Origin of the sequence: Pseudomonas sp. NFACC25 (assembly GCF_900100935.1) — a bacterium.
Lineage (GTDB): Bacteria > Pseudomonadota > Gammaproteobacteria > Pseudomonadales > Pseudomonadaceae > Aquipseudomonas > Aquipseudomonas marginalis.
Genome location: NZ_FMUC01000003.1, coordinates 111,621 through 169,291, shown reverse-complemented (window position 1 = coordinate 169,291; position 57,671 = coordinate 111,621). Strand labels below are relative to the sequence as shown.

51 protein-coding genes (2 of these 51 cut by a window edge) are annotated in these 57,671 nt (G+C 61.8%); 34 read left to right on the top strand and 17 right to left on the bottom strand.

Annotation, left to right across the window (positions count from 1 at the left end; genetic code table 11):
* The 3 genes in view from BLQ09_RS08455 to BLQ09_RS08445 are tightly spaced (at most 18 nt apart) and all read left to right on the top strand, a layout consistent with a single transcriptional unit that may run on beyond the window.
* Positions 1 to 1,850, top strand: partial view of a fimbria/pilus outer membrane usher protein gene (locus BLQ09_RS08455; RefSeq protein ID WP_092356217.1) — the 3' portion only. The gene continues 583 nt to the left of window position 1, outside the view; the window shows 1,850 of its 2,433 coding nt (coding positions 584–2,433); its start codon lies off the left edge, out of view; its stop codon occupies positions 1,848 to 1,850.
* A complete protein-coding gene (locus tag BLQ09_RS08450; protein WP_092356214.1) occupies positions 1,847 to 2,977 on the top strand; it encodes a DUF1120 domain-containing protein in 1,131 nt (376 codons plus the stop codon). The genes BLQ09_RS08455 and BLQ09_RS08450 overlap by 4 nt, the downstream gene beginning before the upstream one ends.
* Before the next feature lie 18 nt (positions 2,978 to 2,995).
* Positions 2,996 to 3,646, top strand: coding sequence for a DUF1120 domain-containing protein (locus BLQ09_RS08445; protein WP_092356211.1), 651 nt, complete (start codon positions 2,996 to 2,998; stop codon positions 3,644 to 3,646).
* Here BLQ09_RS08445 and BLQ09_RS08440 read toward each other — a convergent pair.
* Complete coding sequence (locus BLQ09_RS08440) at positions 3,643 to 4,908, bottom strand: CynX/NimT family MFS transporter (protein ID WP_092356207.1); 1,266 nt, start codon at positions 4,906 to 4,908, stop codon at positions 3,643 to 3,645. The genes BLQ09_RS08445 and BLQ09_RS08440 overlap by 4 nt on opposite strands.
* The gene (locus BLQ09_RS08435) at positions 4,898 to 5,557 is read right to left on the bottom strand and encodes a FadR/GntR family transcriptional regulator (protein ID WP_092356653.1); all 660 of its coding nucleotides are present in this window, start codon (positions 5,555 to 5,557) and stop codon (positions 4,898 to 4,900) included. Before BLQ09_RS08435 ends, BLQ09_RS08440 begins: the two co-directional genes overlap by 11 nt.
* A 159-nt stretch (positions 5,558 to 5,716) precedes the next feature.
* Here BLQ09_RS08435 and BLQ09_RS08430 point away from each other — a divergent pair, with 159 nt between their 5' ends.
* Positions 5,717 to 6,028, top strand: a complete 312-nt coding sequence (locus tag BLQ09_RS08430; RefSeq protein WP_092356204.1) for a type II toxin-antitoxin system MqsR family toxin — start codon at positions 5,717 to 5,719, stop codon at positions 6,026 to 6,028.
* The gene (locus BLQ09_RS08425) at positions 6,025 to 6,507 is read left to right on the top strand and encodes a type II toxin-antitoxin system MqsA family antitoxin (protein WP_092356201.1); all 483 of its coding nucleotides are present in this window, start codon (positions 6,025 to 6,027) and stop codon (positions 6,505 to 6,507) included. The genes BLQ09_RS08430 and BLQ09_RS08425 overlap by 4 nt, the downstream gene beginning before the upstream one ends.
* A 50-nt stretch (positions 6,508 to 6,557) precedes the next feature.
* On the opposite strand, the gene BLQ09_RS08420 is transcribed toward BLQ09_RS08425, so the two are convergent.
* The 4 genes from BLQ09_RS08420 to BLQ09_RS08405 all read right to left on the bottom strand — a co-directional run bounded on the left by BLQ09_RS08420 (position 6,558) and on the right by BLQ09_RS08405 (position 10,727).
* A complete protein-coding gene (locus tag BLQ09_RS08420) occupies positions 6,558 to 7,322 on the bottom strand; it encodes an amino acid ABC transporter ATP-binding protein (protein ID WP_003171943.1) in 765 nt (254 codons plus the stop codon).
* Positions 7,323 to 7,333: 11 nt separating this feature from the next.
* A complete protein-coding gene (locus tag BLQ09_RS08415) occupies positions 7,334 to 8,431 on the bottom strand; it encodes an amino acid ABC transporter permease (protein WP_027604714.1) in 1,098 nt (365 codons plus the stop codon).
* Positions 8,432 to 8,441: 10 nt separating this feature from the next.
* Positions 8,442 to 9,623 (bottom strand): amino acid ABC transporter permease, encoded by a 1,182-nt coding sequence (locus tag BLQ09_RS08410; RefSeq protein WP_027604715.1) that lies wholly within the window; start codon positions 9,621 to 9,623, stop codon positions 8,442 to 8,444.
* A 72-nt stretch (positions 9,624 to 9,695) separates the two neighbouring features.
* Complete coding sequence (locus BLQ09_RS08405; protein WP_027604716.1) at positions 9,696 to 10,727, bottom strand: amino acid ABC transporter substrate-binding protein; 1,032 nt, start codon at positions 10,725 to 10,727, stop codon at positions 9,696 to 9,698.
* Positions 10,728 to 11,072: 345 nt separating this feature from the next.
* On the opposite strand from BLQ09_RS08405, the gene BLQ09_RS08400 reads away from it, so the two are divergent.
* Positions 11,073 to 11,729, top strand: coding sequence for an alpha/beta hydrolase (locus BLQ09_RS08400; protein WP_027604717.1), 657 nt, complete (start codon positions 11,073 to 11,075; stop codon positions 11,727 to 11,729).
* A gap of 95 nt (positions 11,730 to 11,824) precedes the next feature.
* Complete coding sequence (gene rhlB / locus BLQ09_RS08395; RefSeq protein WP_166655309.1) at positions 11,825 to 13,288, top strand: ATP-dependent RNA helicase RhlB; 1,464 nt, start codon at positions 11,825 to 11,827, stop codon at positions 13,286 to 13,288.
* A gap of 82 nt (positions 13,289 to 13,370) precedes the next feature.
* Here the strand turns inward: rhlB and moaE are convergent, their stop codons facing one another.
* The 5 genes from moaE to BLQ09_RS08370 form a co-directional block, all read right to left on the bottom strand.
* A complete protein-coding gene (gene moaE / locus BLQ09_RS08390) occupies positions 13,371 to 13,820 on the bottom strand; it encodes a molybdopterin synthase catalytic subunit MoaE (RefSeq protein WP_027604719.1) in 450 nt (149 codons plus the stop codon).
* 2 nt (positions 13,821 to 13,822) lie between these two features.
* Positions 13,823 to 14,065, bottom strand: a complete 243-nt coding sequence (gene moaD / locus BLQ09_RS08385; protein WP_027604720.1) for a molybdopterin converting factor subunit 1 — start codon at positions 14,063 to 14,065, stop codon at positions 13,823 to 13,825.
* Entirely contained in the window at positions 14,062 to 14,535 is a 474-nt protein-coding gene (moaC, locus tag BLQ09_RS08380; RefSeq protein ID WP_027604721.1) for a cyclic pyranopterin monophosphate synthase MoaC, read from the bottom strand. Before moaC ends, moaD begins: the two co-directional genes overlap by 4 nt.
* Positions 14,536 to 14,623: 88 nt before the next feature.
* Positions 14,624 to 16,018: a PhoH family protein gene (locus BLQ09_RS08375; RefSeq protein ID WP_005785025.1), complete on the bottom strand. Its 1,395-nt coding sequence runs from the start codon at positions 16,016 to 16,018 to the stop codon at positions 14,624 to 14,626.
* Positions 16,019 to 16,365: 347 nt separating this feature from the next.
* Complete coding sequence (locus BLQ09_RS08370) at positions 16,366 to 17,490, bottom strand: polysaccharide deacetylase family protein (protein WP_092356195.1); 1,125 nt, start codon at positions 17,488 to 17,490, stop codon at positions 16,366 to 16,368.
* A 120-nt stretch (positions 17,491 to 17,610) separates the two neighbouring features.
* Here BLQ09_RS08370 and yaaA point away from each other — a divergent pair, with 120 nt between their 5' ends.
* The 17 genes from yaaA to BLQ09_RS08280 all read left to right on the top strand — a co-directional run bounded on the left by yaaA (position 17,611) and on the right by BLQ09_RS08280 (position 39,023).
* The gene (gene yaaA, locus BLQ09_RS08365) at positions 17,611 to 18,390 is read left to right on the top strand and encodes a peroxide stress protein YaaA (RefSeq protein WP_027604723.1); all 780 of its coding nucleotides are present in this window, start codon (positions 17,611 to 17,613) and stop codon (positions 18,388 to 18,390) included.
* 886 nt (positions 18,391 to 19,276) lie between these two features.
* Positions 19,277 to 20,593, top strand: coding sequence for a nucleotide sugar dehydrogenase (locus BLQ09_RS08360; RefSeq protein ID WP_027604724.1), 1,317 nt, complete (start codon positions 19,277 to 19,279; stop codon positions 20,591 to 20,593).
* Positions 20,594 to 20,676: 83 nt separating this feature from the next.
* Positions 20,677 to 22,158 carry a mannuronan synthase gene (alg8, locus tag BLQ09_RS08355; RefSeq protein WP_161985711.1) on the top strand — a complete coding sequence of 494 codons (1,482 nt, stop codon included), beginning with the start codon at positions 20,677 to 20,679 and terminating at the stop codon, positions 22,156 to 22,158.
* Positions 22,159 to 22,196: 38 nt separating this feature from the next.
* Positions 22,197 to 23,363, top strand: a complete 1,167-nt coding sequence (locus BLQ09_RS08345) for an alginate biosynthesis protein Alg44 (RefSeq protein ID WP_027604726.1) — start codon at positions 22,197 to 22,199, stop codon at positions 23,361 to 23,363.
* Between the two features lie 2 nt (positions 23,364 to 23,365).
* The gene (gene algK, locus BLQ09_RS08340; protein ID WP_092356192.1) at positions 23,366 to 24,757 is read left to right on the top strand and encodes an alginate biosynthesis TPR repeat lipoprotein AlgK; all 1,392 of its coding nucleotides are present in this window, start codon (positions 23,366 to 23,368) and stop codon (positions 24,755 to 24,757) included.
* The gene (locus tag BLQ09_RS08335; RefSeq protein WP_027604728.1) at positions 24,754 to 26,241 is read left to right on the top strand and encodes an alginate export family protein; all 1,488 of its coding nucleotides are present in this window, start codon (positions 24,754 to 24,756) and stop codon (positions 26,239 to 26,241) included. The genes algK and BLQ09_RS08335 overlap by 4 nt, the downstream gene beginning before the upstream one ends.
* On the top strand, positions 26,241 to 27,809 hold the full coding sequence (algG, locus tag BLQ09_RS08330) for a mannuronan 5-epimerase AlgG (protein ID WP_027604729.1): 1,569 nt from the start codon (positions 26,241 to 26,243) through the stop codon (positions 27,807 to 27,809). Before BLQ09_RS08335 ends, algG begins: the two co-directional genes overlap by 1 nt.
* 11 nt (positions 27,810 to 27,820) lie before the next feature.
* The gene (locus BLQ09_RS08325) at positions 27,821 to 29,269 is read left to right on the top strand and encodes an alginate O-acetyltransferase (RefSeq protein ID WP_027604730.1); all 1,449 of its coding nucleotides are present in this window, start codon (positions 27,821 to 27,823) and stop codon (positions 29,267 to 29,269) included.
* 8 nt (positions 29,270 to 29,277) lie between these two features.
* The gene (locus BLQ09_RS08320; RefSeq protein WP_083236343.1) at positions 29,278 to 30,387 is read left to right on the top strand and encodes a mannuronate-specific alginate lyase; all 1,110 of its coding nucleotides are present in this window, start codon (positions 29,278 to 29,280) and stop codon (positions 30,385 to 30,387) included.
* A 219-nt stretch (positions 30,388 to 30,606) separates the two neighbouring features.
* On the top strand, positions 30,607 to 32,139 hold the full coding sequence (locus BLQ09_RS08315; protein WP_027604732.1) for an MBOAT family O-acyltransferase: 1,533 nt from the start codon (positions 30,607 to 30,609) through the stop codon (positions 32,137 to 32,139).
* An 11-nt stretch (positions 32,140 to 32,150) separates the two neighbouring features.
* Entirely contained in the window at positions 32,151 to 33,335 is a 1,185-nt protein-coding gene (locus BLQ09_RS08310; protein WP_027604733.1) for an alginate O-acetyltransferase, read from the top strand.
* Positions 33,336 to 33,351: 16 nt separating this feature from the next.
* Positions 33,352 to 34,005, top strand: coding sequence for an alginate O-acetyltransferase AlgF (locus BLQ09_RS08305; RefSeq protein ID WP_027604734.1), 654 nt, complete (start codon positions 33,352 to 33,354; stop codon positions 34,003 to 34,005).
* A 105-nt stretch (positions 34,006 to 34,110) separates the two neighbouring features.
* Entirely contained in the window at positions 34,111 to 35,562 is a 1,452-nt protein-coding gene (locus tag BLQ09_RS08300; RefSeq protein ID WP_027604735.1) for a mannose-1-phosphate guanylyltransferase/mannose-6-phosphate isomerase, read from the top strand.
* Positions 35,563 to 35,825: 263 nt separating this feature from the next.
* Positions 35,826 to 36,290 (top strand): hypothetical protein, encoded by a 465-nt coding sequence (locus tag BLQ09_RS08295; RefSeq protein WP_027604736.1) that lies wholly within the window; start codon positions 35,826 to 35,828, stop codon positions 36,288 to 36,290.
* Between the two features lie 14 nt (positions 36,291 to 36,304).
* Positions 36,305 to 37,117 (top strand): SDR family oxidoreductase, encoded by an 813-nt coding sequence (locus BLQ09_RS08290; RefSeq protein WP_092356189.1) that lies wholly within the window; start codon positions 36,305 to 36,307, stop codon positions 37,115 to 37,117.
* A complete protein-coding gene (locus BLQ09_RS08285; protein WP_027604738.1) occupies positions 37,118 to 37,531 on the top strand; it encodes a hypothetical protein in 414 nt (137 codons plus the stop codon). It abuts the gene before it with no gap.
* Positions 37,532 to 37,667: 136 nt separating this feature from the next.
* The gene (locus BLQ09_RS08280; protein WP_092356186.1) at positions 37,668 to 39,023 is read left to right on the top strand and encodes an NHL repeat-containing protein; all 1,356 of its coding nucleotides are present in this window, start codon (positions 37,668 to 37,670) and stop codon (positions 39,021 to 39,023) included.
* Here BLQ09_RS08280 and BLQ09_RS08275 read toward each other — a convergent pair.
* Genes BLQ09_RS08275 through BLQ09_RS08260 form a run of 4 tightly spaced genes read right to left on the bottom strand, consistent with a single transcriptional unit; the run spans position 38,964 to position 43,754 of the window.
* The gene (locus BLQ09_RS08275; RefSeq protein WP_092356183.1) at positions 38,964 to 39,830 is read right to left on the bottom strand and encodes an efflux RND transporter periplasmic adaptor subunit; all 867 of its coding nucleotides are present in this window, start codon (positions 39,828 to 39,830) and stop codon (positions 38,964 to 38,966) included. The genes BLQ09_RS08280 and BLQ09_RS08275 overlap by 60 nt on opposite strands.
* 10 nt (positions 39,831 to 39,840) lie before the next feature.
* Positions 39,841 to 40,041, bottom strand: a complete 201-nt coding sequence (locus BLQ09_RS08270; RefSeq protein ID WP_027604741.1) for a DUF1656 domain-containing protein — start codon at positions 40,039 to 40,041, stop codon at positions 39,841 to 39,843.
* Positions 40,031 to 42,208 carry an FUSC family protein gene (locus BLQ09_RS08265; RefSeq protein WP_027604742.1) on the bottom strand — a complete coding sequence of 726 codons (2,178 nt, stop codon included), beginning with the start codon at positions 42,206 to 42,208 and terminating at the stop codon, positions 40,031 to 40,033. Before BLQ09_RS08265 ends, BLQ09_RS08270 begins: the two co-directional genes overlap by 11 nt.
* A gap of 10 nt (positions 42,209 to 42,218) precedes the next feature.
* Complete coding sequence (locus tag BLQ09_RS08260) at positions 42,219 to 43,754, bottom strand: efflux transporter outer membrane subunit (protein ID WP_092356180.1); 1,536 nt, start codon at positions 43,752 to 43,754, stop codon at positions 42,219 to 42,221.
* 183 nt (positions 43,755 to 43,937) lie between these two features.
* On the opposite strand from BLQ09_RS08260, the gene BLQ09_RS08255 reads away from it, so the two are divergent.
* From BLQ09_RS08255 to BLQ09_RS08235, 5 genes are all read left to right on the top strand, one after another.
* On the top strand, positions 43,938 to 44,906 hold the full coding sequence (locus BLQ09_RS08255; protein ID WP_027604744.1) for a LysR family transcriptional regulator: 969 nt from the start codon (positions 43,938 to 43,940) through the stop codon (positions 44,904 to 44,906).
* A gap of 112 nt (positions 44,907 to 45,018) precedes the next feature.
* On the top strand, positions 45,019 to 45,993 hold the full coding sequence (locus BLQ09_RS08250) for a 2-hydroxyacid dehydrogenase (protein WP_092356177.1): 975 nt from the start codon (positions 45,019 to 45,021) through the stop codon (positions 45,991 to 45,993).
* A 99-nt stretch (positions 45,994 to 46,092) separates the two neighbouring features.
* On the top strand, positions 46,093 to 46,995 hold the full coding sequence (locus BLQ09_RS08245) for a chemotaxis protein CheV (protein ID WP_027604746.1): 903 nt from the start codon (positions 46,093 to 46,095) through the stop codon (positions 46,993 to 46,995).
* 3 nt (positions 46,996 to 46,998) lie between these two features.
* Positions 46,999 to 47,481: a GNAT family N-acetyltransferase gene (locus BLQ09_RS08240; RefSeq protein WP_065938570.1), complete on the top strand. Its 483-nt coding sequence runs from the start codon at positions 46,999 to 47,001 to the stop codon at positions 47,479 to 47,481.
* Positions 47,482 to 47,589: 108 nt separating this feature from the next.
* On the top strand, positions 47,590 to 48,333 hold the full coding sequence (locus tag BLQ09_RS08235; RefSeq protein ID WP_027604748.1) for a YkgJ family cysteine cluster protein: 744 nt from the start codon (positions 47,590 to 47,592) through the stop codon (positions 48,331 to 48,333).
* Positions 48,334 to 48,350: 17 nt separating this feature from the next.
* Here BLQ09_RS08235 and BLQ09_RS08230 read toward each other — a convergent pair whose 3' ends face one another.
* Both BLQ09_RS08230 and BLQ09_RS08225 read right to left on the bottom strand, forming a co-directional pair.
* Positions 48,351 to 49,133, bottom strand: a complete 783-nt coding sequence (locus BLQ09_RS08230) for a transporter substrate-binding domain-containing protein (protein WP_027604749.1) — start codon at positions 49,131 to 49,133, stop codon at positions 48,351 to 48,353.
* A 166-nt stretch (positions 49,134 to 49,299) separates the two neighbouring features.
* A complete protein-coding gene (locus BLQ09_RS08225; RefSeq protein WP_092356174.1) occupies positions 49,300 to 49,533 on the bottom strand; it encodes a hypothetical protein in 234 nt (77 codons plus the stop codon).
* A gap of 213 nt (positions 49,534 to 49,746) precedes the next feature.
* Here BLQ09_RS08225 and BLQ09_RS08220 point away from each other — a divergent pair, with 213 nt between their 5' ends.
* The 5 genes from BLQ09_RS08220 to BLQ09_RS08200 all read left to right on the top strand — a co-directional run.
* Complete coding sequence (locus BLQ09_RS08220) at positions 49,747 to 50,913, top strand: efflux RND transporter periplasmic adaptor subunit (RefSeq protein WP_092356171.1); 1,167 nt, start codon at positions 49,747 to 49,749, stop codon at positions 50,911 to 50,913.
* A complete protein-coding gene (locus tag BLQ09_RS08215) occupies positions 50,910 to 54,005 on the top strand; it encodes a multidrug efflux RND transporter permease subunit (RefSeq protein ID WP_027604752.1) in 3,096 nt (1,031 codons plus the stop codon). The genes BLQ09_RS08220 and BLQ09_RS08215 overlap by 4 nt, the downstream gene beginning before the upstream one ends.
* 31 nt (positions 54,006 to 54,036) lie before the next feature.
* A complete protein-coding gene (locus tag BLQ09_RS08210; protein WP_027604753.1) occupies positions 54,037 to 54,714 on the top strand; it encodes a heavy metal response regulator transcription factor in 678 nt (225 codons plus the stop codon).
* Entirely contained in the window at positions 54,704 to 56,068 is a 1,365-nt protein-coding gene (locus tag BLQ09_RS08205) for a heavy metal sensor histidine kinase (RefSeq protein WP_027604754.1), read from the top strand. Before BLQ09_RS08210 ends, BLQ09_RS08205 begins: the two co-directional genes overlap by 11 nt.
* A gap of 288 nt (positions 56,069 to 56,356) precedes the next feature.
* Positions 56,357 to 57,671: the 5' portion of an OprD family porin gene (locus BLQ09_RS08200; protein WP_027604755.1), read on the top strand. 14 nt of this gene lie beyond the right edge of the window; 1,315 of the gene's 1,329 nt are visible here — the first part of the coding sequence; its start codon is at positions 56,357 to 56,359; its stop codon lies off the right edge, out of view.

Sequence of the window (57,671 nt, the reverse complement as noted above, 5' to 3'; positions counted from 1 at the left end):
GGATCGTGCGCAGCCGCCAGGTGCAGACCTGGCAGGATGGCCTGTCACGCAGCACCCACCTGGAAGCCTATGCCCAACGCACCTTTGCCCGTTATCAAACGGTGCTGCAGGCCGGGCAAGTCAGCCTCTACAACCCGGTGTTGTCCGGCGCCCAGATCACCGGCGTGCAGGTATTTACCGAACAAGCCCTGCAAGACCAGGAGCAGGGCGCGACCATCGAGGGCATCGCCAACAGCCCCGCACAGGTCGAGGTGCGGCAGAACGGCGCGCTGATCCACTCGACGGTGGTCCCCGCCGGCCCGTTCGCCCTCACCGATGTACGGCGCTTGAACACCCGCTCGGATGTGGAGGTAACGGTCAAGGAAAGCACAGGCGGCGAACGGCGCTTCACCGTCCCGGCGGCGATGCTTGGCCTGGGGCTGCCGGCAGCCGGTTACTCGGTGGCATCAGGACGCGTGCGCAATATTGGTAACGCTCAAGGTGACGATCCGTGGGTGGTCAGTGCGGGCTGGAACGGCGCCGTGCATCCGCAATTGTCCGTGGGCGGTGGCGTGCTGGCCGCCAGCCAATACCGTGGAGTGGGAGCAAGCATGGCCTGGTTGCCCGGGCTGGACAGCCAGTTGCAGCTGGCCAGCCAACTCTCCGATGCCCAGGCCCGCGACAAGGCACAGGGTGTACAAACCGATCTTTCCTGGGCCCAGCGCCTGGGTGAACAATGGTCATTCAGTCTCGCCAACTCCTGGCGCACCCCAGGCTACCGCGAGCTGGAGGAAGCCACCTACGCAGCCCAACCCGACCGGCACCGCAGCACACGCTATCGCGATCAACAAAGCGCCACCCTGGGCTGGTCGCACCCGTGGCTCGGGGCATTCAGCGCCGGGCTCTCGCGCTCCAGCAATTTTGACGGGGCCAACAGCAGCCGCGCGCTGGCGTCCTGGGGGACGAGCGTCAACGGCGTGTCGCTGTCGGCCAGTGCCGAATGGCAGATGGGCGGGCGCCAGCAACAGGACAATGCGGTGTACCTGAACCTGAGCCTGCCCCTGGGCGAGAGTCGCCGGGCCCGCGCCTGGGTGCGCAACTCGGGCGGCGAGCACCGTTCCGGGCTCGGCCTGAACGAACAGGTCAACGACCAACTCAACTACCGGGTCAGCGCCGAGTACGACAGCCGCGACCGCCAGGTGGAGACCAGCGTGGGCCTGTCCGCCCTGCCGCGCTACAGCCAGTTGGACCTGAGCTACAGCCGCAGCGACGCCGAACGCTCGAGTTACCAGGGCGGTGCCCGTGGCGCGATGGTGGTGCATGGCGGCGGGATGACGTTCTCGCCGTACCCGGTGCGCGACACCTTCGCCCTGGTGTCGGTGGGCGACATGAGCGGCATCAAGCTCAGCACCCCCAGCGGCCCGGTCTGGACCGATTGGCAAGGCCAGGCGGTGGTTTCCCAGGTCAATGCGTACGGACGCAGCCCGGTCGAGGTACAGACCCGCTCGCTGCCACGCAACGCCGATATCCACAATGGCCTGGCAATGATCTCGGCCGGGCGTGGTGCGGTGGATCGCGTCGAGTTCGGCGTAGCGCTGACGCGCCGCTTGCTGCTGACGGTACGCACCGACCAGGACCAGCCGTTGCCCCGTGGCGCCACGGTGAGCACTGCCGAGGGTGAATTCGTCACCCTGGTCCAGGATGGCAGCCAGGTGTTCCTGCCCAATGTGCTGGAGCACACCACGCTGTGGGTCGGCACCGCAGGCAAACAACGCTGTGAATTGCGCTTTGAATTGCCGGCCAAGGCGAATCCGACGGTGTATTACGAAACCGCCCCCGCCCTCTGCCATACCCCCGAGGATGATCGATGACAGCCCTACGACTAGGCACCGCCTGCGTGCTGATGGGCGCGCTCAATAGCGCCCTGGCCCAGGACGAATGCCACCTGAACGTCAGCGAGGCGTTGCTGGATTTTGGCCTGATGAACCGCGCCGCCCAGCGCGACAGCGCCCCACAGCGCCTGCTCGGCGAGCGGCGCCTGAGCCTGACGTTCACGTGCCCGCACCCCACCGACCCGAGCCTGTTCTACCGCGCCCTGGCGGCAAGCCCAGAGCGCTGGCAATTTACCGAGCAGGGCAGCTACACCCTCCACGCCAGCGACGCTGTACTGGATGGCCAGGCGGTGGCCCTGGGGTTGCTGCCCGCCAGCGGCCAGCCCGCCATCGCCACAGGCAACAGCCTGGATTGGCGGCCGGGCCACGGGATTGCGCCGGTCCAGAACGGTACGCTGCTGACGGGCAAACACTTTTCGCTGCAACTGAGCGTCAACGCCTGGGCCGACAGCGCCGCCACCCGCGTCAGGGATGCCACCACCTGGGAAGTCTCCGGCACGGTCTACCACCGTCCCAGCGATCGCTACCGCGAACTGACGCTGCAGGCGCATTTCGCTCCCGTGGCCTGTGTACCGCAGCTGTCTAACGGAGGGCTGGTGGATTACGGCACGCTGGCGGCCAAAGACCTGAACGCCACCCACGAAACCCCACTGCCCACCCGCACCCTGCAGTTCTCTGTCAGTTGCGACGCCGCCACCCCCTTCGCCTTGAAGATGCATGACAACCGCAACGGCTCGGCGACCGGAGGCATCGACGAAACCGCCTACGGCCTGGACCTGGACGCCAGCCAGAACAAGATCGGGCGCTACTACCTGAACATCGACCCGGCCGAGTTCAGCGCCGATGCCCTCGGCACGCTGTATCGCACCGACTCCACCAGCGGCGGGGTGGCCTGGAGCAGTTCCAGTGCCCGGCAGATCCCCATCGCCGCCAACAGCCTCATGGGGTTCACCGACCGCGCCGCCAGCACGTTGGGGCCGGTACCGATCCAGCACCTGGCCGGCACGGTGCGCCTCAAGGCCTACCTGGCGCCGACCCAGGCCCTGGACTTGCGTAACGTGGTGTACATCAACGGCTCCGGCACCCTCGAAATCATCTACCTGTAACCCATTGGAACCCGCCCCATGAAAACCCCCGGCATCACCCTGCTCTCCCTGCTGTTACTGGGGAGCGCGCTCCCCGCACAGGCCGCCTCGCGCGTGGACCTGGCGGTCAAGGGCCGCATCACGCCCACCGCCTGCACCCCGCAGTTGTCCAACGGCGCGTTGATCGACTACGGCAAGATCTCCCACCAGGACCTGAACACGGACAAAAACACGCGCCTGCCGGTCAAGCTGCTGCAAGTCAGCATCACCTGCAACGCCTCGAACCGCTTTGCCTTGCGCATGCACGACAATCGCGACGGTTCGGCCATGGTCAACAGCGAGATTTACTACGGCCTGGGCCTGGACAGCAGCGGCAACCGCATCGGCCTGTACGCCATGACCTTCGACCCCAGGCAAACCCTGGTCGACAGCACCACGCAGGTGTACGGCACCGAATCCACCACCGGCGGCGTGGCCTGGCGCACCGCCAACCTCAACCCGATCAATATCGGCGCCAACAGTTACCTGGGCTTTACCGACATCGCCGGCAGCACGGCCGGGCCCTCGGCAATCCAGGAGCTGATCAGCACGGTCAAGGTCGAAGCCGTGATCAATGCCACGCAAAACCTGGACCTGAGCAGCGACACACGACTCGACGGCCTTGCCACGCTGGAGGTGGTGTACCTCTAGACTTTCTCGCTGCTGACCTGCACATACTGCGCCCGCCCCGCCCCCAGCCCGGCAATGATGGCGCCCAGGCCGATGACCGCGAAAATCCAGCCGATGGCCGACCAGCCGCCCGTCCAGTCGTGCACCAGGCCCACCGCAAATGGGCCAATGGACGCCAGGGTGTAGCCAAAGCCCTGGGCCATGCTCGACAGGTTGGCCGCCACATGGGAGTCGCGCGAGCGCAGCACGATCAGGGTCAGCGCCAGGCTGAACGTACCGCCCTGGCCCAGGCCGAGCAGGATCGCCCAGCCCCACAGGCCGTCCAGCGGTGCATACAGGCAACCGAACAAACCGCCGAGGGTCAGCAGCATCACCAGTACGATCGCCAGGCGCTGGTCTTTGCCACGGGTGGCGAGCCAGGGTGCGGCGAGGGAACTGAACAATTGCATGACGATAGAGCCGGACAACGCCAGCCCGGCTTCGGTGGCGCTCAGGCCACGACCGATCAGGATCGACGGCAGCCAGCCAAACACGATGTACGACAGGGACGATTGCAGGCCCATGTACAAGGTGACCTGCCAGGCCAACGGATCACGCAGCAGGCCCTTCACTCGGTAGGCGACCTGGTGGGTGGCGTGTCTGCGGCCGACCTGCGGTAACCAGAACAACGCCGCCGCCAACGCCGGCAGAATCCAGAAGCCCAGACCAATGGTCCAGCGGTCACCGAAGTAATGACTCAGCGGCACCGTGGCACCGGCGGCCAACGCCGCGCCCAGGCACAGGGCCATGGTGTAGACGCCGGTCATGGCACCGGCCTGCCTGGCGAAATCACGCTTGATCAGGCCCGGCAGCAAGACGCCGATGATGCCGATGCTCGCACCGGCGATCAGGCTGCCGGCGAACAAGCCCACTTCGCCAAAAGCGCTGCGCAGGATGATGCCGGCAGCCAGGGTCAGCAAAATCCCCAACACCACCCGCTCGGCGCCAAACCGCCGGGCCAGGATCGGCGCCGTGGGTGCGAACAGGCCGAGGCACAACACCGGCAGGGTGGTGAGCAAACCGGCCTTGGCCGCCGACAACCCCAGGCTGCTGGAGACGTCGGCCAGCAATGGCGCCACGCTCGACAACGCCGGACGCAGGTTCAAGGCCACCAGGATCAGGCCCAGCAGCAGCAACCAGGGGCGACTCACCACCGGGTGGCTGCTTTGCACCACGTCGTCGTCGGCCTCGGCGTCGATCAACAGTTCGTCCAACTCGCTCGTACGCTTGGTTTCAGGGTTCATTGATCAACTGCCGGCAAAGGGATTTGGCGCGTTCCGGGTCCTGGTGTTCCACGGCTGCGAGCAGGGCGATATGCAGGTCGAACACCGCCTGGCGACGCGGCGAAATGTTCAGGGTCTGGCGCAACTGCGCGCCGACGATGGCGGAAAAGTACTGGTACAGCTCGCTCAACGCCGGGTTGTGCGCGGCGTCCACCAGGCGTTTGTGGAACAGCAGGTCGGCGCTGATATAGGCCTCGAGGTCACCGTGGTACAGCACCGCGCTGGCCTTGAGTGCCTCATGCAAAGCGGTGAGGTCGGCGTCGGTACGGCGCACCGCCGCGAGCCCGACGGCCTCCACTTCCAGGATCTGCCGCGTCTCCTGCGCCTGCTCCAGGGTGCAGTGGGATAACGCGCGCATGGCCCCCAGCGGGTCGGTCATCGAGCGCAGGTAACTGCCGTCGCCCTGGCGGATCTCGATCAACCCGGAGAACGCCAACACGCGCATGGCCTCGCGCACGGTGTTGCGGCTGATGCCCAGCTCGGCGGCCAGCTCCGGCTCGGTGGGCAGGCGTTCGCCGATGGCCCACCGGCCTTCGCTGATGCGCCAGCGCAATTGCTCAAGGGCCTGGTCCACCAGGGAGCGTTTGATCAAGGGGGCGATGTCTGTCATGGAATGCAGGCTTTCGTCCAATCATAGGATGAATTTTCCTACAGCCTATTCAGAGTTGCCTACAAAGGCAACGCACTAGGGTTCTTAGGCAGGAAAAGGAGCAGTATTTTCGATTGGTAAAATTACCCTCAAAGGGTAATTATTCGGCTCAGGTGTCTTATGGAAAAGTACACACCTCATTACGATCTGGCGGTGATCAAGGCGGACGTCAGGCGGCTTGGAGGCCGGGCATTTACGCTCGCAGCAAAGCAAACAGGCGCGCGGCTCGGTCTGAGTATCAAGGAGATGCAAGAGGTCGTTTTCGAACTACAAAACAGGATGTTGTACAAATCGATGACCACGTATGCCGATCACCGGGTGTGGCAGGACGTGTACCACATCAATTCACACGGTCTGGAGATTTACATCAAGGTCACTTACTGCACAGCCGGTAACCCTCCAGTGATCTCCTTCAAGAAGAAGAGCTCATGAACACTCAACATTGCTTCATTTGCGGTGTACCCGACGCCATGAGGCGCTTCGAAAGCCGCAGCGAAACCCTCCGTGTCAACGGTATGGAACGGCGTGTCGATGACCTGTCTGGCTGGGAATGCCAACTGTGCGGCGACGGCATGCATGACCCTGACAGCTCCGACCGCTATAGCGCCGCCAGCGATGAACTGGTCCGTACCGCGCGGACAATGATCGGCAACGAGATGAAACGCATCCGTCGCAAGCTGCACCTTACGCAGAAAGAAGCCGTGCAACTGTTGTCCGGTGGCGGTCACAACGCTTTTTCACGTTATGAACGCGGTGAGCTTCTGCCACCGAAGCCACTGGTTCTATTGATGCGATTGTTGGACCGTTACCCTCACCTGCTCGCCGACGCCAGGGTCTTGGCCGAAGGCGCTGACCTGCGGGGCTTCACCCATACCGCGAACACAGGGCAGGAGGCGCTCAAGGCCTCCTGAACAGACAAAAATAAACCCGGCCAGGCCGGGTTTATTTTTTCAGGCATCGATCAATGCAGGATCTGGCTCAAGAACAGCTTGGTCCGGTCATTCTGCGGGTTGTCGAAGAAGTCATTCGGCGCCGCCTGTTCGACGATCTCGCCCTTGTCCATGAAAATCACACGGTTGGCCACGGTGCGCGCGAAACCCATTTCGTGGGTCACGCACAACATGGTCATGCCGTCTTCGGCCAGGCCGATCATGGTGTCGAGTACTTCCTTGACCATTTCCGGATCGAGGGCCGAGGTCGGCTCATCGAACAGCATGATTTTCGGCTTCATGCACAGGGCGCGGGCAATCGCCACGCGCTGTTGCTGGCCGCCGGACAGTTGCCCCGGAAACTTGTGGGCCTGCTCCGGGATGCGCACACGCTCCAGGTAGTGCATGGCGATTTCCTCGGCCTTGCGCTTGGGCATCTTGCGCACCCACATCGGCGCCAGCGTGCAGTTCTGCAGGATGGTCAGGTGCGGGAACAGGTTGAAGTGCTGGAACACCATGCCGACTTCACGGCGGATCGCTTCGATCTGCTTGAGGTCGTTGGTCAGTTCCACGCCATCGACCACGATGCGGCCCTGCTGGTGCTCTTCCAGACGGTTGAGGCAACGGATGGTGGTGGACTTGCCCGAACCCGACGGGCCGCACAGCACGATACGCTCGCCCTGCTTGACGTTGAGGTTGATGTCTTTCAACACATGGAACTGGCCATACCACTTGTTGACGCCCTGCATCTGGATAATGCCTTCAGGGCTCACAGGCTGTTTGATCGCTTCGCTCATAACATCAACTCCTAACGCTTGTGGCCTGTGTCGAGCTTGTGTTCCAAATGAATGGAATAGCGCGACATACCAAAACAGAAAATCCAGAACACCAGGGCGGCAAACACATAGCCTTCGGTGGCCATGCCCAACCATTTAGGGTCGGCGGCGGCTTGCTTGACGCTGTTGAGCAGGTCGAACAGGCCGATGATAATCACCAGGCTGGTGTCCTTGAACAACGCGATAAACGTGTTGACGATGCCCGGGATCACCATCTTCAGGGCTTGCGGCAGAATCACCAGGCCCATGCTGCGCCAGTAACCCAGGCCCATCGCCGCGGCCGCTTCGTACTGACCTTTAGGGATCGCCTGCAAACCGCCACGCACCACCTCGGCCACGTAGGCCGACTGGAACAGGATCACGCCGATCAACGCCCGCAGCAGCTTGTCGATGCCCATGCCTTCGGGCAGGAACAACGGCAGCATCACCGAGGACATGAACAGCACGGTGATCAACGGCACGCCGCGCCAGAACTCAATGAAGGTCACGCAGACCACACGAATCGCCGGCATGTTCGAGCGCCGCCCCAAGGCCAGCACAATCCCCAGCGGCAAGGCACCGGCGATGCCGACAGTGGCGATGACCAGGGTCAGCATCAGGCCGCCCCATTGGCTGGTTGCCACATTGGTCAGCCCGAAGATCCCGCCGTGGAGCAGGAAGTAGGCGATGATCGGGTACAGCACCAGGAAGCTCAGGCCATAGACCGCCTTGCGTGGGAAACGCGAGATGAACAACGGCGCCACGCCGACGATGGCCAGCCACACGGTCAGGTCCACACGCCAGCGCAGGTCGCCGGGGTAGTAGCCGTACATGAACTGCCCGAAGCGCTGCTGGATAAACACCCAGCACGCGCCTTCCTTGGTGCAGTCGGCGCGGGTGGTGCCGACCCAGTTGGCATCGAGGATGGCCCACTGCAGGATCGGCGGCACCACCAGGTAGATCAGGTAGAACGCCAACAGCGTCAGCAGGGTATTGAGCCAACTGGAGAACAGGTTGGCGCGCATCCAGGCCATCGGTCCGAAGACTTTGCTCGGCGGCGGCATATCAGGTTTGAAAGTATGCGAACTCATGTGCGTTTCCTCACCGCTCGATCAGCGCAATGCGCTTGTTGTACCAGTTCATCAGCAGGGAAATGCTGATGCTGATCGCCAGGTACACGCTCATGGTGATGGCAATAACCTCGATGGCCTGGCCGGTCTGGTTGAGCACCGTGCCGGCAAACAGCGAAACCATTTCCGGGTAACCGATACCGGCGGCCAGCGACGAGTTCTTCGCCAGGTTCAGGTACTGGCTGGTCAGCGGCGGAATGATCACCCGCAGGGCTTGCGGGATGATGACCTTGCGCAGCGTCGGCCCAGGGCGCAGGCCCAGGGAGCGCGCAGCTTCGGTCTGGCCGTGGCTGACGGACTTGATGCCCGAACGCACGATCTCGGCGATAAACGCTGCCGTGTACACGGTAAGCGCCAGGGTCAGGGCCAGCAGTTCAGGGATCAGTACCCAGCCGCCGACAAAGTTAAAACCTGAAAGCTTTGGCATTTCCCAGTGCAGCGGCGCGCCGAAGATCAAGGCACACAACGCCGGGATCACGATAAACAGCGCCAGGCCCGCCCAGAACTTGTGGAAGGGTACGCCGGTCGCCTCAAAGCGCTTGTTGGCCCAACGCGCCATCAGCACGATTGCCACGATGGCAACCACGATGCTGGCCACAAACGGCCAGAACCCGTCAGCGGCCAGCGCTGCGGGCATGTTCAGGCCACGGCTGCTGACAAAGAAGGTGTCACCGAAGTTATGGCTGTTGCGCGGCCCCGGCATGGTCAGGAACACCGCGAAGTACCAGAACAGGATCTGCAGCAGCGGCGGAATGTTGCGGAACACTTCCACATACACGGTCGCCAGCTTGTTGATCATCCAGTTCGGTGACAGGCGCGCCACGCCGATGATGAAGCCCAGCAGGGTCGCCAGGATCACCCCGATAAAGGTCACCAGCAAAGTGTTGAGCAGCCCGATCACAAAGACACGGGCATAGCTGTCCGATTCGGTGTAGTCGATCAAATGCTGCGCGATGCCGAAGCCGGCACTGCGCTCAAGAAAGTCGAAACCCGAGGTAATGCCCCGGTGCTGAAGGTTGGTCTGGGTATTGTCGAAGAGGTACCAGCCCAGCGAGATCACCGCCACAATCGTGATGATCTGGAAGAGCCACGCACGCACTTTGGGATCGCTGAAGCTGAGCTTCCGATTTGGTGCGCCGATTTGTTTTTGCATGAAGTGCCCCGGAAAGAATGGAACAGAACATCACCCGGCGGTTGGCCCACCGGGTGACAGAACCATCAGCGATCAGCGCACAGGCGGTGCGTATTGAATGCCGCCGTTGTTCCACAGCGCGTTCAGGCCGCGGTCGATTTCCAGCGGGGTGCTCTTGCCCAGGTTGCGCTCGAACACTTCACCGTAGTTACCGACTTGCTTGACGATCTGTACGACCCAATCCTTCTTCACTTTCAGGTCTTTGCCGTATTCGCCGTCAGCACCGAGCAGACGCGCAACGTCCGGGTTCTTGGTGGACTTGGCTTCAGCTTCAACGTTTTTGGACGTGATGCCGGCTTCTTCAGCGTTGAGCATGGCGTAGCCCACCCAGCGCACGATGGCCAGCCACTCGTCATCACCGTTACGCACGACCGGGCCCAGCGGTTCCTTGGAAATGGTTTCCGGCAGAACTACGTAGTCTTTTGGCGAGGCCAGCTTGCTGCGCTGGGCGAACAGTTGGGACTTGTCGGAAGTCAGTACGTCGCAACGACCGGATTCCAGCGACTTGGCGCTTTCATCGGAGGTGTCGAAGGTGATCGGGGTGTATTTGAGGTTGTTGCCACGGAAGTAGTCGGAAACGTTCAGCTCAGTGGTGGTACCGGCCTGGATGCAGATGGTTGCACCGTCCAGTTCCTTGGCACTTTTGACGCCCAGCTTGTTGTTAACCAGGAAGCCGATGCCGTCGTAGTAAGTGATGAAGCCCGGGAATTTCAGGCCCATGCCCGCATCGCGGGAGCTGGTCATGGTGGTGTTGCGCGACAGGATGTCGACTTCGCCGGATTGAAGCGCGGTGAAACGCTCCTTGGCGTTCAACTGGCTGAATTTGACCTTGGTGGCGTCGCCGAAAACGGCAGCGGCCACGGCGCGGCAAACGTCAGCATCGATCCCGAGGATCTTGCCGCTGGCATCCGGTACCGAGAAGCCCGGCAAGCCGTCACTCACGCCACATTGCACAAAGCCTTTCTTCTGCACGGCGTCCAGAGTGGCGCCAGCCTGGGCGAAACCACTGACACCCAGTACAGCCGCCGCGCTAACGATGGCCAGGGTGGATTTCAATACCTTCATTCAAACCTCCAGTTGCTCTTGTTGTGTCGAAGCTCCAACCTCAGCGCACCCTTATGAGGCGATATCGACCCGTGTTGGCTTTTTTTAGGGTCAAGCGGCATGAGGCTTTCGCGGTAATTCCAGCGGCTATCCCAGAAGCGGCAGTCACTGATAGTGTTACCGTCCAGGGAAAGTTCTGACATCGACCTACACATAGCAAGGCGCGTACCAGAGTGGCGGCTGAGTCGTTTCAGCCCCTCGTCAATGGAAAAAGATTCAACCTTGCGACATTCTCTTAACAGATCAACCTGTCGCGCACCGTTCCGACGCACCCAATCGGAGCGCACGCACATATATGGAGCAGACATGACCGAACCCTTGATTCTTCAGCCCGCCAAGCCCGCAGACGCCTGCGTAATCTGGTTGCATGGCCTGGGTGCCGATCGCTACGACTTCCTGCCGGTGGCCGAGGCGCTGCAGGAAAGCTTGCTGTCCACCCGCTTTGTTTTGCCCCAGGCACCGACCCGTCCGGTGACGATCAATGGTGGCTACGAGATGCCCAGCTGGTACGACATCAAGGCCATGAGCCCGGCCCGCTCGATCAGTCTGGAAGAGCTGGAAGTGTCAGCAAAAATGCTGACCGATCTGATCGAAGCACAGAAGAGAACCGGAATAGACGCTTCGCGGATTTTCCTCGCGGGCTTTTCCCAAGGTGGCGCCGTGGTATTCCACACCGCGTTCCTGAATTGGGAGGGGCCATTGGGCGGCGTCATCGCCCTCTCCACCTACGCGCCCACCTTCAGCGATGAGCTTGAATTGTCGGCCAGCCAACAACGCATTCCAACGCTGTGCCTGCACGGCCAGTACGACGAGGTGGTACAGAACGCCATGGGCCGCAGCGCCTACGAGCACCTGAAAACCCGTGGTGTCACCGTGACATGGCAGGAATACCCAATGGGCCACGAAGTGTTACCCCAGGAGATTCACGATATAGGGACTTGGTTGACCGCTCGCCTGGGCTGAACCCCACGTTTATGTAGCCGTATGACAGACGCACTACGCCGCGCCCGATTCTTGCATTACACTGGCCGGCGTACATTCCTTAACCAATTAATGAGATCACCGTGCTCAAAGCACTCAAGAAGATGTTCGGCAAAAGCGAGGCTGAGCCGCTCGCGCCTGTTCCCAGTGCTCCTGTCCCCTCCTCCGGCAGCCGCAATGACGGTCAACAGCCAGGCCGGACTGCACCTGTCGCCCAGCCGAAGACGCCGACGGTGACACCGCCCGAACAGGCAAAACCCGAGACCCAAGCCGCACCCGCCCCCAAGCCTCGCCGGGAACGCGCGCCCAAACCGCCGGTGATCCCGTGGAAACTCGAGGATTTCGTCGTCGAGCCCCAGGAAGGCAAGACCCGCTTCCATGATTTCAAACTGGCCCCGGAACTGATGCACGCCATCCAGGACCTGGGGTTCCCGTACTGCACGCCGATCCAGGCGCAGGTACTGGGCTTTACCCTCGCCGGCAAAGATGCCATCGGTCGTGCCCAGACCGGTACCGGCAAGACCGCCGCGTTCCTGATCTCGATCATCACCCAGCTGCTGCAAACGCCGCCGCCGAAAGAACGCTACATGGGTGAACCGCGCGCGCTGATCATCGCGCCTACCCGTGAACTGGTGGTGCAGATCGCCAAGGACGCCGCCGACCTGACCAAGTACACCGGCCTCAACGTCATGACGTTCGTCGGCGGCATGGACTTCGACAAGCAGCTCAAGCACCTCGAAGCCCGCCACTGCGACATCCTGGTGGCAACCCCCGGCCGCCTGCTGGACTTCAACCAGCGCGGCGACGTGCACCTGGACATGGTCGAAGTGATGGTGCTGGACGAAGCCGACCGCATGCTCGACATGGGTTTCATCCCACAAGTGCGCCAGATCATTCGCCAGACCCCGCCGAAAAACGAGCGCCAAACCCTGCTGTTCTCCGCGACCTTCACCGAAGACGTGATGAACCTCGCCAAGCAGTGGACCACCGAGCCGTCCATCGTCGAGATCGAAGCGCTGAACGTCGCCAGCGAAAACGTCGAACAGCACATCTATGCCGTGGCCGGTGCCGACAAGTACAAGCTGCTCTACAACCTGGTCAACGACAACGGCTGGGAACGCGTGATGGTGTTCGCCAACCGCAAGGACGAAGTGCGCCGCATCGAGGAACGCCTGGTGCGCGATGGCGTGAATGCCGCGCAACTGTCGGGCGATGTGCCGCAACACAAGCGCATCAAGACCCTGGAAGGCTTCCGCGAAGGCAAGATCCGCGTGCTGGTGGCCACCGACGTGGCCGGGCGCGGGATTCACATCGACGGCATCAGCCACGTGATCAACTTCACCCTGCCGGAAGTGCCGGACGACTACGTGCACCGCATCGGCCGTACCGGCCGGGCGGGGGCTGCGGGCGTGTCGATCAGCTTTGCCGGGGAGGATGACTCGTATCAGTTGCCGTCGATCGAGACCTTGCTGGGCCGCAAGATCAGTTGCGAGACTCCGCCGACGCACTTGCTGCGGGCTGTAGAACGCAAACGCCCGTAAGCTGAAAAGCGATAAAAATGTGGGAGGGGCGGTGCGACGATTCGACTTGCCCCCTCCCACATTTGGTTAAGTGTTCGGCTGGTTATTTCCAGCGATCCGCCGCAGCGTGGTCGCTGTCCCGCCCTTCCACCCAGCGCGCACCCTCACGGGTGTTTTCCTTCTTCCAGAAAGGCGCACGGGTTTTCAGGTAATCCATCACAAACGCACAGGCATCGAACGCGGCCTGGCGATGGGCACTGGCGGCGGCCACGAACACTATCGGCTCGCCAGGCTCCAGCGCACCGATACGATGCAGCACTTCGAGCTTGAGCAGCGGCCAGCGTTGCTCGGCTTCGACGGCGATCTTGGCCAAGGCTTTTTCAGTCATGCCCGGATAGTGTTCGAGAAACATCCCGGACACCTCTCGGCCCTCGTTGAAATCGCGCACATAGCCGACGAAACTCACCACCGCGCCCACGCCCACATTCGCCGCGTGCATCGCGTTGACCTCGGCACCGGGGTCAAACGGTTCGACCTGTACACGAATGGCCATGTTCAGCCTCCGGTCACGGGCGGGAAGAACGCAACTTCATCACCGGCCTGCAACGGCTCGTCGAGAGCACACAACTCCTGGTTGCGAGCACACATCAAGCTGGTTTCGTTGAGCACTTCAAAGCCCGGATCAGCGGCCAGCGCCTGGCGCACAGCATCGACCGTGGCGAATTCGCCTTCCATCTCAAGTGAATCCAGGCCTATTTTTTCGCTGTAACGCGCGAAAAACAGTACGTTGATGCTCATTGTCCATCCGCCTTGAAATGCCCGCTCTTACCGCCAAGCTTTTCCAGCAGGCGAATGTTTTCGATGGTCATGCCGCGATCCACGGCCTTGCACATGTCGTAGATCGTCAGCGCCGCGACGCTGGCCGCCGTCAACGCTTCCATCTCTACGCCGGTCTGCCCGGACAGCTTGCAGCGCGCGACGATGTGTACCGAGTCTGCGCCATCGGCACTCAGTTCGACCTTGACTCCGGTCAACATCAGCGGGTGACACAGGGGAATCAGATCACTGGTTTTTTTCGCCGCCTGGATCCCGGCGATGCGGGCCACGGCAAACACGTCGCCCTTGGGATGGGCGCCGTCGACGATCATTTGCAGGGTCTCGGGCAGCATGCGCACCCGCGCTTCGGCCACCGCCTCCCGGAACGTCACGGACTTGTCGGTGACGTCGACCATATGGGCGCGACCTTGGGAATCGAGATGAGTCAGCACAGGGATACTCCTGATCAGGAGCGGCGATTGTAAACCCAACACGCAATAAATGTGGGAGCAGCGGTGCGACGCACCGCCGCTCCAACGGTTACAGGTGCGACTCTGCGTATTCAGCCAGAATCGAGCGAGGCACCCCTTGCAGCGCGATATGCACGCCGTTCGGGAAGTCCTTGAAGCGTTCCGTCAGGTAGGTCAGCCCGGAGCTGGTCGCGGACAGGTAAGGGGTGTCGATCTGTGCCAGGTTGCCCAGGCACACCACTTTGGAACCGGCGCCGGCACGGGTGATGATGGTTTTCATCTGGTGCGGGGTCAGGTTCTGGCATTCATCGATCAAAATCAGGCTCTGCTGGAAGCTGCGACCTCGGATGTAGTTGAGGGATTTGAACTGCAACGGCACTTTGCTGAGGATGTAGTCGACGCTGCCATGGGTGTTTTCGTCATCCATGTGCAAGGCTTCGAGGTTGTCGGTGATCGCCCCCAGCCACGGCTCCATTTTTTCCGCCTCGGTACCGGGCAAAAAGCCGATTTCCTGGTCCAGGCCCTGCACGGAGCGGGTGGCGATGATGCGGCGATAGCGCTTGGTCACCATGGTCTGCTCGATGGCGGCAGCCAGGGCGAGGATGGTTTTACCGGAACCGGCAGCGCCCGTCAGGTTGACCAGGTGGATGTCCGGGTCGAGCAGCGCATACAGCGCCAGGCTCTGGTAGATGTCACGCGGTTTCAGGCCCCAGGCTTCCTGGTGCAACAGGGGTTCCTGATGCAGGTCGAGGATCAGCAGCTTGTCGACCTGGATCTCTTTGATCCAGCCCACGAAGCCCTGTTCGTCGACAATGAATTCATTGATATGCACGGCCGGCAGGTTGTCGATCAGTTGTACCTGGTGCCAGGTACGGCCATGGTCCTGACGGGTTTCGACCTTGCTGACACGGTCCCAGAACGAGCCGGTCATCATGTGATAACCACGGGACAGCATCGACACGTCGTCGACCAGTTGGTCGGTACTGTAGTCCTCGGCAGCGATCCCACACGCTCGTGCCTTGAGGCGCATATTGATGTCTTTGGTCACCAGCACCACGCGCAGGTCCTTGTCACGAGCGTGCAGGTCGATCAATTGGTTGATGATTTTGTTGTCGTTCAGGTTTTCCGGCAGCAGGCTGTTGGGCTCGCTGCGCTTGCTCATCAGGATCGACAGCAAGCCCTTGGGCCCGCTTTTGCCGCGCTGGATCGGCACGCCGACCTCAACGTCCTCGGGTGACGCTTCGCCCAGGGTCTTGTCGATCAGGCGGATGGCCTGGCGGCATTCGGCAGCCACGCTGTGGTGCCCGCTTTTGAGTTTGTCGAGCTCCTCAAGCACGATCATCGGGATGGCGACGTGGTGTTCTTCGAAGTTAAGCAGTGCGTTTGGATCGTGGATCAGTACATTGGTATCAAGCACATAAAGGATTGGCTGGTCGGAAGAAGGGTTACGTCCATGATCATCCATACTCGGTCACCTTTGTGGGAGCCAGTCGACGCAATACCACAACAGTGCTGCGCCTCGATTCGACCACCGACTGCACCTGAGTGACGTCAAGCGCAGTGCCCACATGAGGAGTCTTGGAAGACGCCACCTGTGTTGCAGGTTTCGGCGATCTGACTTCGTAATACCGCAAAACCCATGACAGGAAAAAGTACTTTGACGCTTTTTTGAAGTTTATTTTTCAGGATGACGAATAGCACTAGCCGAGTGCCCGACGCACCGTTAAAGTCGGAAGTCCGCCTGCATCGAAATGTCGCACAAAATCAGCGCCAAAATGCCTCCAACCCAACAGGGCCGGGCACTTCATCCTTTTAACGAAACGCCTCCCGGCAGTCCTGCCAACCCAGCCCACTCTGCGCCGTTGCCTGCAGCAACATCGGCAGTGCTACCCGCGCCTTGTCCTGGGTGTCGTGAAACACAATCACGCCTTTGCGCCACAACAGCATCAACGTCAGCACCCGTTGCGCCGACTCATCGGCCTTGAGCTTGCCCGGCTCGTCCTGGGAATCGATGTCCCATAACGCCACCTGCAAGCCCTGGGACTGGAAGAACCCCTGGCTGTCCGCGCGCCGCTGCCCGTAAGGCGGGCGGAACAGCGGCACGTAGTTTTCCGGCATCAGGTTCTGCACCAACTGCGCGCTGCGGGTGATGGAACTCTGCCAGTCCACCCAATGGCTGTGGGAACGGTACTGCCAGCCCTCGGTACCGACGCACTGTCCCTGGTACAACGCCTCCACCTCAGCGGCAGAACTGCGCTCCACACGGTTTTGCAGGCTGCTGCCGAGGACAAAGAAGGTGGCGTTCATATTCTGCTTGCGCAGGTAGTCGGCGAGCCAGTCGGTGTTGCCGCTGACCGGTGCCGGACCGCCGTCGAAGGTCAGCAGGAACAGGCGGTCGTTGAACTCATCGCCATTGCGTTCATGGTCGCCAAAGCGCGCGACTTCGCTGCTGATCTGCGGAAACAGCGCGGCCTTGCGCAGCAGTTCGTCCAGATAACGCTCGTGGAAAGCATGGCTGGGGGCGGCCCAGCCTATATAGAAGGAGTCTTCGCTGATCGCCAGCTTGCCGGCCTGCTCGCGCAGGTCGTCCATGTTCTCCACCAGGTAGCAGAACGAGGCGTCGACTTCGCAGCTCTGCTGGGCGAACGTGTAGTTCTCCAGCAGGCGCTGCCAAAGCTCGCGACGCAGATCGTCGATGGCGGCCAGGTTGATGATCTTCAAGCCCAGGCGCTGCTTGAGTGCGGTTTCATCCTGGGATTCACTGGCCAGCAGGCTGTGGGCGAACATCAGGATTTCCGCACGCGAAGCCACGTCGAACAGGGCAGGACTGCTGAGTTTTTCCGGCCAGGTGCCACGGTCCAGGCTGGCTACATCCACCGGCGCCGCCTGGGCATTCAGGCACAGCAGGCACGCCGACAATAAAAGCGCTATTCGCACGCAGGGTCTCCCTCTCCAGAGTCACCGGCCATCATAGCGGATCGCGCCTATCGCCATCATAGGTGGAGTCAAAACGCCCAACCCCCTAGAATCCCCGCACGATTTACAGGAGACGACTTCATGCTGATGGTGATTTCCCCCGCCAAGACCCTCGATTTCGAGACCCCAGCGGTGACCCAGCGCTTTACCCAGCCACAGTACCTGGACCATTCCCAGGTGCTGATCGAGCAACTGCGCGAGCTGAGCCCGGCGCAGATCAGCGAATTGATGCACGTGTCCGACAAGATCGGTGGCCTCAATGCCGCCCGCTTCGGCAGCTGGACCCCGGCCTTCACCCCCGAGAATGCCAAGCAGGCCTTGCTGGCGTTCAAGGGCGACGTGTACACCGGCCTGAACGCCGAGACCTTCAGCGATGCCGACTTCAGCTACGCCCAGGACCACCTGCGCATGCTCTCGGGCCTGTACGGCCTGCTGCGCCCCCTGGACCTGATGATGCCGTACCGCCTGGAGATGGGCACCAAACTCGCCAACGCCCGTGGCAAGGACCTGTACGCCTTCTGGGGCACGCGCATCAGCGAATGGCTGAACGAAGCCCTGGCCGAACAAGGCGACGACGTGCTGCTCAACCTGGCCTCCAACGAGTACTTCTCGGCGGTCAAGCGCACGGCCCTGAACGCTCGGATCATCAACACCGAGTTCAAGGACCTGAAGAACGGCCAGTACAAGATCATCAGCTTCTACGCGAAAAAGGCCCGGGGCATGATGAGCCGCTTCGTGATCGAAGAGCGCATCAACGATCCGGCCAGGCTCAAGCAGTTCGATGTGCAGGGTTACCGCTTCAATGCGGAGCAGTCCAAGCCGGACAATCTGGTGTTCCTGCGCGATCACGCACCGGAATAAGGCCGTACCAGCCTCTTTCAGACAATGACATCCAAATGTGGGAGGGGCTTGCCCCGATTGCGGTGGTTCAGTCACGAATCTATCGACTGATGCACTGCCATCGGGGCCAAGCCTCCTCCCACATTTTTATCCGCGCTTCACACCAAGAATCGTCATTTATTTGACGTCAAAAAATATCCCGACACATCCCTAACATTTCTTTCACTCGACTTTTCCGATTTTTTTTCGTAGTGGCACCACTTTTTTAAAACACTAGTGGCACAAAACTATCCCTTCGCGCCAACTACCCGTAACTACTGGCCCAGATAGCAAGTGCTATCAATATAGTACCAGTGCCATCTTTACCTATATTTCAAGAAATTTCGGGAAACAGGATGAGCGGCCAGGAACTTCGTCCTGAAGCGCCGCTCATACCACCGGTAACGAAATTCTCTGTTTCTGTAGGAGATGACTTACAAGGCGGACCAACGGAAGTAGCGAAGTTGTCATATTCAACTTTGACTCAGTGGTCACATTACCAACCGATTAGTTGAGAGCGGCGATAAGGATCCATTGCCACGAACTATAAGGCCAAGGCTGTGCTTACCCTAATGGGTCAGTGAGACAACCCAAGGCATTGATATGTAAAGGCTTACAGCCTCTATCAAGGCCCTGCGGCACTGGCGCCAGGCCCTTCTCCCAGGAAGGCTGGCTGCATTTCAGGGCAGGCCCCAATAACAAGGCCAAGTTGCGCACAACTTGAGTGCAATAGTTAGTCACTCGTTATTCAACATGCCTGTACGCGGCAAGTCGGCGTCTATTCGCCCAACTTTCGCGGCATTTGTGACGTTTGCAAACATGAACTCCGGCCATCTAATGGCATGATTTAAATACAGAGGTAATTGCGATGCGCATCAGCATATTTGGTTTGGGTTACGTTGGCGCAGTGTGTGCCGGTTGCCTGTCTGCCCGTGGCCACGAAGTGGTCGGCGTAGACATCTCCAAGGAAAAGATCGACCTGATCAACGCCGGCAAATCGCCGATCGTCGAGCCGGGTCTGGGCGAACTGTTGAGCCAGGGCATCGCAAACGGTCGACTGCGCGGCACCACCAACTTCGCCGACGCCATCCGTGATACTGACCTGTCGATGATTTGCGTCGGTACGCCGAGCAAGAAGAACGGCGACCTGGAACTCAACTACATCGAATCGGTATGCCGCGAGATCGGTTTTGTCCTGCGTGACAAGACCACCCGCCACACCATCGTGGTACGCAGCACCGTGTTGCCGGGCACCGTCGCCAACGTGGTGATCCCAATCCTCGAAGACTGCTCCGGCAAGAAAGCCGGCGTCGACTTCGGTGTTGCGGTCAACCCGGAATTCCTGCGCGAATCCACCGCCATCGCCGACTACGACCTGCCACCGATGACCGTTATCGGCGAATTCGACAAAGCCTCCGGCGATGTCCTGCAGTCGCTGTACGAAGAACTCGACGCACCGATCATCCGCAAGGACATCGCCGTAGCCGAGATGATCAAGTACACCTGCAACGTGTGGCACGCCACCAAGGTCACCTTCGCCAACGAGATCGGCAACATCGCCAAGGCGGTCGGCGTCGACGGTCGCGAAGTGATGGAAGTGGTCTGCCAGGACAAGACCCTCAACCTGTCCCAGTACTACATGCGCCCAGGCTTCGCGTTCGGCGGCTCCTGCCTGCCTAAAGACGTGCGCGCCCTGACCTACCGCGCCAGTTCCCTGGACGTGGAAGCGCCGCTGCTCAACTCGCTGATGCGCAGCAACGAGTCCCAGGTGCAGAACGCCTTCGACATCGTCGCCGGCCACGACAAACGCAAAGTCGCCCTGCTGGGCCTGAGCTTCAAGGCCGGTACCGACGACCTGCGCGAAAGCCCGCTGGTCGAGCTGGCGGAAATGCTGATCGGCAAGGGCTACGACCTGAGCATCTACGACAGCAACGTCGAGTACGCCCGTGTCCACGGTGCCAACAAGGACTACATCGAAGGCAAGATCCCCCACGTGTCGTCCCTGCTCAACTCGGACTTCGATGATGTGATCAACAACTCCGACGTGATCATCCTCGGTAACCGCGACGAGAAGTTCCGCGCCCTGGCGCAGAACGCACCGCACGGCAAGCAAGTGATCGACCTGGTGGGCTTCATGTCCAAGGCCACCAGTACGACAGGCCGTACCGAAGGCATTTGCTGGTAACAGCAACGGTAAGTTTCGAGCTGCAGGCGTACCAATCCCCAGCGCTTGCAGCTCGAAGCCTTCTTCACCTTCGGATGACGCTTATGTCCAAGTTAAAACACGTACTGCTCCAATCCGCCGGCTGGCTGTTCTTTCTGAGCCTGCTGATGGGTCTCGCCCTGCTGTTGCCGGCGAGTACGTTCGACTCCGAGTCGAAGAATTTTATTTTCCTGATTGGCGCTGTCGGTATCTGGCGCTACTCGATGGGTGCTACGCATTTCTTTCGCGGCATGCTGTTCCTGTACGTGGTCTACCCGCACCTGCGCCGTAAAGTGCGCAAGCTGGGCAAGGCTGCCGACCCGTCCCACGTGTTCCTGATGGTCACCAGCTTCCGTATCGATGCGCTGACCACCGCGCAGGTCTACAGCTCGGTGATTCGCGAGGCCATCGAATGCGGCTTCCCCACCACCGTGGTCTGCTCGCTGGTGGAAATGTCCGATGAGCTGCTGGTCAAGAGCCTCTGGGAACGCATGAACCCGCCGGATCACGTCAAGCTCGACTTCGTGCGTATCGCCGGTACCGGCAAGCGCGACGGCCTGGCCTTCGGTTTCCGCGCCATCTCTCGCCACCTGCCGGACGACCGCGCCGTGGTTGCCGTGATCGATGGCGACACCGTGCTCGCCGAAGGCGTGGTGCGCAAGACCGTGCCGTGGTTCCAGCTGTTCGGCAACGTCGGCGGCCTGACCACCAACGAATTCTGTGAAGTGCGCGGCGGCTACATCATGAGCGAGTGGCACAAACTGCGCTTCGCCCAGCGCCACATCAACATGTGCTCCATGGCCCTGTCCAAGCGCGTGCTGACCATGACCGGCCGTATGTCGGTGTTCCGCGCCAACGTCGTGACGGACCCGGGCTTTATCGCCGACGTGGAAAGCGACTCGCTGCAGCACTGGCGCCTGGGCCGCTTCAAGTTCCTCACCGGTGACGACAAGTCCAGCTGGTTCAGCCTGATGCGCCTGGGCTACGACACCTTCTACGTGCCGGACGCCGCGATCCACACCGTGGAACACCCGCCGGAAAAGAGCTTTATCAAAGCCAGCCGCAAGCTGATGTTCCGCTGGTACGGCAACAACCTGCGCCAGAACTCCCGAGCCCTGGGCCTGGGTGTGCGTCGGCTGGGCCTGTTCACCAGCATCGTGTTGTTCGACCAGCGTGTGTCGATGTGGACCTCCCTGCTCGGCCTGACCGTGGCAATCATCGCCACCTTCAAGTACGGCGGCGCGTTCATCCTCGCGTACCTGCTGTGGATCGGCATCACCCGCCTGATCCTGACCCTGCTGCTGTCGTGCTCCGGCCACAAGATCGGCCCGGCTTACCCGGCGATTCTCTATTACAACCAGATCATGGGCGCGTTGGTGAAGATCTACGTGTTCTTCCGCCTTGATCAACAGTCCTGGACCCGCCAGGACACCAAACTGACCCGCGATTTGGCCAGCTTTCAACGTTGGTTCAACACCTGGTCGTCTCGGACCATGACCTTCTCCGCCGGCAGCATCTTCGTTGCCGTGTTGCTGATGATGGTCTGACCCTGCCAAGCCTGAATTAACCAAGGAATTACACCGTCATGAACAGCCAAGTAAATGCCAACGTTGTCCACGAGTCCGAAGCCCAGCGTCAACATGCCCGGGTCAAAATCCCGGCCAAGCTGCGCTTCTTCAACACTGACCGCACCCAGACCGAAGCGCGGGTGATCGACCTGTCCGCCGGCGGCCTGGCGTTCACCGCCACCCAGCCGTTGACCGTGGGTGAAGTGCACAAGGGTCGCCTGCAGTTCGTCATCGATAACCTCGGCCTGGCCATGGATGTGGAGCTGCAGATCCGCTCCTACGACCGCCAGACCGGCCGCACCGGTTGCCAGTTCCAGAACCTCGACGCCCAGGATATTTCCACCCTGCGCCACCTGATCACCTCGCACCTGTCCGGCGACATCGTGACCATGGGTGACGTGCTGGCGACCCTGCAACGCGACAACTTCACCAAGGCGCGCAAGGTCAAGGACAGCGGCAGCAACATGAGCGCCTTCGGTCGCCTGCGCGCCGTGACGTTCAGCCTGGCGATCTTCCTCGTCGGCCTGGCAGCCTTCGGCTTCGTGTTCAAATCGGTGTACGGCATGTACTTCGTCAGCCACGCCCAGGCGGGCCTGGTCAGCGTGCCCGGCATGAACGTGACCATGCCCCGCGACGGCACCGTGCAAAGCCTGCTCAAAGGTGACGCGGTGGCGGCCAAAGGTGCGCCACTGGCGACCTTCAGCACCAGCATGCTGGATGTGCTCAAGGGCCACCTGGACGAAGACCAGCTGCAGCCGGCCAAGGTCGAAGAGCTGTTCGGCAAGCAAATGACCGGCACCCTCACCTCGCCATGCGATTGCGTGGTCGCCCAGCAACTGGTCGCCGACGGCCAGTACGCCAGCAAAGGCGACGTGATCTTCCAACTGGTGCCACGCGGCAGCCAGGCTAACGTCGAAGCTCGCTTTACCTATCGCCAGTTCGGTGACGTGCGCCCAGGCACCCCGGTGAGCTTCCAGGTGGCCGACGAAGAACAGACCCGCACCGGCACCATCGTCAGCAGCACCAGCCTGAACAGCGCCGACCTGTCCTCCGACATCCGCGTACAGATCAAGCCTGACGCCCCGCTGGACAGCGCCTACGCCGGCCGCCCGGTGGAAGTGACCAGCGACCGTGGCCCATCCCTGAACTGGCTGATCGATAAAGCCATGGCTGCGGGTCTTTAATCATGAGCGCCCTTCGAACCCTGCCGGTGCCCCTGGCGCTGGCCATCGCCCTCGCCGGTTGCGCCGGCCTGCCCGACCAACGCCTGGCCAATGAAGCGCTCAAGCGTGGCGACACCGTCACCGCGCAGCAGAATTACCAGCAACTGGCAGAACTGGGTTACAGCGAGGCCCAGGTGGGCCTGGCCGATATCCAGGTAGGCACCCGCGATCCGGCGCAAATCAAACAGGCCGAGGCCACCTACCGCGCTGCGGCGGATACCTCGCCGCGCGCCCAGGCCCGCCTCGGTCGCCTGCTGGTGGCCAAGCCAGGCTCCACCGAAGCCGAACACCATGAAGCCGAAGGCCTGCTGAAAAAAGCCTTTGCCAATGGCGAAGGCAACACCCTGATCCCGCTGGCGATGCTGTACCTGCAATACCCCCACAGCTTTCCCAACGTGAATGCCCAGCAGCAGATCAGCAAGTGGCAGGCCGCCGGTTACCCGGAAGCCGGCCTGGCCCAGGTCCTGCTGTATCGCACCCAGGACACCTACGACCAGCATCTGGATGATGTGGAGCGCATCTGCAAGGCCGCGCTGAACACCACCGATATCTGCTATGTCGAGCTGGCCACGGTCTACCAGAAAAAAGCCCAGCCGGAAAAACAGGCCGAACTGCTCAAGCAGATGGAAGCCGGCTACAGCCGCGGCACCGTCACCGCCCAACGCGTCGACAGCGTCGCCCGCGTATTGGGCGACGCCACGCTGGGCAAGACCGAGGAGAAAACCGCCCAGGCCCTGCTGGAAAAAATCGCCCCCGGCTACCCGGCTTCCTGGGTCAGCCTGGCGCAACTGCTCTACGACTTCCCCGAACTGGGCGACGTCGACCAGATGATGAAGTACCTGGACAACGGCCGCGCCGCCGACCAGCCGCGCGCCGAGCTGTTGCTGGGCAAGCTCTACTACGAAGGCAAGTGGGTGCCGGCGGACGCCAAGGCGGCTGAAGCGCACTTCCAGAAAGCCGTGGGCCGCGAAGTGGCTGCCGACTACTACCTCGGTCAGATCTACCGCCGTGGTTACCTGGGCCAGGTCTATTCGCAAAAAGCCCTGGACCACCTGCTGACCGCTGCGCGCAACGGCCAGAACAGCGCCGACTTCGCCATCGCCCAATTGTTTTCCCAAGGCAAGGGCACCAAGCCCGACCCATTGAATGCCTATGTCTTCAGCCAATTGGCCAAAGCCCAGGGCACGCCAGAGGCCAACGACCTGGCCACGCAGCTCGAAGCCCCGCTTACACCGGAACAACGCGCCCAAGGCCAACGCCTGGTGCAACAGGAACTGGCCGCCCGCGGCACCCTGGCCCAGAGCACGCTGCAACTGCACGCCCTGGAAGAAGAAGACGGCGAGGAATCCCTATGAAGCTCAATCCATTCGTGCAGGCCGGCATCGGCCTGACCTTCGCCCTGCTGTGGTCGTGCCCGACCCTGGCCGCGCTGACCGAAGCCAAGAATTTCGGCCTGGAAGTCAAAGTCACCGGCCAGTCCGAAGATGACCGCGACCTCGGCACCCAGAAAGGCGGCGACGTCAACGGCATCGGCCTCGACCTGCGCCCGTGGATCTACGGCGAAAGCGGCAACTGGAGCGCCTACGCCATGGGCCAGGCGGTTGCTTCGAGCGACATCATCGAGACCGACACCCTGCAACAGTCGGCGGATGACGAAAACCAGCAAACCACCAACAACGACCGCAAGACCAAGAAAAACTACCTGGCCATGCGCGAGTTCTGGGTCGGCTACAGCGGCTTCACGCCCTACCCCGGCGAGATCCTCAAACTTGGTCGCCAACGCCTGCGCAACGACGACGGCCAATGGCGCGACACCAACATCGAAGCGCTGAACTGGACCTTCGACACCACCCTGCTCAAGGCCAACGTCGGCGTCGCCGAACGTTTCAGCGAATACCGTACCGACCTCAAGGAACTGTCGCCCAAGGATAAGGACCGTCAGCACCTCTACGCCGACGCGTCCTACCAGTGGACGCCAGGCCAGTGGATCGGCCTGCGTGGCCACCACACCCATGACAACGGCAAGCTCGACTACCCGGAACCGGGCGTCGCCACCGACTCCCTGGACAAGCGCGAGAACGGCGACCTGACCTGGCTCGGCATCGAAGCCAACAGCGACGCCTACAACTGGCGCAACACCAACACCGTCAACTACTGGGCCAGCATCACCGGCATGAAAGGCGACCGCGACTCGGTCAATGCCTTGAACGCCGACGGCACCCGCCCGACAGAGGCCAAGCGCAGCGATGACGTGAGTGGCTGGGCGACCGACCTGGGTATCCGCCTGCGTCTGGACCCGCAATGGCAAGTGGGTGCGGCCTATGCCCGCGCCAGTGCCGAGTACGAGCAGAACGGCCTGCAAAGCAACCGTTCGAACTGGACCGGTACCCAGTCCCGCGTGCACCGTTTCGGCGAAGCGTTTCGTGGCGAGATGAACAACATGCAGTCCATGAGCCTGTTCGGTTCCTGGCAGCTGCGTGAGGACTACGACGCCAGCCTGGTGTACCACAAGTTCTGGCGCGTCGACGGCAACAAGCCAGTCGGCAGCAACGGCATCGACGCCGTGCAGAACAACACCGATGACGTCACCGGCGCGATCCTGTCCAGCACTTCCCTGCCCCTTGAAGACGGCAAGAAAGACCTGGGCCAGGAGATGGACCTTGTCGTCACCAAGTACTTCAAGACCGGCCTGCTGCCGGCCGCGCTCAGCCAGTCGGTTGACGAGCCATCAGCCCTGGTGCGGTTCCGTGCCGGTGTGTTCAAGCCAGGTGATGCCTATGGCAGCCAGGTCGACTCGTACATGCATCGCGCGTTTGTCGACGTGATCTGGAAATTCTGATGGGAGCCTGCGCAATGAATGCTCAAAGCCTACTCGTCGCGGCAATGCTGATGGCCAGTGCCACAGCGTTTGCCGATACGGCGGCCAAGGCGCCGACCATCGCCAAGGAACTGCAACAGGCCAAGACCTACACCATTTCCAGCCCGCCGACCGCGCCGCTGGAAATGGCCAAGCCAGCCCTGCCTGACCTGTCGGGTTATACCGCCGCAGCGATGGAAAAGAAGATCGTACGCACCAAGCCCGGCAAGATCAGCATCCGCCGCATGATGCAGGAAGACGCCCTCAAGGACTTTATCGGCGGCGACAACAAGATGGCCGAATGGGTGGTGCGCCAGCACGGCATTCCCCAGGCGATCTTTGTCGACGACGGCTACATGAACCTCAAGGACCTGCTGGGCAAAGTGCCCAAGCAGTACTTCAGCGAAACCTCGCCGGGCGTGTTCCTGGCCAAGTTGCCGATCGTGGTCGGGCGCAAGGGCATCCTGGACATCGATAAAAACACCCAGGAGCTGCGGCTGTCCCAGGAAGGCGGTTCGTTCCTGATCAACGACGGTCAGCTGTTCGTGCGTGACACCAAGATCACCGGTTGGAGCGAAAAGGCCAATGGCCCGGCGCTGTTCAAGTCGCCCAAGGAATTCCGCCCGTTCCTGCTGGCCTGGGGCGGCACCGAGACCTACGTTTCCAAGACCAAGATGGCCAGTTTCGGCTATGCCAACAGTAAGTCGTACGGGGTGAGTATTTCCCAGTACACGCCGAACATGGCCAAGGTGCTCAAGCGCCCCGAGCCGACCGGCTGGATCATCGATTCCGAGTTCTCGGACATGTGGTACGGCTTCTACTGCTACGAGACCACGGGCTTCGTGATCAAGGGCAATACCTACAAAGACAACATCGTCTACGGCATTGACCCCCATGACCGTTCCCACGGCCTGATCATCGCGGACAACACCGTCTACGGCACCAAGAAGAAGCACGGCATCATCATTTCCCGTGAGGTAAACGACAGCTTCATCTTCAACAACCGCAGCTACGACAACAAGCTTTCGGGCCTGGTGATCGACCGTAACAGCGTGAACAACCTGATCGCCGACAACGAGATCTACCGCAACCACACCGACGGCATCACCCTCTATGAGAGCGGCGACAACCTGCTGTGGGGCAACAAGGTGATCAGCAACCGTCGCCACGGCATCCGCGTGCGTAACAGCGTGAATATCAAGCTGTACGAAAACACCTCGATGGCCAACGGCCTGACCGGCGTGTACGGCCACATCAAGGATTTGACCGACACCGACCGCGACATCGCCCTCGACCCGTTCGACGCCAAGGTCTCGCTGATCGTGGTCGGCGGTGAACTGGCGGGTAACGGCAGCGGGCCGTTGTCCATCGACTCGCCACTGAGTATCGAGCTGTACCGCGTGTCGATGCTGGCGCCGACCAAATCCAGCGGCATCAGCTTTTCCGGCGTGCTGGGCGATCGCCAGGAAGAAATTCTCGACCTGCTGGTGCGCCAGCAGAAAGCCGTGCTGATCGACCCTGTCGAACGCCAGACCGAAATGCAGGACTGAGGATGACCCTTATGCACCCACACATGATCAAACTGCTGAGCCTCTCGGGTCTGGCCCTCGGCCTGCTCGCGGCCAGCCAGGGCGTGCGCGCCGACGAAATCAAGGCGCCGACCTTCACCGCCGAACCCTGCTGCAGCCTGTGCCCGGCCGCCCATGACGCGAAGAACTACACCACGCGCTACCAGCAGAACTTCACCACCCTGGTGCAAGCCCAGGGCGACTGGCTGTTCCGTACCCAGGAAGACCTGCGCACCGAGTTCGACACCAGCCCGGCCGGCTACAAGCGCATGCAACAACTGCACGACGCGTTCAAGGCCAAGGGCGTGGAACTGGTAGTGGTCTACCAGCCGACCCGTGGCCTGGTGAACCGCAACAAGCTCAACCCCGCGGAAAAAGCCTCGTTCGATTTCGACAAGGCCCTGGGCAACTACAAGACCATGCTCGGCCGTTTCGCCAAGATGGGCTACGTGGTGCCGGACCTGTCGCCGTTGACCAACGAGCAACTGCCGGACGAACTGCCGGCCCACGACTTCTACTTCCGCGGCGACCAGCACTGGACTCCATACGGCGCCCAGCGCACGGCGAAAATCGTCGGCGCCAAGGTGCGTGCAATGCCTGAGTTCGCCGATATTCCCAAGCGCGAATTCGAGACCAAGCGCTCCGGACGCATGGGCAAGACCGGCACCCTGCACAACATGGCCGGGCAATTGTGCGGCACCAGCTACGCGATCCAGTACATGGACCAGTTCACCACCGAGCCGAAAGGCGAAGCCGGCGACGGCGACCTGTTCGGCGATTCGGGCAACCCGCAGATCACCCTGGTGGGCACCAGCCACAGTGGCAAGAACTACAACTTTGCCGGTTTCCTGGAACAGGAAATCGGTGCCGACATCCTCAACGTCGCCTTCCCCGGCGGTGGCCTGGAAGGCTCGATGATCCAGTACCTGGGCAGCGACGAATTCCAGAAGAGCCCGCCGAAAATCCTGATCTGGGAGTTCTCGCCGCTGTATCGCCTGGACCAGGAGACCATCTACCGCCAGATGATGGCGCTGCTCGACAACGGCTGCGAAGGCAAGACCGCCCAGATGAGCGCGAGCACTACATTGAAACCGGGCAAGAACGAATTGCTGGTTAACAGTTCGAACAAAGACCTGCGTAATGCCAATCACCAGGTTGATATCCGCTTCGCCGACCCGTCGGTGAAAACCTTGCAAGCCACCCTCTGGTACATGAACGGGCGCCACGAGGACATCAAGATCGAGAAACCCGAAACATCCGAAACAGACGGGCGTTTCGCCTTTGAACTGCGCACCGATGAAGACTGGGCCTCGCAGAACTTGCTGGCCGTGGAAGTGCAGGGCCCCGAAGCGGGCGCTGCCGCGCAGAAGGTCGAAGCGAAAATTTGCACACGCAACGTATTCCCAGCGGGCGGTCAACAGACTGCCTCGACAGGGCAATGAGGTTACTTATGCAGAAGTTATGGATTCCATCGTTACTGGGCCTGGCGATCTTCGCCGGTTCGGTCAACGCCGCCGCCCCGCTGCGTCCGCCCCAGGGCTACTTCGCACCGATTGAAGCGTTCAAGACCGGCGACTTCAAGGAAAACTGCGACACCATGCCGACGCCCTACACCGGGCCTCTGCAATTTCGCAGCAAGTACGAAGGTTCCGACAAAGCCCGTTCGACCCTGAACGTGCAGTCGGAAAAAGCCTTTCGCGACAGCACCGCCGATATCACCAAGCTGGAAAAAGACACCAGCAAGCGCGTGATGCAATTCATGCGCGACGGTCGCCCGGAGCAGCTCGAATGCACCCTGAACTGGCTGGTGTCGTGGGCCAAGGCCGATGCGTTGATGTCCAAGGACTTCAACCACACCGGCAAGTCCATGCGCAAATGGGCCCTGGGCAGCATGGCGTCGGCCTATGTGCGCCTGAAGTTCTCCGACTCGCACCCGTTGGCCAACCACCAGCAGGAGTCGCAACTGATCGAAGCCTGGTTCAACAAACTGGCCGATCAGGTGGTCAGCGACTGGGACAACCTGCCGCTGGAAAAAACCAACAACCACTCCTACTGGGCCGCCTGGTCGGTGATGGCAACGTCCGTCGCCACCAACCGTCGCGACCTGTTTGACTGGGCCGTCAAGGAATACAAGGTTGGCGTCAACCAGGTCGACGACCAAGGCTTCCTGCCCAACGAGTTGAAGCGTCAGCAGCGTGCCTTGTCGTACCACAACTACGCGTTGCCGCCGCTGTCGATGATCGCCAGTTTTGCCCTGGTCAACGGTGTCGACCTGCGCCAGGAAAACAACAGCGCACTCAAGCGCCTGGGCGACAAAGTGCTGGCCGGGGTCAAGGACCCGGAGATCTTCGAACAGAAGAACGGCAAGGAGCAGGACATGAAGGACCTGAAGCAGGACATGAAATTCGCCTGGCTCGAACCCTTCTGCACCCTCTACACCTGCGCACCGGATGTGATCGAACGCAAGCATGGCATGCAGCCGTTCAAGACCTTCCGCCTCGGGGGTGACCTGACCAAGGTCTACGACCCGACGCATGAAAAAGGCAACAAAGGTTCCTGAGCGAACTCGGTAAAAAATGTGGGAGGGGGCTTGCCCCCGATAGCAGGGTGTCATTCAACACAGATGGCGACTGTTACACCGCCATCGGGGGCAAGCCCCCTCCCACATTTTTGAGCCAGTTTCGTCAGTAGGAATGTTGTACCGCCCTCCCCGTCTTTTCGTGGGGGGGTTTGGGGGGGCTCTGGCCCTTGACTGTTGGTTAAACATGGAGAGATCGGGATGGTTTTCTCGTCCAATGTGTTCCTGTTTCTGTTCTTGCCGATCTTTCTCGGCTTGTACTACTTGAGCGGGCAACGCTATCGCAATCTGCTGCTGCTGATTGCCAGCTACGTGTTCTACGCCTGGTGGCGAGTGGACTTCCTGGCGCTGTTCGCCGCCGTCACGCTGTGGAACTACTGGATCGGCCTCAAGGTCGGTGCCGCCGGCGTGCGCACCAAGCCGGCCCAACGCTGGCTGCTGCTGGGCGTGGCGGTCGACCTGTGCATCCTCGGCTACTTCAAGTACGCCAACTTCGGCGTCGACAGCATCAACGTCATGATGAAGTCGGCCGGCCTGGAGCCTTTCATCCTCACCCACGTGCTGCTGCCGATCGGGATCTCGTTCTACATCTTCGAGTCCATCAGCTACATCATCGACGTGTACCGTGGCGATACCCCGGCGACCCGCAATCTCATCGACTTCGCGGCGTTCGTGGCGATCTTCCCGCACCTGATCGCCGGCCCGGTCCTGCGTTTCCGCGACCTGGCCGACCAGTTCAATAACCGCACCCACACCCTCGACAAGTTCTCCGAGGGCTGCACGCGGTTCATGCAGGGTTTCATCAAGAAGGTCTTCATCGCCGACACCCTGGCGGTGGTGGCCGACCATTGCTTCGCCCTGCAAAACCCCACCACCGGCGATGCCTGGCTGGGGGCGCTGGCCTACACCGCGCAGTTGTACTTCGACTTCTCCGGCTACAGCGACATGGCCATCGGCCTGGGCTTGATGATGGGTTTCCGCTTCATGGAAAACTTCAAGCAGCCGTACATCAGCCAGTCGATCACCGAGTTCTGGCGGCGCTGGCACATCAGCCTGTCCACCTGGCTGCGTGACTACCTGTACATCACCTTGGGCGGCAACCGTAAAGGCACGCTGACCACCTACCGCAACCTGTTCCTGACCATGCTGCTCGGTGGCCTGTGGCACGGTGCGAACATCACCTACATCGTGTGGGGTGCCTGGCACGGCATGTGGCTGGCGATTGAAAAAGCCATCGGCCTCAACACCGCACCGCGCAGTTTCAACGTACTGCGCTGGGCCTTCACCTTCCTGCTGGTGGTGATGGGCTGGGTGATCTTCCGCGCCGAAAACCTCCACGTCGCGGGCCGTATGTACGGTGCGATGTTCAGCTTCGGCGAGTGGTCGCTGTCGGAACTCAACCGCGCCAGCCTCACCGGCCTGCAAGTCGCGACCCTGGTGGTGGCGTACGCAACATTGGCGTTCTTCGGCCTGCGCGACTTCTACACCAACCGCCCTGCCGAGAAAACCAAGCCGGCCGACCCGAGCCTGATCAAGGCCGTGCCGGGCGACAACCCGGGCAGCATCCACGAGCCAGGTTTCACCGTAGGTCGTGACGCTGCCGTGCAACCGGCCTACTGGACCGCTGACTGGCCACGCTACGCCATGCGCGCGGCGGTGCTGCTGCTGTTCGTGGCGTCGATTCTCAAACTGTCGGCGCAGAGTTTCTCGCCGTTCCTTTACTTCCAATTCTGAGGGAGCCGACCATGACCCGTTCATTACGCGTCCTCTATATCGGCCTGTTCCTGGTGCTGCTGCTGGCCCTGGGCGCCTGGTCGCTGCGCAGCTTCCTGGGCTTCAGTACCAACGCCGACGCGACCGTGCTCAACGGTCGCTGGACCAAGGCCGTCGAGACCCATTACGACGAGGAGTTCCCGATCAAGCGATTGGGCACCAACCTCTGGGCCGCGCTGGACTACAAGCTGTTCAATGAAGGCCGCCCTGGCGTGGTGCTGGGCCGCGATCACTGGTTGTACAGCGACGAGGAGTTCAACCCCGCCGTCAACGAAGACCAGAACCTTCAAGGCAACTACGCGCTGGTCGAAGGCGTGCGCCAGAAGCTCAAGGCCCAGGGCATCCAACTGGTGATGGCGATCGTGCCGGCCAAGGTGCGCCTGTACCCGGAGCACCTGGGTGAAGTGAAACCGGCGAGCATCCACGCCAACCTGTACCAGGACTTCCACGCCCGTGTGGCCGCCGACAAGATCATCGCCCCGGACCTGCTCGGCCCGCTGCAACAGGCCAAGCTGGGCGGCAAGCAGGTGTTCCTGCGCACCGACACCCACTGGACCCCGGACGGCGCCGAAATCGCTGCCAAGCAATTGGCTAAAACCATCGCCGATAAGACCCCGCTCCACGGCGAGCCGCAGCGTTTTGTCACCGAGGCCGAGAAGACCGAGCCGCATAAAGGCGACCTGCGTCTGTTCCTGCCCCTGGACCCGCTGTTCGAAAACCTGATGCCACCGAAAGAGCCGCTGGAAAAACGCGTCACGCACCTGGCCGAAACCAAAGGCGACGACGCGCTGTTCAGCGACAGCGAAACCCCGGTGGCCCTGGTGGGCACCAGCTACAGCGCCAACCCCAACTGGAACTTCGTCGGCGCCCTCAAGCAAGCCCTGGGCAGCGACGTGGTCAGCTACGCCGAAGACGGCCATGGCCCGATCCTGCCGATGCTCAGCTACCTGAAAAGTGACGACTTCAAGAACAGCCCGCCACAGGTGCTGATCTGGGAGTTTCCTGAACGCTATCTGCCCGTGAACAACGAAATCGGTGATGCCGACCCATCGTGGGTTGCGCAACTTAAACAAGCCGGTTCGCGCCAACAAAACATGGCACTGAACACCCCAGCTAAAAACCCAAAATCCGAGACGCCCGACCGGGCGCAAAACTGAAAGAGAGGTAACTCACATGACTTTCACTACTACTCCGCGTCGTCTCGCTAAGACTCTGGCCCTGGCTGCCGGTATGAGCTTGGTATCCCTGTCCGCCTTCGCCGGTGACGCTGCCTTGTACGGCCCAGTTGCACCGAAAGGCTCAAGCTTCGTGCGGATCTACAACGCCTCCAACCAGGAAGTCAGCGCCACTGTCGGCAGCACCAACCTCAGCGACGTGGCCCCGCTGGCCAGCAGCGACTTCAGCTTCATGCCCGGCGGCGACTACAGCGCCAAGGTCGGCAGCCAGACCGTGCCGGTCAAGCTCGCCCCGGACCACTACTACACCCTGGTCAACAACAACAGCGGCCAGCCGCAGCTGATCGAAGAGCCACCGTTCAAGAACAAGCAGAAATCCCTGGTGCGCGTGCAGAACCTCAGCGACAAGGCCCTGACCCTGAAAACCGCCGACGGCAAGACCGACGTGGTCAAGTCGGTGGCCGCCAAAGGCCGTGGCGAACGTGAGATCAACCCGGTGAAGGTGAGCCTGGCGCTGTATGACGGCGACAAGAAAGTCGGCGACGTCAAGCCAGTGGCCCTGGAGCGCGGTGAAGCAGCGGTGCTGTACGTCACCGGTTCGGGTTCGAGCATTTCGCCAGTCTGGGTAAAACGCCCGGTGTCGACCCGCTGAATGAATTTTCCGGGTCGGCTGCGGCCGGCCCGGACACGAGACAAAAACAAGAGTGAAACGACAAACCTTCGTAGCTCTGACCCAAATTGATTCAAGGAGAAACACATGATCCCAGTAATCCTTTCCGGTGGTAGCGGCTCACGTCTTTGGCCGCTTTCCCGCAAACAGTTCCCCAAACAATTCCTGGCCCTGACCGGCGAGCACACGCTGTTCCAGCAAACCCTGGAACGCCTGGTGTTCGAAGGCATGGACTCCCCGATCGTGGTCTGCAACAAGGACCATCGCTTCATCGTCAACGAGCAACTGGCCAACCGTAAACTGGAGTGCCAACGCATCCTGATGGAACCCTTCGGCCGCAACACCGCGCCGGCCGTGGCCCTCACCGCGATGATGCTGGTCAACGAAGGCCGTGACGAACTGATGCTGGTGCTGCCGGCCGACCACGTGATCGACGACCAGAAAGCCCTGCAACGCGCCCTGGCCCTGGCCACCGTGGCCGCCGAGCGTGGCGAGATGGTGCTGTTCGGCGTGCCGGCGACCCGTCCGGAAACCGGCTACGGCTACATCAAGTCCACCAACGATTCGCTGCTGCCCGAAGGCGTGAGCCGCGTACAGCAGTTCGTGGAAAAACCCGATGAAAAACGCGCCGTCGAATTCGTCAAAAGCGGCGGTTACTTCTGGAACAGCGGCATGTTCCTGTTCCGCGCCAGCCGCTTCCTGGAAGAGCTGAAAAAGCACGATCCGGACATCTACGACACCTGCGTGCTGACCCTGGAGCGCAGCCAGCAAGACGCCGATACCGTGACCTTCGACGAAGCCACTTTCGCCTGCTGCCCGGACAACTCCATCGACTACGCCGTGATGGAAAAAACCCAGCGCGCCTGCGTGGTGCCGTTGAGCGCCGGCTGGAGCGACGTGGGTTGCTGGGCTTCGCTGTGGGCGGTCAACGATAAAGACGCCAACGGCAACGTCACCAAGGGCGACGTGGTGATCCAGGACAGCAAGAACTGCATGATCCACGGCAACGGCAAGCTGGTGTCGGTAATCGGCCTGGAAAACATCGTGGTGGTGGAAACCAAGGACGCGATGATGATTGCCCACAAGGACAAGGTCCAGGGCGTCAAGCAGATGGTCAACACCCTCAACGAACAGGGCCGCAGCGAAACCCAGAACCACTGCGAAGTCTATCGTCCGTGGGGCTCCTACGACTCGGTGGACATGGGCGGTCGCTTCCAGGTCAAGCACATCTCGGTCAAGCCGGGCGCGTGCCTGTCGTTGCAGATGCACCACCACCGCGCCGAACACTGGATCGTGGTCAGCGGCACCGCCGAAGTCACCTGTGACGAGAACGTGTTCCTGCTCTGCGAGAACCAGTCCACCTACATCCCGATCGCCTCGGTGCACCGCCTGCGCAACCCGGGCAAGATCCCGTTGGAGATCATCGAAGTGCAATCGGGCAGCTACCTGGGCGAAGACGATATCGAGCGCTTCGAAGATATCTACGGGCGCTCGACGCCGGTTGAACGTGGCGTGTCGGTGAAAACTATCGCGCAGTAAAACAGTCGTACAAGAAGCCCTCGCCCAGCCCATTGCGTCCCCTATCCGCAGTGGGTTGGGTGGGGGCTTTTTGTTTGGGATTTACGCTGGCTGGGCGGGCCTCATCGGGGGCAAGCCCCCTCCCACCTTTGATCTGCGAATACATTCAAATGTGGGAGGGGGCTTGCCCCCGATGAGGCCGGCACACCCACCACAGCACTCAAGGTAGCCAATCCCACCTACGCTTAAGTTAGGATGCTCGTTCCCTACTCGAGGTGGTCTCCATGTTCTTCGGCGTTCTACTGATCATCACCTGGCTGATCCTCCTGCTGCGCTACCCGGCCAAGGCATTGCCGGTGTCGTTGGCCGCTGCCGTCGGCCTGGGTCTTGTCGCGGTGTGGGTGGTGTGGCTGGACAACCGCGAAGCCTCGCAACTGGCGCGCCTTGAACTGCGCATCACCTACGCCCCGCAGGAATGCCCGGCTGACCGCCCGCTCAAGCTGACCCTGAACAACGGCAACGACGTCCCCCTCACCGAACTGCGCTGGCGCGTCGCCGCCTATGCGCCGGGCGATACGGTCAACCTGGCCGACAACGTCTACGCCGCCCCGCGCTATCGTGGGCCCGGCGAGTTGCAGGCCGGCGCCACTTGGGACGACTGCCTGCCCACCCCGCCCCTGCGCCCCGGCTACCGCGCGCAAACCCTGGAATTTCGCGCCGAGCATCTGCAAGGCAGCTTCTCGGACTGACAAAGGACTGATCCATGCCCAACGTACTCATCACCGGTTGCTCCAGCGGTATTGGCCGCGCCCTGGCCGAGGCCTTCAAATCCGCCGGTTTCGACGTGTGGGCCAGCGCCCGCCGCCCGCAAGACGTCACCGCCCTCGCCGCTGCGGGTTTCAATGCCGTCGAACTCGACGTCAACGACAGTGCCGCTTTACAGCGCCTGGCCGAACAACTGGGAGAGCTGGATGTACTGATCAACAACGCCGGCTACGGCGCCATGGGCCCGCTGCTCGATGGCGGCACCGAGGCGATGCAGCGCCAGTTCGAGACCAACGTATTTTCCATCGTCGGCGTGACCCAGGCGCTGTTCCCGGCCCTGCGCAAGCGCAAAGGGCTGGTGGTGAATATCGGCAGCGTTTCCGGCGTGCTGGTCACGCCGTTTGCCGGCGCCTACTGCGCGTCCAAGGCGGCGGTGCATGCATTGAGTGATGCACTGCGCATGGAGCTGGCACCATTTGGGGTGAGGGTGATGGAAGTCCAGCCCGGCGCCATCAATACGAGTTTTGCCAAAAACGCCGGCGCCCAGGCCGAGCTGTTAATCAACGAAAAATCGCCGTGGTGGCCGTTGCGCGAGGGCATTCGCGCACGCAGCCAGGCCTCTCAGGACAAGCCCACCCCGGCCGGCGTGTTTGCAGCGGATGTGCTCAAGGCGGTGCAACAACCACAGCCGCCGCGCCTGTTGCGCTCGGGCAATGGCAGCCGGGCGTTGCCGTTGATGGCCGCGTTGTTGCCCAAGGGATTATTGGAAGCCGTGTTGAAAAAACGCTTTGGTTTGAATGGGAGTTTGTAAATGATCGACTACAGCGATTTTTTTGAAGAAGTGATCCAGACCCACGTCGAGATCGAGCAATGGTTTGCCGGGGTTGCGCCGGAAGGCACCCTGCAAAGCCTGCTTGCGCGCTTCTCCCCGGAGTTCAGCATGATCGCCCCCGCCACCGGCACACGCGTCAATGCAGCCGGGGTCAACGCCCTGTTCACTCGCCTGGGTGGTATGCGCCCGGGGTTGAAGATCACCTTGAGTGAAATGGCTGGGATTGACCGGCATGCGCGCGGCGCAACGGTGACTTATCGCGAGCATCAGATCGATGCCAGCGGCACACAGACCGATCGCCGCGCCACCGTAGTGTTCGAGAAGCAGGCCAGTGGTGCGCTGTTATGGCGGCATTTGCATGAGACGTTTGTGCCTCAGGCGCGCAACAACTAATGGCCAGTTAGCACCTGTCAGATCTGACAGTAGACGAGGGGGTGTCCCAGGAACAGACTGAAAACGTCGCCGGGTTTGAGCACACGTGGTATCCACGCGGCAGACTTTCCTCTCCAACCAACGAAGGGATGCGTTGATGCGTAAGTCCAAAAAACCCTCAAAGACGCAACCCGGCACGCTGGATCCCGACTTCGGTATTGGAGGGGTGCAAGCCCTGGAAAAAATTCTCGAAGATCATGGTGATCTGAACGTTCGCTTTCGCTTCGGAGGACTTGCAACCGCGAAGGATGGCAAGCTTTTGTTCAGCGCCAGCGTGTATAGAAACCACGACGACCAATACCTATACGGCTTGGGCCGCCTGAGCGCCGACGGCAGCCTGGATAGATCGTTTGGAACGAACGGGCTGGTCACCGGTGATTTTTTACCCTCGCTACCGGCCGGTGGTTCAAGGCTGACCGTACAATCGGCCGGCAACATCCTGATGCTGGGCTGGACATGGCGCAGTGCATCCAATGGCTGGGCGGACTTGGTGATTGCACGTTTCAACAGCGAAGGTAAGCCCGACACGAATTTTGCCGAGCAAGGACGGCGCATTCTGCCTACCAAGGACTACGAAGAACTCATAGGAGAATCAGCGACAGTACACGTCCAGAGCAACGGACGTATTTTAGTGAGCGCCAACTATGCAACCCGCGGCAATCCGGACCAGACCATGGGAGTGCTGTTTCGCCTGCAGCCCAATGGTGCACTGGACGAAAGCTTCAACAAAACTGGCAGGCTGGAGTTCAAACTTGCCGGCTCCAATGTGGCCACTGCGATCAACGCGTGTATCAGCCAGGGCAGTGATCACAAAATAGTGTTTGTTGGACATGCCCGGTTTATTCCCACCCTCAAGACCGCCCTGTTTGCCCGCCTCAACCCCGACGGCAGCCCGGACGCCGGCTTTGGCAGTCCCAAGACGCCGGGGTTTCATCTCATGGACAGGATCAAGGATCACACCACCTTCAACGCTCTGATCAAGCGCGAGGAGGACAACAGCCTTGTTGGCGCCGGTCAAATTGGGCAGGGCGGCGCCAAAAGCACAAAAGGTCTCATGCAGGCCATTACCCCAAACGGCGCCGTGCACCAACTGTTCAACAACGGTAAACCCCTGGTCAGCCAATTCGACAGCAACCACGACAATGGCTGGCAATGCATCATGCAAACCCGCACAGGCAACCTGGTGACGGCGTCAACCGGCAACTGGATCTACATCGCTCAATTCAAAACCCACGGCGTGCTGGATCTGGCCTTCAACAACCAGGGTTACAACGACATGCAGTCCGAACCCAGATCCCCCCCTGTGCTGCTGACCGAACGGGGTGACCAGCGAATCATTGCCGGTGCGAACGTCTCGGGTATCGATGATAAGGGTGTAGGCCAGCTAAGGTGCTTATTCGGCCAGGGGCACGCTATCGACAATCACCGTGCAGGTAATCCCCGCCGCCAATAACACCCCCTCCGGCACTTCATCAATATGAATCCGCACCGGTACGCGCTGGGCCAGGCGCACCCAGTTGAAAGTCGGGTTCACATCGGCGATCAGTTCGCGGCTCTCGGGGTTGTCGCGGTCGTAGATGCCGCGCGAGATGCTTTCTACGTGCCCCTTCAACGTCTCGCCGCTCATCAGCTGCATGTCGGCTTTGTCACCGACTTTCACATGGGGCAGCTTGGTTTCTTCGAAGAAGCCATAGACCCAGAACGAGTTCATATCCACCACGGCCATCTTGGCTTCGCCGATGCGTGCGTAGTCGCCGCGATGCACGTTGAGGTTGGTGACGTAGCCGTCCACTGCCGCCACGACCTGGGTGCGTTTCAAGTTGAGTTCGGCCGCTTCGAGTTGTGCCAGTGCGTGCTGGTAATCCGCCAGGGCCGAGTCGGCGATGTTGCTGGCGTCGTCGCGGTTTTCCCTGGAGATCACCAGGGCGTCGAGGTCGGCGCGGCGGTGGGCGTTGACCTTGCGCATTTCCCAGGTGGCTTTGCGCGAGGCGACCAGGGATTGCGCCTGTTTGACGGCGATGCGGTAGTGCTCGGGGTCGATCTGCATCAGCAGGTCGCCCTTTTTCACCAACTGGTTATCGCGCACGGGCACGTCGACCACTTCACCGGTGACGTCGGCGGCCACGTTGATGATGTCGGCGCGCACGCGGCCGTCGCGGGTCCACGGCGTTTCCATGTAGTGCACCCACAACGTGCGGCCAATCCAGATCGCCAAGGCCAGTACCAGCAAGGTCGCGAGCAGGCTGAAAAACTTTTTCATCGGGGCATTCTCAACGGTAGACGGTCAGCGCCAGGGCGCCGAACAGGCAAACGAACAGGCTCAGGCGCAGCAGCGCCGGGTGCCAGAAAAACCGGTACAGGTCGAAGCCGGCCAGGAAGCGGTCCAGGGCCCAGGCCAACGCGGCCGCGATCAGGAACATCAGGGTCATGGTCGGCATATAGATGCCGTGGAATGCGATTTCACGAGGCATTCGGGGTTCCTTTGAGGGCCGCCAGCGGTGATTGCGGGTCCAGCAACGAGGTGCGGATAAAGTGCAGGTAGCTTTTCACCCGGCGCAGGGCCGAGGTATCGAAGTGCGGGGCGAAGGGTTCGTCGGTGGCCTGCACGCGGCTGATCGCGTGGTCGACGGCGATCAGGCCACGCTCCAGGTTGCTGGCGCTGGGTTGCAGGAACAGGCGCACCAACGAGCGGCCCATGACCCGGATCGCCTGGCGCCACGGCTGGGACTCGGCATAGGCCGGGTGTACCGGCAGGATCGCCTGTTCCTTGCGCAACTCGATGATCGCGTGGCCGACTTCCAGCACCACGAACATCCAGCGCAGCAGGTCGCGTTGCACTTGCGGCTGGCCGACAGCGAGGCCATAGGCCTGGTGCAGCAGGTCTCGGGTGCGACTTTCGAAACTCGATGCCAGCCCCTTGAGCTTGCCGCTGATGGCATACACCACCTGCTCGCGCAGGTCCTGCTCCAGGCGGCGCCACAGCCAGCGGCTGTTGGGCGGCAGGATGATCGCCCCTGCCGCCGCGCACACCAGCATGCCAATGATCATGGCGATGTAGTCGTTGATAAAGGTGTAGGGGTTGTAGACCGTGAGGTTGTCCGGCACCGAACCGGTGCTGAAGAAAATCAGCAGGCCCACGCCCACACCGGCGTATTGCGGGCGTGAGGCGAGGAACGCGCCGAGGATGATCACCGGGGCGAGCATCACGCATAGCAGCGGGAAGCCGTCGATCCACGGGAACACGAAGAACATTTCCACAAAGCCCACCAACGCGCCGATCAAGGTGCCGCAGGCCATCTGGAACGCCATGCGCTTGGGATTGGGCGTGGCGGCGGACAGGCCGACGGTGGCAGCGGCGATCAGGGTCATGGTGGCGCCGCTGGGCCAGGCCGTGGCCACCCAGTAACTGCCCAGCACAATCAGGATGAACGACGCGCGAATCCCCGAGGCGGCACAGGCCAGCCAGTTGGTCTTGGGGCTGAAGGCTTCGTCCCATTGCTCCCGTGCATGGCTGTGATCGGCCAGGGACGCATGGGTTTGCGCGTAGTTGTGCAGGTCATCGACGAAGCGGTAGAGCAGTTCATAAGCGGTGTGAAAATCCAGCTGTTCGGCCTCACTCGGGTTGCCCTCCTGGAAGGTCGCACGCAGGCTGCGGACTTTGGCGGGCAGGCTGTCCTTGTAGGCGCTGAGCTGGTTGACCAGGCGCGCGGCGTCGGGGCTGGTGAGGGCGCGGCCGGAGAAGCCGTCGAGGACTTCGGCGAGGTCCTGCAGGCCCGGCTTGATCGCCGCCACCACGTGATCCGCGGCGTCCGTGCGCAGGCGTTCGAGCAACTGGTGCAAGGCATTGAAGCGGGTGGTGATGCTCATGAACTCGCTGTTGAGGCGGCTGAGCCGACCGTTGCGCCGGCGCATATGCGGGTCTTCGAACACCGTGAGGCTGCGCAGACCTTCCAGGCCCACGGCCTCGGCGATAAAGCGCACATTGCTGGCCTCGAACCCTTCGCGCTGGCTACGCCCGCGCAGGCCGTCGGTGACGAACAGCGCGAACACGCCAAAGCGCTGATAGAGCGCGTTGCGCATCGCGGCGCTGGAGGTCTGCGGCAGGATCGCCGCGCTGACCAGGGTGGAACACAGGATCCCCAGGGAGATTTCCAGCACCCGCCACACCGCCGCCATAAAGGCGCCGTCCGGATGGGCCAGGGCCGGCAGGCCGACCATCGCCGCCGTATAACCCGCGAGTACAAACCCGTAGGCGCGAAAGTTACGGTTGCGTGTCGCGCCAGCGGTGCAAATGCCGACCCAGATCGCCAGCGCCCCGAGGAACAACTCGGTGTTCTGCGCAAATAACGCGATCAACACCACCATCACCGCCGACCCCGCCAGGGTGCCGAGGAAGCGATAGAAGCTCTTGGCGAACACCTGGCCGCTCTGGGGTTGCATCACGATAAATACGGTGATCATCGCGGTACGTGGTTGCGGCAGTTCCAGGCGCATGGCCAGCCACAGCGTGAGGAACGCGGCGATCAGCACCTTGAAGATGTACACCCAGGTCACGCCGTCGCTGCGTGCCCAGTCGAAAAAACCACGGCGCCACTCAAGGGAATGCAGCCAGCGCAGCGGTGCAGGCAAGGGAGTCATCAAATCCTACTCAGTGATCAAACACGGCAAGCGCCGCCGGGGCCTTGCTCGGGAGGGTCTTGGCGTCCTGCGGTACGTCTTTGCCGGCGTCGAGGCCGCCACCCAGTGCGGTCACCAGTTCGGCATGGGCGCCAAGCCGCGCGGCCTGGACCTGCTGCTCGACCTGTTGCTGGCGAAACAGCAGGGTCTGGGCGTTGAGCACATTGAGGTAATCGGTGAGGCCGCGCTGGTAGGCGATCATCGCGATATCGTAGGTCTTCTGCGCCGAGGCCACCGACTGCACCGCAAATGAGGCTTGCTTGTCCATGGACTCGCGGCGGATCAACTGGTCGCTGATGCCCTTGAGCGCATTGACCAGGGTCTGGTTGTAGCGCGCCACGGCGATGTCATAGCCGGCGCTGGCTTCCCCCAGCTCGGCACGCAGGCGGCCGCCGTCGAAGATCGGCAAGGTGATGGCCGGGCCGACGTTGTAGTTGAATTTCTTGCCGGCGAGAAACGCCAGCATGCCGCCGCCGGTGGCCATGTAGCCGAGGCTGCCGAACAGGTCGACGTTGGGGTAGAAACCGGCGTGGGCAACATCGATGCCACGGGCTTGCGCCGCGACCTGCCAACGGCTGGCAACCACATCCGGGCGCTGGCCGAGCAATTGCGCGGGCAGGCTCGAGGGCAGTTTCAGTGGTGCGGCAAGGGACAGCGTCGGACGCTGCAACGTGGCCCCCTCCCCCGGGCCTTTACCGGCGAGCGCCGCCAACTGGTTGCGACTCAGGGCGATTTCCTCGTCCAGGGCATCCAACTGGCGATGGGTTTCCGGCAGCGGCGTTTCGGCCTGGCTCACGTCGAAATGGGTGCCGATCCCGGCGTCCAGGCGTTTGTTGGCCAGGTCGAGGATCTGCTGTTGCTGGGCCAGGGTCGCCACGACGATATCGCGGTTGGCGTAATGCAACGACAGCTGGATATAGGCGCGCACCACGTTGTTCTGCAGTTCAAGCTGGGCCTGGCGGGCTTCGGCGGCGCTCATGTGGGCCAGGTCGACGGCACGCTCGGTGGCGTTGCTTTCGCGACCCCACAGGTCGAGGGCGTAGCTCAACCCCAGGGACGCATTGTTGTCCCAGGTGTTGGCACCGCTCAATTCCCCCGGGCCGTAGAACTGATCCTTGGGCCAATTGTGGCGTTTGAGGGTGGTATCAGCGTTGATCTGCAGTGACTCGGCCGACTCGGCAACCCCGGCCATGGCCCGCGCTTCCCGCACCCGCGCGGCCGCCATGGCCATGCTCGGGCTGTTTTGGGTGGCGAGTTCGACCCAGCGGTTGAGCTGGGGGTCGCCGTAGGCCTGCCACCATTGTGCGGTGGGCCAATGGGCGTCCTGGGCGGCGCTGCGGATCGCTTCGTCGGTGGCCAGGGTAGTGGCGTTTAGGGGCTGGCCTTGGGGGGCGATTCCTCCGGTTCCGATGCAGCCGCTGATTGCTAACGATAAAGCGCAAACACTGAGAGCCTTCAGCGCTCGGTTAATGAGAGTCTTCAGCTCTCTGCTGATGCGACGCGGCACGGCGAACGAATTCCTGAGGTGGTATTGCGGGGAGAGGTGGCGCAATTCTAGGCGGCGCCATGGAGGGCGATAAGCTGGCATTCCTGTGAATCTTTGTTACCGTTCAAGCGATAATCCGTTGGTAGGGATCACTGGACGGCGTAACTTTCTGTCACAATTTGGCATCTCCCCTGAGAACTCTCCATGGACACTTTGCAAAACATGCGCGCCTTCAGTTGCGTGGCCGAAGCCGGCAGCTTCACCGCCGCCGCCGCGCAACTGGATACAACCACCGCCAACGTCTCGCGCGCGGTCTCCAATCTTGAGGCCCACCTGCAAACCCGCTTGCTCAACCGCACCACCCGCCGCATTGCCCTCACCGAGGCTGGTAAACGCTACCTGCTGCGTTGCGAGCAGATCCTGGCCTACGTCGAAGAAGCCGAGGCCGAAGCCAGCGACGCCCACGCCCGCCCCGCCGGACAGCTGAAAGTGCACACCATGACCGGCATCGGCCAGCACTTCGTCATCGACGCGATCGCCCGCTACCGCCGCACCCACCCGGACGTGACCTTCGACCTGACCCTGGCCAACCGCGTGCCGGACCTGTTGGACGAGGGCTACGACGTATCCATCGTGCTGGCCAGCGAGCTGCCGGACTCGGGCTTCGTCTCCCAGCGCCTGGGCATCACCTACAGCATCGCCTGCGCCTCGCCGGACTACGTCAAGGCCAAGGGCTGCGCGCAACGGCCCCAGGATTTGCTCAACCACGCCTGCCTGCGCCTGGTCAGCCCGGTGATCCAGTTGGACAAGTGGACCTTCAACGGCCCCGAAGGCCAGGAAAGCGTGGCGATCAATACGTCGCCGTTCCTGGTCAACTCCGCCGACGCGATGAAAACCGCGATCACCAGCGGCATGGGCGTCGGCCTGTTGCCGGTGTATGCGGCCATCGAAGGCCTGCGCAACGGCACATTGGTGCGGGTCATGCCCACCTATCGTTCCCAGGAGTTGAACCTGTACGCCATCTACCCGTCGCGCCAGTACCTGGATGCGAAGATCAAGACCTGGGTGGAATACCTGCGCGGCTCGTTGCCGGAGATCCTGGCGGCGCACCAGGCGGAGCTGGTGGCGTATGAGTTGAGCGGCAGCCTCAGCGGTGCACGGCTGGCGAACTGATTTCTACCAGGCGATACAAGTCTTTAAATGTGGGAGGGGCGGTGTCCTGACAATTGCCGGCAGGGATGTTAGCGTGCTTGGCATTCTTCCGTAGTCGATGAGCCCGCCTGCAATGAAAAAGACCGTCCTCGCCTTCAGCCGTGTCACCCCGCAAATGATCGAACGCCTGCAACAGGATTTCGACGTGATTGCGCCCAACCCCAAGCTGGGCGATATCAACGCTCAATTCAATGAAGCCCTGCCCCACGCCCACGGTTTGATCGGCGTGGGTCGCAAGCTGGGCCGCGCGCAGCTCGAAGGCGCGAGCAAGCTGGAGGTGGTGTCCAGCGTGTCGGTGGGCTACGACAACTACGATGTGCCGTACTTCAACGAGCGCGGGATCATGCTCACCAACACCCCGGACGTACTGACCGAAAGCACCGCCGACCTGGCCTTCGCCCTGCTGATGAGCAGCGCGCGCCGAGTGGCCGAGCTGGACGCCTGGACCAAGGCCGGCCAGTGGAAAGCCAGCGTCGGCGCGCCGCTGTTTGGCTGTGACGTGCATGGCAAGACCCTCGGTATCGTTGGCATGGGCAATATCGGCGCGGCCGTGGCCCGGCGTGGGCGCCTGGGCTTCAATATGCCGATCCTGTACAGCGGCAACAGCCGCAAGGCCGCGCTGGAACAGGAACTGGGCGCGCAGTTCCGCAGCCTGGACCAACTGCTGGCCGAGGCGGATTTCGTCTGCCTGGTGGTGCCGTTGAGCGACAAGACCCGTCACCTGATCAGCGCCCGCGAGTTGGGGCTGATGAAGTCCAGCGCGATCCTGATCAATATCTCCCGTGGCCCGGTGGTGGACGAACCGGCGTTGATCCAGGCCCTGCAAAACCACACCATTCGCGGTGCCGGCCTGGATGTGTATGAGCAGGAGCCGTTGGCCGAGTCGCCGCTGTTCCAGTTGAGCAACGCGGTGACCCTGCCGCACATCGGCTCGGCGACCCATGAAACCCGCGAAGCCATGGCCAACCGCGCGTTGGACAACCTGCGCAGCGCCCTGCTCGGCCAGCGCCCGCAGGACCTGGTGAACCCGCAGGTGTGGAAGGGCTGACACGGGCCCAGCCCGACACAAAATCGGGTTAAAGCCTGGCTCTCCCGAGTCGATAACCTTCAATAGAAGTTCGTCATCCCTGATCCACAGAAGGTTTTTATGTCCACCACCAAAGCCCGCGCAGACTCACTCTCGCTTCTGCTCTTTACCTTGCGCAGCGGCAAGCTGATGGCCATCAACCTGCTGAAAGTCAGCGAGATCATCCCTTGCCCGCCGCTGACCAAGCTGCCGGAGTCCCATCCCCACGTCAAAGGCATCGCCACCCTGCGTGGCAATTCGTTGGCGGTGATCGACCTGAGTCGCGCCCTGGGGGAAATGCCCCTGGAAGACCCGAACGGCGGCTGCCTGATCGTCACCGACGTGAGCCGTTCCAAGCAGGGCCTGCATGTGCAGGCCGTGAGCAAGATCGTGCACTGCCTGACCACCGATATTCGTCCACCGCCCTACGGCTCCGGCGGCAACCGTGCGTTCATCACCGGGGTGACCCAGGTGGAAGGCGGCCTGGTGCAGGTGCTGGACATCGAAAAAGTCATCCACGGCATCGCCCCGGCGCCGATTGAAGCGGCGCCTACCGACCTGACCATGGAAGAGGCGGAAGTGCTCGGCAATGCGCGGATCCTGGTGGTGGATGACAGCCAGGTCGCCCTGCAGCAGTCGGTACACACCCTGCGCAACCTCGGCCTGACCTGCCACACCGCGCGCAGCGCCAAGGAAGCCATCGATGTGCTGCTGGAACTGCAAGGCACGGCCGCGCAGATCAATGTGGTGGTGTCGGACATCGAGATGTCCGAAATGGACGGTTATGCCCTGACCCGCACCCTGCGTGAAACCCCGGACTTCCAGGATCTCTACGTACTGCTGCATACCTCCCTGGACAGCGCGATGAACAGCGAAAAGGCGCGCCTGGCCGGTGCCAACGCGGTGCTGACCAAGTTCTCCTCGCCCGAACTGACCAAGTGCCTGGTGGTCGCCGCCCAGACCGTGGCGCAACAGGGGCTGTAACCGGTGGCGGAGTATTTCCAACTGCTGCGCCGCGACCTCACCGGCAGCCTGCCTGCACCGCAATGGCCGGCCCATACACAGTTGGATCACTACCGCGACGAGCTGGCCCCGGCGATCCATGCGGTGCTGCGCATGACCCAGGAGCAAGGGGGTGGCCGCGTTCCCCATCTGCACGCCTGGCAGCATCTGTTCGTCAGCGACGCCGAATTCGACCCCACGCTGTGCCTGGTGGCCAGCAATGGCGATGGCATTCTCGGCGTGGCGCAGTGCTGGACCAGCGCGTTTATCAAGAACCTGTCCGTGCATCCTTGCGCTCAAGGCCAAGGCCTGGGTCGCGCGTTGCTGCTGCACTGCTTCCAGGTGTTCAAGCAGCGTGGCGAACCCTATGTCGACCTCAAGGTGCTGGAGAGCAACCGGCGCGCCCGACAACTGTACGAAAGCGCGGGCATGGTCTTTGTGCTGCGGGATGTGGTCGCCGACGACTGACAGGCGCTGGCGCATAACTTGCTTCCAGAGCAGCACAACGGTGGATAGAGGTAAAAACCCGTCACTGTTCCTGCGTGCCCTCTGACCTAGCCTGGTGACAGATCCGCCATGAACACCCATTTTTCCTGCGTCGGTTGCGGCAAATGCTGCAGCGATCATCACGTCCCCCTGACCCTGCAGGAAGCCCGCCAATGGGCGGCTGACGGCGGTAACGTCATCGTTCTGGTGGAGGGTTTCCTGAGCAATGGCCTGGGCCTGCCTCAACTGCAGCGCGAACATGCCGAGCGCCGTTCGGTGGTGGTGCCCAGCGGCAACACCGAGGCGTTTGTGGCAATCACCTTTGCCGCCTACAACGCCGGGCGCTGCCGGAATCTTGACGCAGACAACCGATGCCGCATCTACGAGCGCCGCCCGTTGGTGTGCCGCATCTACCCGATGGAGATCAACCCCCATATCCCGCTCAACCCCGCCGCCAAGGATTGCCCGCCGGAATCCTGGGAACAGGGCCCGGCGTTGATCGTCGGGGGTGAATTGATGGACCCGGAGCTGGTGGAACTGATCCAACGCTCGCGCCAGGCCGACCGAGACGATGTGCAGACCAAGGAGGCGGTGTGCGCCTTGCTGGGCATCCGCACCACGGCCCTCAAGGGTGATGGGTTTACCGCGTACCTGCCGGACATGGGCGCGTTTGCCCAGGCGATTGAGCTGGCGGTGGACCGGCCGGCCGTGGCCAATGAGTGGGTGTTTCATGTATCGGGGATGGATATCGCCGAACAGTTGCTGGATGCCGGCGCGCAGATTGCCACCGAGGTGCCGGCCAACTATGCGTTTATCTCGCTGCGGGCGGCGTAGACCTTGAAGGCCGCCGATCAGTGCTCTGCAGGAACGGCGTCAAGGCGGTAGGGCTGGATGATCCGCTGGTACTCGCCGCTCTGCTTCAGTTGTTCAAGGGCGCAGTTGAGTTCGTTGCGCAATGCGGTGTCAGGTTTGCGCACCGCGATGGCCACACCATCGCCCAAAAGCTCGGACGAAATGGCAGGGCCGACGAAGTCGAAATCGTGGCCGTCTTCGGTGTCGAGCAAGGCTTCACGAATTTCTACCGTGCCTTGCAGGGTCGCATCAATCTCGCCGGTTTTAAGGCTGCTGACCAATTCATTGTTGAGCCAGAAACTCTTGACGATGACGCCATTCGGCGCCCACATCGAGCGGGCAAACGCCTCACGGCTACTTCCCAGCAACACGCCGATACGCTTGCCCTTGAGCGACTTTACCCGCGGCTGCAAGTTGGACATGCGGCGCGCCACCAGGCGCGTGGTGAAGGGGTAGAGGTTATCGGTGAAGCCCACCCAGCGTTGTCGTTGCGACGTCGGCGCCATCCCCATGATCGCGTCGAATTTCCTGGCTTCAAGGGAGATGAAATCTTCGGCAAGCACCTGGTCGACCCAGATGCAGCGTGCATTCAACTGCACGCACAGGGCGTTGCCCAACTCGATATTCAAGCCGACCAACTGCCCTTGCGGGTCGCGGCTCTGGAACGGGGGGAACTGTGCAGCAACGGCGAAACGGATTTCACGCAGCGGTGGATCATCGGCCGCAGAGGCATCCGCCGCAAGCAACAGGGCAAACACTACACAGATGTGTATCAGAGCCAAGGGAGACGTCCTTTTCCGGAAAGACCAGCATCGCCCTGCTTCCCCCTGAAATCACAGGGGCAGAGCAAAGGCTGTGCAAGCTTTCAAGAAACGGTCGTAGGCCTACAATCAGAAATTTCAGCAGAGGCTGTAGGCAATAATCGACACGATGTGCGACTTGTTAATCTCAGCGTTTACCCATCGAACGACGAGTACCCGGCGGTGCCATGCCTGGCGACTTGGTATGGCCGTTCTTGGCGCCGTTTTTGTACCACGGTTGGGCCGCATTCCTGGCCCCAGCCAACTCACCCGGCTTGAACGGAAACTTGAACGCCGGGATCTCGGCTTTTTCAACGCCTTCGGCGCTGGCCGGATCGACGTTGTCGGTCGCTTCAACAGGGGGTTGTGTCGGGGAAGTCATGAAAGCTCCGGGGCGTGCAGAAAATGATGCGGGGCCGGCTTGCGGGCCACACTGGCGCGCAGTATACCTGCGAGCTTCAGATCTTTAACCACCACCGGTACGAATGGTCGGAGTTTGCTGACAGCGCTGTCAGTTAGCCGTCACCGTGCTGACCGGGTTGAAGGGCTATAAAGACCGCTCACTCTCCCCATCCTTTGCCCCGGCGCCTCACCCATGCACATTCAACGAAAAACTGCCCTGATCGTGGGTGTCCTCGTGGTCGTGGCGGTTGCAGCCTGGGCGCTGACCCGCCCAGCCAAGGCCAGACTGGCAGCACCCACCGCGATCCCGGTGCGGGTGGTGAGCGTAGCGCAGCAGGACATTCCACGCTTTGTCAGCGGCATCGGTACGGTGTTGTCCCTGCACAGTGTGGTCATTCGCCCGCAGGTCGACGGCATTCTCACCCAATTGCCGGTCAAGGAAGGCCAGTGGGTCAAGGCCGGTGACCTACTGGCCAGAATCGATGATCGCTCGATCCGCGCCAGTCTCGACCAGGCCAGGGCGCAACTGGGCGAAAGCCAGGCGCAGTTGCAGGTGGCGCTGGTCAACCTCAAGCGCTACAAGGAATTGAGCGTCGACGACGGCGTATCCAAGCAGACCTACGACCAGCAACAAGCCCTGGTCAACCAGCTCAAGGCCACCGTCCAAGGTAACCAGGCCGCCATCGATGCAGCCCAGGTCCAGCTGTCCTACACCCAGATTCGCTCACCGGTCAGTGGCCGCGTCGGTATTCGCAATGTGGATGAAGGCAACTTCCTGCGCACCAGCGATACCCAGGGCCTGTTCTCCGTGACCCAGATCGACCCGATTGCCGTTGAGTTCTCTTTGCCGCAACAGATGCTGCCGACCCTGCAAGGCCTGATCGCCGCGCCTGCCAAGGCCAGCGTCGACGCCTACCTGGGTGCCGACACCGACGGCCAGACCGGCGACTTGCTCGGCGAAGGCCACTTGAGCCTGATCGACAACCAGATCAGCTCCACCACCGGCACCGTGCGCGCCAAGGCCGAGTTCAACAACGCCTCGCAACGCCTGTGGCCGGGGCAGCTGGTGACCATCAAGATCCAGACCGCCCTCGACAAAAATGCCTTGGTGGTGCCGCCGACCGTGGTGCAACGCGGCCTGGATTCGCACTTCGTGTACCGGGTCAACGGTGACAAGGTCGACGTGGTGCCGGTGCAAGTCACCTATCAAAACAGCGATATCAACATCATCAAGGGCGTGCAGGCCGGTGATCTACTGGTCAGTGATGGCCAGTCGCGGCTCAAGGCCGGTGCCCAGGTGGAGGTGCTCAAGGAACCCCCGCAGGTGATCCAGACCGTCGATACCAAGGTGCAGCCATGAACGGCAGCCGTTCACCCTCGGCCTGGTGCGTCGACCACCCGGTCGCCACCCTGCTGCTGACGTTTGCCCTGGTGCTGCTCGGGATCATTGCCTTCCCGCGCCTGGCCATCGCGCCACTGCCGGAGGCGGAATTTCCGACGATCCAGGTCACCGCACAACTGCCTGGCGCCAGCCCGGACACCATGGCGTCTTCGGTGGCGACGCCGCTGGAAGTGCAGTTCAGCGCCATTCCCGGCATGACCCAGATGACCTCCAGCAGTGCCTTGGGCTCAAGCCTGTTGACCCTGCAATTCACCCTCGACAAGAGCATCGACACCGCCGCGCAGGAAGTGCAGGCAGCGATCAACACCGCATCCGGCAAGCTGCCCAGCGACATGCCGAGCCTGCCCACCTGGAAGAAGGTCAACCCGGCGGACAGCCCGGTACTGATCCTCAGTGTCAGCTCCGACAGCATGCCCAGCACCGAGTTGAGCGACTATGTGGAAACCCTGCTGGCGCGGCAGATCAGCCAGATCGACGGCGTCGGCCAGATCAACATTACCGGCCAGCAGCGCCCGGCGATCCGCGTGCAGGCGTCCCCCGACAAACTCGCGGCCATCGGCCTGACCCTGGCCGATATTCGCCTGGCCATCCAGCAATCGAGCCTCAACCTGGCCAAGGGTGCGATCTACGGCGAGAACAGCGTGTCGACCCTGTCGACCAACGACCAGCTGTTTCACCCGGAGGACTACGCCCGACTGATCGTGTCCTACAAGGATGGCGCCCCCGTTCAACTGCGCGATATCGCCAAAGTCATCAACGGTTCGGAAAACGCCTACGTGCAGGCCTGGTCCGGCGACACACCGGGGGTCAACCTGGTGATCTCGCGCCAGCCCGGCGCCAACATTGTCGAGACGGTGGACCGCATCCAGGCCGAACTGCCGCGCCTGCAAGGCATGCTGCCGGCTTCGGTGCAGGTCAGCGTATTGACCGACCGCACCAAGACCATCCGCGCGTCCCTGCATGAAGTGGAAGTCACCCTGCTGATCGCCATCCTGCTGGTGGTGGCGGTGATGGCGCTGTTCCTGCGCCAGTTGTCGGCGACGCTGATTGTGTCCAGCGTGCTCGGCGTGTCGCTGGTCGCCAGTTTTGCCCTGATGTACCTGATGGGCTTCAGCCTGAACAACCTCACACTGGTGGCGATCGTGATCGCCGTGGGCTTTGTGGTCGACGATGCCATCGTGGTGGTGGAGAACATTCACCGCCACCTCGAAGCGGGGCTCGACAAGCGCGAAGCGGCGATCAAGGGCGCCGGCGAGATTGGCTTTACCGTGGTGTCCATCAGCTTCTCGCTGGTGGCGGCGTTTATTCCGCTGCTGTTCATGGGCGGTGTGGTCGGACGGTTGTTCAAGGAGTTCGCGCTGACGGCCACTTCGACCATCCTGATTTCGGTGGTGGTCTCCTTGACCCTGGCACCGACATTGGCCGCGCTGTTCATGCGCGCCCCGACCCATCCGGCCCACGACAAACCCGGCTTCAGCGAACGCCTGCTGGCCGGCTACGCGCGCAACCTGCGTCGCGCGCTGGCCCATCAGCGCAGCATGGCCGCGCTATTCGTGGTGACCCTGGCCCTGGCCGTGGCCGGCTACGTGTTTATCCCCAAGGGCTTCTTTCCGGTACAAGACACCGGTTTTGTGCTCGGCACCAGTGAGGCGGCGGCGGATGTGTCGTACCCGGACATGGTCGCCAAGCACAAGGCCCTGGCCGAGATCGTCAAGGATGACCCGGCGGTGCAGGCTTTTTCCCATTCGGTGGGGGTGACCGGCAGCAACCAGACCATCGCCAACGGGCGCTTCTGGATCGCCTTGAAAGACCGCGGTGATCGCGACGTGTCCGCCAGCCAGTTCATCGACCGCATCCGGCCCAAGCTCGCGAAAGTGCCGGGCATCGTGCTGTACCTGCGCGCGGGCCAGGACATCAACCTCAGCTCCGGCCCCAGCCGTGCCCAGTACCAGTACGTGCTCAAGAGCAACGACGGCCCGACACTCAACACCTGGACCCAGCGCCTGACCGAAAAACTGCGCGCCAACCCGGCGTTTCGCGACCTGTCCAACGACCTGCAACTGGGCGGCAGCATCACCCATATCAGCATTGATCGCCAGGCCGCCGCGCGCTTTGGCCTGACCGCCACCGATGTCGACCAGGCGCTCTACGACGCCTTCGGCCAGCGCCAGATCAACGAGTTCCAGACCGAGATCAACCAGTACCAGGTGGTGCTGGAGCTGGACAGCCAACAGCGCGGCAAGGCCGAAAGCCTGAACTACTTCTACCTGCGATCAAAGCTGACCAATGAGATGGTGCCGTTGTCGGCAGTGGCCAAGGTCGACCCACCGACCGTGGGGCCTCTGTCCATCAGCCATGACGGCATGTTCCCCGCCGCCAACCTGTCGTTCAACCTGGCACCCGGTGTGGCGCTGGGTGACGCGGTGATCATGCTCAACCAGGCCAAGAATGAAATCGGCATGCCGACCACCATCATCGGCAACTTCCAGGGCGCGGCCCAGGCGTTCCAGAGTTCGCTGGCCAGCCAGCCGTGGCTGATCCTCGCGGCGCTGGTGGCGGTCTACATCATTCTGGGTGTGTTGTATGAGAGCTTCGTGCACCCGCTGACGATTATCTCCACCTTGCCCTCGGCGGGGCTGGGCGCGCTGATCATGCTGTCGCTGATGGGCCAGGACTTTTCGATCATGGCGCTGATCGGCCTGGTGTTGCTGATCGGCATCGTGAAGAAGAACGGCATCCTGATGATCGACTTTGCCCTGGACGCCCAGCGGGTGCGCGGGCTACCGCCGGAGGAGGCGATCTATGAAGCCTGCATCACGCGGTTCCGGCCGATCATCATGACCACACTCGCCGCCCTGCTGGGCGCGGTACCGCTGATGCTCGGCGCCGGCCCTGGCGCGGAAATGCGCCAGCCCCTGGGCATCGCGGTAGTCGGCGGCTTGCTGGTGAGCCAGGCGCTGACGCTGTTCACCACACCGGTCATATACTTGTACCTTGAGAAATTTTTCCACCGGCCCAAACCAGCGGCTGAGCTGGCAACCACACATTGAGGCCAAGGCACCGTCCTGGAGCAAAAGGCTCATGCGCGTACTGATTGTTGAAGATGAAGAAAAAACCGCCGATTACCTGCACCGCGGCCTGACGGAGCAAGGCTACGCCGTCGATGTGGCGCGCGAGGGTGTCGAGGGCCTGCACCTGGCGCTGGAGAACGATTACGCGGTGATCGTGCTCGACGTGATGCTGCCCGGCCTCGATGGCTTTGGCGTGCTGCGTGCATTACGCGCGCGCAAGCAGACGCCGGTGATCATGCTCACCGCCCGCGAGCGCGTGGAAGACCGTATCCGCGGCCTGCGCGAAGGCGCCGACGATTACCTCGGCAAACCGTTTTCCTTCCTCGAACTGGTGGCGCGCCTGCAAGCCCTGACCCGCCGCAGCGGCGGCCATGAACCGGTGCAGGTCACGGTCGCCGACCTGTGGATCGACCTGATCAGCCGCAAGGCCAGCCGCAATGGCGTGCGCCTGGACCTGACCGCCAAGGAGTTCTCGCTGCTCAGCGTATTGGCGCGGCGCCAGGGCGAAATCCTCTCCAAGACCTCGATTGCGGAAATGGTCTGGGACATCAATTTCGACAGCGACGCCAACGTGGTCGAGGTGGCCATCAAGCGCCTGCGCGCCAAGCTTGACGGGCCGTTCGAACACAAGCTGCTGCACACCATTCGCGGCATGGGTTATGTGCTGGAGAATCGCAGTGTCGGCTAACTCCATTGCCCTGCGCCTCAGCAGCATGTTCACCCTGGTGGCGGCGCTGATATTCCTGTTGATCGGCGGCGCGCTGTATCAGCAGGTGGACCGCAGCCTGGGCTTGCTGCCAGGGGCGGAGCTGGACGCGCGCTACAGCGTGTTGGAATCCTCTGTGAACCGCTTCGGCACGCCGGACCATTGGGTGAAGATTCAAGCCAAGCTCAAATTACTCGGCGAGGAAGACAAGCGCATCCGCTTCTGGGTCGTCAGCAGCGATCCGACCTACGAGTATGGCAACCCCGATGCGCAGATCCGCGCCTTCGCCGAGGGCCCGACCGGCAAGCGGGATCTGCGCCTGCCGGGGCGCGAGTACCCGTTCAAGGTGCTGGTGAGCCAGTTCCCGGCCAAGGACCAACGCCCGCCGCTGCGCTTCATGATTGCCATCGACACCGAAAACTTCCGCGCCACCCAGCACCACCTGCTGGTGGCGCTGGTCAGCCTGGCGCTGGTCGGCGTGGTGCTGGCCGCGCTGCTGGGGTTCTGGGTGTCGCGCATTGGCCTCAAGCCGCTGGGCAAACTCTCGGATGAAGCACAGAAACTGGCGCCACCGAAGCTCTCCGGGCGCCTGCAACTGTCGCCGCTGCCGCCGGAGCTGAGTCAGTTCGTCAACTCGTTCAACGCCACTCTGGACCGCGTGGAACAGGCCTACTCGCGCCTGGAGTCGTTCAACGCCGACGTCGCCCACGAACTGCGCTCGCCGCTGACCAACCTGATCGGCCAGACCCAGGTTGCCCTGACACGCGGGCGCTCGGCCGAGCACTACTTCGAGGTGCTGCAATCCAATCTCGAGGAATTGGAACGCCTGCGTTCGATCATCAACGACATGCTGTTCCTCGCCAGCGCCGACCAGGGCAGCAAGGCCACCAAGCTGAGCGAAAGCTCCCTGGCCGATGAAGTGGCGACCACTCTCGACTACCTGGACTTCATCCTTGAAGACGCCCAGGTTCAGGTACGCGTGCATGGCGACGCCCGGGTGCAGATCGAAAAAGCCCACCTGCGCCGCGCCCTGATCAACCTGCTGAGCAATGCGGTGCAGCACACCGCGCCCGGGCAGGTGATCGACGTGAACATCGACGTGCTGGAGCATCAGGTGGCAATCGGCGTGACCAACCCTGGTGACGTGATTGCCAGCGAACACCTGCCCCGGCTGTTCGAACGCTTCTATCGGGTGGACGCGTCGCGCAGCAACAGCGGGGCGAATCACGGCTTGGGGCTGGCCATCGTCAAGGCGATTGCCTTGATGCACGGCGGTGATGTGTTCGTGCGCAGCGATGTCAGCGGCAATACCTTTGGCATTACCCTGCCGGTCTAGACATCTCCCCCATGGCCCTCAGCATCACTGTTGCTGTTTTGGCAACAGTCATTATCTTGTTACACTCTGTATCGCAGCGCTCGCCTGCGTTAATTTGACGCATCGATGAGCGCGACGGCAAAGGCAGCTGACCCGCTTACCCGAATTTCCCTCGACTTATTTCCAGGGCTCTACACTGGGAATCTGTCTTAAAGCCGCTGACTTCAGCGGCTTTTTTTTGCGGTAAAAAAAGGCCAGGCACACCCCCACGACACTGGCCGTTTTCGATTGACCAAAGGAGCTCCACCGGTGAAGAACTCGCTGACGTTCACCCCGTTATTCCTCGCGATTGCAGCAACGATCGTTCCCCTTGCCCACGCGGCAGACACCACCCCCGCCGACGGATTCGTCGAAGGCTCGCACCTCGACATCAACACCCGCAACTACTACATGAACCGCGACCGTCGCGACCTCCACACCGATGACAGCAAGGAATGGGGCCAAGGTTTTATTGGCACCTTCGAATCCGGCTACACCCAGGGCACCGTCGGCTTCGGCCTGGACGCCCACGCCATGCTTGGCCTCAAGCTCGACGGCGGTGGCGGCACCGACGGTTCCAGCATCCTTCCCTACGGCAGTGCTGACGGCAGCGGCAAAGCGCCCGGTGCGTTCTCCACCGCAGGGGGCACCTTGAAGATGCGCGCCTTCGACACCGAGCTGAAGGCCGGTGACCTGTTCCTCAACAACCCGGTGATCGCCGGCGGCATGACGCGCATGCTGCCGCAGACTTTCCGTGGAGTGAGCCTGAGCAACCACAGTTTCGACGGCTGGATGCTCGAAGGCGGCCAGGCCAGCTTCACCAAGCTCTACAACCAGAGTGGTCACCGACGCATCGGCACCAGCTATGGCGCATTGCCCAGCAACGCTGACAGCCAGCACATGAATTGGGCGGGCGTGTCGTTCAGCGGCATCCCGGGAGTGACCAGCAACCTGTACGCTTCCGAACTCAAGGACGTGTGGCACCAGTACTACTACGACCTGGACTACACCTACGCGCTGAACGACCTGGTCAGCCTCAACCCGGGCCTGCACTACTACCACACCCAGGACACCGGCCAGTCGCTGCTCGGGGATATCGACAACAACACCTACAGCCTGCACTTCACTGTCGGCGTGGGCCACCACAGCGTCACCGCCGCCTACCAGCGGGTCAACGGCAACACGCCGTTCGACTACATCAGCCAGGGCGACAGCGTGTACCTGGACAACTCCCAGCAATACTCGGACTTCAACGGCCCCAATGAGCGCTCATGGAAGCTCAAGTACGCCTACGACTTCGCGGGCCTCGGCATGCCTGGCCTGACCTCGGCGGTGTCCTACATCAGCGGTAAGACCGACCTGACCAAAGTCGACCCGCAAAGCCGTGGCTACAGTGCCTGGTACAGCGCCGATGGCAAGGACGCCAGACACTGGGAACGGGATATCGATGTGAAGTATGTGGTGCAGGGCGGCAAGGCCAAGGATCTGGCGATGCGCCTGCAATGGGCAACCAATCGTGGCAGTCATGGCTACTCGGCGGTGGACCGGGATGTGGATGAGTACCGAGTGATCGTCGACTACCCGA

Coding starts and splice junctions, on each gene's coding strand:
- BLQ09_RS08285 (WP_027604738.1), top strand. CDS start 37,118: ATGATCGACTACAGCGATTTTTTTGAAGAAGTGATCCAGACCCACGTC.
- BLQ09_RS08435 (WP_092356653.1), bottom strand. CDS start 5,557: ATGACAGACATCGCCCCCTTGATCAAACGCTCCCTGGTGGACCAGGCC.
- BLQ09_RS08305 (WP_027604734.1), top strand. CDS start 33,352: ATGACTTTCACTACTACTCCGCGTCGTCTCGCTAAGACTCTGGCCCTG.
- BLQ09_RS08325 (WP_027604730.1), top strand. CDS start 27,821: ATGCACCCACACATGATCAAACTGCTGAGCCTCTCGGGTCTGGCCCTC.
- BLQ09_RS08275 (WP_092356183.1), bottom strand. CDS start 39,830: ATGAAAAAGTTTTTCAGCCTGCTCGCGACCTTGCTGGTACTGGCCTTG.
- BLQ09_RS08445 (WP_092356211.1), top strand. CDS start 2,996: ATGAAAACCCCCGGCATCACCCTGCTCTCCCTGCTGTTACTGGGGAGC.
- BLQ09_RS08440 (WP_092356207.1), bottom strand. CDS start 4,908: ATGAACCCTGAAACCAAGCGTACGAGCGAGTTGGACGAACTGTTGATC.
- BLQ09_RS08405 (WP_027604716.1), bottom strand. CDS start 10,727: ATGAAGGTATTGAAATCCACCCTGGCCATCGTTAGCGCGGCGGCTGTA.
- BLQ09_RS08415 (WP_027604714.1), bottom strand. CDS start 8,431: ATGAGTTCGCATACTTTCAAACCTGATATGCCGCCGCCGAGCAAAGTC.
- BLQ09_RS08430 (WP_092356204.1), top strand. CDS start 5,717: ATGGAAAAGTACACACCTCATTACGATCTGGCGGTGATCAAGGCGGAC.
- BLQ09_RS08265 (WP_027604742.1), bottom strand. CDS start 42,208: ATGACTCCCTTGCCTGCACCGCTGCGCTGGCTGCATTCCCTTGAGTGG.
- moaD (WP_027604720.1), bottom strand. CDS start 14,065: ATGAGCATCAACGTACTGTTTTTCGCGCGTTACAGCGAAAAAATAGGC.
- moaE (WP_027604719.1), bottom strand. CDS start 13,820: ATGGCCATTCGTGTACAGGTCGAACCGTTTGACCCCGGTGCCGAGGTC.
- algG (WP_027604729.1), top strand. CDS start 26,241: ATGGGAGCCTGCGCAATGAATGCTCAAAGCCTACTCGTCGCGGCAATG.
- BLQ09_RS08250 (WP_092356177.1), top strand. CDS start 45,019: ATGAAAAAGACCGTCCTCGCCTTCAGCCGTGTCACCCCGCAAATGATC.
- BLQ09_RS08425 (WP_092356201.1), top strand. CDS start 6,025: ATGAACACTCAACATTGCTTCATTTGCGGTGTACCCGACGCCATGAGG.
- yaaA (WP_027604723.1), top strand. CDS start 17,611: ATGCTGATGGTGATTTCCCCCGCCAAGACCCTCGATTTCGAGACCCCA.
- alg8 (WP_161985711.1), top strand. CDS start 20,677: ATGTCCAAGTTAAAACACGTACTGCTCCAATCCGCCGGCTGGCTGTTC.
- BLQ09_RS08220 (WP_092356171.1), top strand. CDS start 49,747: ATGCACATTCAACGAAAAACTGCCCTGATCGTGGGTGTCCTCGTGGTC.
- BLQ09_RS08320 (WP_083236343.1), top strand. CDS start 29,278: ATGCAGAAGTTATGGATTCCATCGTTACTGGGCCTGGCGATCTTCGCC.
- BLQ09_RS08335 (WP_027604728.1), top strand. CDS start 24,754: ATGAAGCTCAATCCATTCGTGCAGGCCGGCATCGGCCTGACCTTCGCC.
- algK (WP_092356192.1), top strand. CDS start 23,366: ATGAGCGCCCTTCGAACCCTGCCGGTGCCCCTGGCGCTGGCCATCGCC.
- BLQ09_RS08245 (WP_027604746.1), top strand. CDS start 46,093: ATGTCCACCACCAAAGCCCGCGCAGACTCACTCTCGCTTCTGCTCTTT.
- BLQ09_RS08270 (WP_027604741.1), bottom strand. CDS start 40,041: ATGCCTCGTGAAATCGCATTCCACGGCATCTATATGCCGACCATGACC.
- BLQ09_RS08360 (WP_027604724.1), top strand. CDS start 19,277: ATGCGCATCAGCATATTTGGTTTGGGTTACGTTGGCGCAGTGTGTGCC.
- BLQ09_RS08295 (WP_027604736.1), top strand. CDS start 35,826: ATGTTCTTCGGCGTTCTACTGATCATCACCTGGCTGATCCTCCTGCTG.
- BLQ09_RS08310 (WP_027604733.1), top strand. CDS start 32,151: ATGACCCGTTCATTACGCGTCCTCTATATCGGCCTGTTCCTGGTGCTG.
- BLQ09_RS08225 (WP_092356174.1), bottom strand. CDS start 49,533: ATGACTTCCCCGACACAACCCCCTGTTGAAGCGACCGACAACGTCGAT.
- BLQ09_RS08450 (WP_092356214.1), top strand. CDS start 1,847: ATGACAGCCCTACGACTAGGCACCGCCTGCGTGCTGATGGGCGCGCTC.
- BLQ09_RS08315 (WP_027604732.1), top strand. CDS start 30,607: ATGGTTTTCTCGTCCAATGTGTTCCTGTTTCTGTTCTTGCCGATCTTT.
- BLQ09_RS08410 (WP_027604715.1), bottom strand. CDS start 9,623: ATGCAAAAACAAATCGGCGCACCAAATCGGAAGCTCAGCTTCAGCGAT.
- BLQ09_RS08300 (WP_027604735.1), top strand. CDS start 34,111: ATGATCCCAGTAATCCTTTCCGGTGGTAGCGGCTCACGTCTTTGGCCG.
- BLQ09_RS08375 (WP_005785025.1), bottom strand. CDS start 16,018: ATGGATGATCATGGACGTAACCCTTCTTCCGACCAGCCAATCCTTTAT.
- BLQ09_RS08280 (WP_092356186.1), top strand. CDS start 37,668: ATGCGTAAGTCCAAAAAACCCTCAAAGACGCAACCCGGCACGCTGGAT.
- BLQ09_RS08255 (WP_027604744.1), top strand. CDS start 43,938: ATGGACACTTTGCAAAACATGCGCGCCTTCAGTTGCGTGGCCGAAGCC.
- BLQ09_RS08400 (WP_027604717.1), top strand. CDS start 11,073: ATGACCGAACCCTTGATTCTTCAGCCCGCCAAGCCCGCAGACGCCTGC.
- BLQ09_RS08345 (WP_027604726.1), top strand. CDS start 22,197: ATGAACAGCCAAGTAAATGCCAACGTTGTCCACGAGTCCGAAGCCCAG.
- BLQ09_RS08210 (WP_027604753.1), top strand. CDS start 54,037: ATGCGCGTACTGATTGTTGAAGATGAAGAAAAAACCGCCGATTACCTG.
- BLQ09_RS08290 (WP_092356189.1), top strand. CDS start 36,305: ATGCCCAACGTACTCATCACCGGTTGCTCCAGCGGTATTGGCCGCGCC.
- BLQ09_RS08235 (WP_027604748.1), top strand. CDS start 47,590: ATGAACACCCATTTTTCCTGCGTCGGTTGCGGCAAATGCTGCAGCGAT.
- BLQ09_RS08420 (WP_003171943.1), bottom strand. CDS start 7,322: ATGAGCGAAGCGATCAAACAGCCTGTGAGCCCTGAAGGCATTATCCAG.
- BLQ09_RS08215 (WP_027604752.1), top strand. CDS start 50,910: ATGAACGGCAGCCGTTCACCCTCGGCCTGGTGCGTCGACCACCCGGTC.